Source organism: Luteibacter sp. TLI7-4A, from assembly GCF_056754745.1.
Genome location: NZ_JBPGWO010000001.1, coordinates 3,528,227 through 3,585,897, shown reverse-complemented (window position 1 = coordinate 3,585,897; position 57,671 = coordinate 3,528,227). Strand labels below are relative to the sequence as shown.

The window sequence follows — 57,671 nt, the reverse complement described above, 5'->3', positions numbered from 1 at the left end:
TGCCGTCGGATCGGTCATCGGCGATTCGTTCGCCCTGCCCGACAGCCGGGCGGGGCACGGACCTAATGTTGCGTAGGTCGACCGACGACGGATATAGGAGGATTCTTAAAATTAGTGCCTATTTGCCTCGGGAAGCCTCAGCGAACCCTTACGTTCAGGCTGGGATGCGGGTCTCGCGCCGCTGTTCATGGCGCGGACGCTCCGGGCGAACGGGGCTCGGGGGCGCTTTCGGAGCCGGTTGCGGCACGCTCACGCCGCGGCTGGCGAGACTCCGCAAGGCAGCGCAGTCGGAGGATCCGTAGTCGCGTTTTCCTGGCTCTCGATGCATGGCCGTCTCCTGCTTTTCTTTCCGCCCGGACCGACAGGTTGAGCGGAAAAGAGGAAATTTCTGGTGGCACGGCCGTGAATGTTTCGTGACACGCCTTCACGCGATCGGGGCCCGAATTTTCGTTAAGGCTGCGTCGAAGCCTCCGGACGATGTCCGGGCATGCGCTGGATCAGTTCGGTGGCGAGCTTTTCGTAGTCTTCGTCGAAATGGTGCGAGCCCGGCTTCTTGTACACGGTGACGAAGGCCGGCAGCCGGCGATCGGTGCAGCCGCTGTCGTCGGCATCCTCGGCACCGTAGTAGCAGGCCATGGGTGGACGCCCGCCGAGGGCGGCGATGGGTGGAATGGCGTCGGTGTGCACCACCGGATTCAGCCATTGCAGGAAGTTGTGCGTGTGCGTGGTCCACCAGCCCTGCTGCATGTAACCCTCGAGCTCGATCTCGAAGTTCACGTCGCGGCTGGCCGAGAGCAGGACGAGCTGACTGAGCTTGTCACGATTGTCCGGGCGCAGCTTGCCGACGATCGTCGGCAGCACGTCGGCGCCGAACGAGTAGCCGACCAGCAGCACGCGATGCTTGTTCCATTGGCGGGTGTAGCGATCGAGCAGGCCATCCAGGTCGTGCGCCGATTCGTCCGGTGAGCGGTAACGCCAGAAATACTTGAACGTGCTCACCCCCGCGACAGGAATGCCGCGCTGCGTGAACACGGCGCCGAGGCGCTGGTCGAGATCCCACCAGCCGCCGTCACCGGAATAGATCACCACCAGGAGGTCTTCCTCGCCGGCCGGCGCCGCCTTCAGCGCGGGAAGCTCCACGGTGGACTTCTCCATCGAGGCGCGCGTCCACGGATGCCAGGCGAGCAAGGCCAGCACGAGCAAGGCGGCGATGCCGATCAGGACGTAACGGATCGTCTTCTTCAGGGAACGCTTCACCGGCGCACGACTCCGCCGATGCCGCCCGAAATCAGGCTGGCGACGTTGGCGAGTGCCAGCGGCAGGGCGATGCCGCCGGGAACGGCGATGTAGCGCGGCTCCCACTCGGGATCGAACTTGTCCTTGTAGCGGTGCAGCCCGCGGAAGTTGTAGAAGCGCTCGCCACGACCGAACACCATGGCGCCGAAGCGGCTCCACAACGGTGCCGTGCGGCGGTTTTGCAGGCCCGACAAGGGAGCCATGCCGAGGTTGAACCAGCGATAGCCTTCGGCTTTCGCCCAGACCATCAGTTCGATGAACAGGAAATCCATGATGCCGGAGGGGCCTTCGGGCAGGTGGCGCATGAGGTCGACGGAGGCTTCTTCCTTCGTCGCGGTAACGAAAATGTTGGCGAAGGCCATGAGCTCGTCGCCCTGCCAGACCACCGCCATGGGCGTGCGCGCGAGGTAGCGCTCGTCGAACAGGCCCAGCGAGAAGCGCTTCTCGCGAACCTTCTTGTCGCGCATCCATGCATCGGAAACGGATTTCAGTTTCGGCATCAGGGCCGGCACGGCCTCGGCGGGGACGACCTCCATGCGCAGGCCATCGCGCGACAGCTTGTTCACCGTTCCGCGCAGGGTCTTCTTCGACTTGCCGTCGAGATTGAAGCTTTCCAGCCGGACCCGCGCCTCTTCGCCGATCTTGAGCAGGTTCATGCCCACGTCGAGGTAGAGGTCGAGGTCGGCCGGACGCACCTGGTAGAAGATCGGCCAGCCACCGGCACGCTCGCAGTTCTCCCGGAACGACCAGACCAGTTCCCGGCGGGCCGCCTCGTCGGTGCCGACGGGGTCGCCCATGGCCACCCAGCTGCGCCCTTCGATGTCATACATGATGAAGGCCTGGTCACCCGGGGCGAACATCAGCATCTTGTCGCCGACCAGGGCGAGATGCGCCTGCGCGGAATCGAAATTCTTCAACAGCGGCTCCGCCCGGGCCAGGTCCGCCTCGCCCGGATAGGCGCGCCGCGGACGTGCCGGCCGGATCAGGTTGGCGAGGGCGACCAGCATCACCACCGCCGTCGCACCCACCAGCGCGCGCAGGGCTCGCGGCGCGCCACCGTGGTGGAAGCTGAATTCCCACCACAGGTTGTTGCTGTATTCGACGTGCTTGAAGCTGAAGAACACCAGCCACGTGGAACAGGCCAGCACGGCGCCGATCGCCAGCACCCAGCCGGGAGAGAAGCTGGCGCGGAACAACGAAGCGCGCCGGTAGAAGTGCCGGTGCGCGGGCGCCAGGGCGAGGGCGAGCAGGGAAAGCAGGGTCGCTTCCTCGTAGTCGATGCCCTTGAGCAGCGACAGGATGGCGCCGAGGATCAGCAGCACCAGCGTCAGCACGTAGGCGGCATCCAGCCGCCTTTGCAGGCCGCGGGCCAGGATCAGCAGCAGCATGCCCACCACGCTGGAGAGGAAGTGCGATACCTCCACCAGCGGCAAGGGCACGAAACCACGCAGGATCTCCATGCGCCCCGGAATCGCCAGGGTGGCGCCGGAGAACAGCAGCACGGCGCCGCAGACCAGGGTCAACCCGGCGAAGAACGGCGGCAGCAGGCTGCTGAACCACGGCGTGACCATGGCGGCATGGCGCAGCGCGCGGATCTCCCGCCAGATGACCATCACCGTCGCCACGCACAGCGGCAACAGGTAGTACACGAGGCGGAAGGCGGCGAGCGAGCCAAGGATGGGTGCCTCCAGGCCGTGGTCGCCGGTGGCGCCGAAGCCGGCCAGCATCACCGCCTCGAACACGCCCAGGCCGCCCGGCACGTGGCTGATCAGCCCCGCCATCTGCGCCACCACGAAGATCGCCAGGAAGTGGCCGAAGCCACCCGAAATGGCCTGGGGCATCAGCACGTAGAGCACGCCGGCGGCGAGCCCCCAATCGAGCGCGCCGGTCAGGATCTGCCGCGCGGCCACGGCGGGAGTCGGCGTGTTGACCGCCCAGCGCCACACGCGCACCGGCCGGCGCACCGCCACCGCGACGCCGAGCCAGGCCAGCGGCACCAGCACCAGCACGATCGCCAGCGGGATACGCAGGCCGGAAAGCGGTATGTCGGGCGGAATCGGCACCAGCAGCAAGGTGACGCCGGTGAGCGCGGCGAGGCCGAGCCAGAAGCTCAGGGTCGTGTACAGCACCACCCGCGCCACGTCGCCGGTACTGAGCCCTGCCTGGACGTAGAACCGGTAACGGATGGAACCGGATACCAGCAGGGACATACCCAGCGCGTTCGAGAACGCATAGCTGATGAAGGAAATCAGGCCCACCCTCCGGGCCGGCAACCGCCGGCCGATGCTGGCCAGGCCAAACCAGTCGTAGAGGGTCATGACGACATAGCCGGCCGCGGTCAGCAGCATCGCCAGCGCGATATCGCTGTTGGGCAACGCGTGCACGTAACCGGCGATCTGCCGGTAGGTGACCTCGCTGGCCATGGCGTGGAGGGCCCACAGCGCCAGGCAAAGCAGGACCACGGACAGCACGGGGCCGCCCGCGCGACGCAGCAGGGTCACATAGAGTGCGCGCTTGGCCAAAGGCTGATCTGTCGTCGGGAGCTCCGCCCTCGTTTCGTGCTCCACTTGCGCGCTGACTCCAATGGTCGTTCGGTGGTCGTAAGGTCGTGTAGGTTGCCACAGAGCGCGCGGGGACGGCAGGGCGTGCTGCTCGCGTGAACGGCCGGCCAACGGTTCCGGCGGTGAAAGGTTCCGCTAAGGTTGGGGAAAGCTCGACGTAAGCGCGGATTCTTACCCTGCGAGACATGCCGCGCCCGTCCCCGGAGCCGGATCTGTTTCGTGAGGCTCCATGCGTCCTGATTCCCCGGCCCCCGGCGCCCTGCGCCAGCGTTTCCGGCCGCTCCTGTGGTTCGGCGTCCTCTTTGTCGGCGTGGCCTTCCTGGTCCGCCTGATCCTGCTGGTGAAAACCCGCCACGAGGTTCCGCCGGACCTGGGCCAGTGGCTGTACCTGTTCCTGGTCGGCCTGGGTTACGACCTGGTCACCTACATCTATTTCGCCTGGCCCCTGCTGCTGGCGCTATGGCTGCTGCCGCGACGGGCCTACCTGTCACGCTGGGGACACCGCATCTTCCTCGGCCTGTGCTTCGTGCTGGCGTTCGCCGTGCTCTACCTCGGGGCGGCGGAGCTGGTGTTCTGGGGCGAGTTCAGCGCACGCTTCAACTTCATCGCCGTGGACTACCTGGTCTATACCCACGAGGTGGTCGGCAACATCCGCGAGTCGTACCCGATCGGTACCTGGTCGGCCCTGCTCATCCTGGGCACCGTGCTGGTGATCTTCTTCAGCCGTCGCGTCCTGGCAGCGCGTGACGACGGTTCGCGATTCCTCGGCCGCAGCGCCGTGGTGGGCGTGTGGTTGCTGCTCACCGTCGCGGTGAGCTTCGCCGTCGACGGCTCCATGAAGGACCGTTCGAGCAACAACTACGTAAACGAACTGGCCGGCAATGGCATCTATCAGTTCTTCGCCGCGTTCCGCGACAACGAGCTGGACTATGCGAAGTACTATCCGACGCTTCCCAAGGACGAGGCCTTCGCCAACCTGCGCACGTTGTTGAAGACGCCCGAAGCGACCTTCACCAGCGACGACCCGATGGATATCACGCGCACCATCGCGGCGAGCGGACCGGAGAAGAAGCTCAACATCGTCCTCATCAGCGTCGAAAGCCTGTCCGGCGATTACGTCGAAGGACTCGACGTAAGCAAGCACAAGCACCTGATGCCGAACCTCGACGCGCTGGCGTCGAAGAGCCTGTTCTTCACCCAGCTCTATGCGAACGGCACGCGTACCGTGCGCGGCCTGGAGGCGTTGTCGCTTTCGGTACCGCCGACGCCGGGCGAATCCATCGTGAAGCGTCCGAACAACGAGGGCCTCTGGTCACTGGCCGATGTGTTCAACGCGAAGGGCTACGAGTCCGAGTTCCTGTATGGCGGCTACGGCTACTTCGACAACATGGACCACTTCTTCGCGAGCAACGGTTATACCGCCGTGGACCGCGGCGCCATCGACGACAAGGACATTCACGCGGAGAACGTCTGGGGCGTGGCCGACGAGGATCTCTACACCCTCGTGATGAAGCGCATGGACGATGCGTACGCGAAGGGCAAGCCGTTCTTCGGCCACGTGATGACGACTTCGAACCACCGTCCGTTCACCTTCCCCGAAGGCCGGGTGAAGCTGCCGCAGGGTTCACGCCGCGCCGCCGTGCAATACACCGACTGGGCGATCGCCGATTTCCTCAAGCGTGCCTCGACCAAGCCCTGGTTCGACGACACGATCTTCGTGATCACGGCGGACCATTGCGCGACCAGCGCCGGCAAGACGAGCCTGCCCGTCGACCGCTACCACATCCCGCTGTTCATCTACTCGCCCAAGCACGTGGCGCCAGGCCGGGTGGATCGACTGATGAGCCAGATCGACATCCCGCCGACGATCCTGGGCATGCTCAATTTCAGCTATACCTCGCGCTTCTACGGCTACGACATCTTCAAGATCGAACCCGGCCGCGAGCGCGCCTTCCTGAGTACCTACCAGGAACTGGGCTACCTGCATGGCGACCGCCTGACGTCCCTGATCCCGCGCCAGCCGGTGAAGGAAATGATCCCGCAGAAGACCACGGGCGACGCGACGCCGGTCGAGCGGATGGACCCGGTGGATGCGAAGGACGCGGTGACGTACTACCAGACCGCCGCGTACCTTTTCACGAACGGGCTGATGAAGCGGAAGACACCTCCGGCGAACTAGCGGCCGAAGAACATCGAGATCCCCACGCCCGCGACCACGGAGGGTCCGTGGCGACCGATACGGTGAAGCGCGTAGGCGTCGAGTTGCACGCGGTCGCCCACGTCGTAGGCGACGCCGCCGCCGGCCTGCAGTTCGTTGCCGTCCTCCGCGTCGTGGATGGCGTCCGTTTCGACATAGGCGACGAGGTTCTCGCCGAACTTGCGGCCGAACGTCGGTGCCAGGGTCCACGTGTCATGGCCTTTCAGCCGGTCGAGATTCGCGTACAAGGTGTTCTGATGCGTGTCGTCCGGCTTCCACTGCATCGTCGTGCCGAGGCTGACCTGCCGCGCGCCGTTGCCGAAATCCTCGTCGCCATTCGCGAACGTCACCTCGCCCAGCGCGGCCCAACTGAAGGCACCCGCATCGCCCGAGCCGGCGGGAGCCCATTTCAAGGCGACACTGCTATCGCCGTGGCCGACCGCATGGCGGCGCGAACCTTGCCCGCGCTCCTCCAACCGGTTCCAGGCCGAGCCGCCCAGCTGGAATTCGACGGGACCGCCAAGGCCGATGCGGATGAGGCTGTCCGCGGTGTAGGTGCGATCCAGGAAACCGTCCTGGCGCTGGCGCTCGTAGGTCGGCAGGCCTTGTTCCAGCGCCAGCGTGCCCGCCGGAAGCACCGTGGTGGCGAAGCCGGCGCCCGGCCGGTCGAAGTCGGGTGGATCGGCGAAGGCCGGTGCGCCGAGCAAGGCCGAAGCGAGGAAGGCGAGGGCAGGGCGTAGGTTCATGCACCCATTGTGACCGCTGCCGGCGTGGTGGCGTCGTGCACGAGGCAGACGCCACGACGCCGGCCCGTCGTCAGGGCGCTTTCACCACTGGAAAGCTCTCCGCGACCTCGACGGCTGCTTCGCCCGCGATGTCGCTGGCCGAGCGGCCGAGCTTCACCGTGTAACGGCCCGGTGCCACGCGCCAGCGCTTGCCGACGTCGTCGTAGCGGGCGAGCGCCAGGGGTTCGAGCGGGATATCGACGCGACGGCTGTCGCCAGGCGACAGCTTCACCTTGCTCCAACCGGCGAGCCGGCGCGTCGCCGCGCCGGGCGCCGTCACGTAGATCTGCGGCACATCCGCACCGGCCACCTTGCCCGTGTTCTTCACGGTCACGTGCGCCACGGGATGGCCCGCCGCATCCTTGTCGACCGCGAAATCGCTGTACGCGAAGCGGGTGTAGGTCAGGCCATGGCCGAACGCGAACAGCGGTTCGCGATGCGTCTTCTCGAACCAGCGATAGCCGACGTCGGCGCCTTCGATGTTGTAGTCGACGTTGTCCGCCGGCTTCGCCTTGGAATAGAGCCCGGCCGCTTCGATCGTCGTCCGCGGCAGTTGCGATTCGTCCTTCGGCCAACTCACCGGCAGGCGTCCGGAGGGCGCCGTCACGCCGTAAAGCAGGCGCGCGATGGCTTCGCCGCCACCCGAGCCGGGATACCAGGCTTCCATCACGGCACCGACCTGGCCCAGCCAGGGCGTGTTCACCGGGCCATTGGTTTCCAGCACCACGATCGTCTTCGGGTTGGCCTTGGCCACGGCGGCGACCAACGCGTCCTGGTTGTCCGGGAGCGAGAGGTCGGTCCAGTCGAACGATTCAGCCGCCCATTTGGTGACGAAGACGACGGCGACGTCCGCGCTGGCAGCGGCCTTGGCGGCGACCGTGGGATCGGTACCCGGATCGAAGCTCACCTTGCCACCGGCCAGCTTCTGGATGAAGGCGAGCGGCGCCGACGCGTGGTACTTCATCGGACCCGGCCAGGCCTTCGGCTCCAGGCCGGGCACGGGATCGCCCGCCACGTCGGAGACCAGGGACGACCCACCTCCGGCGAGCACGCCCTTGTCGGCGTGGCCGCCGATCACGGCGATCGACTGACCCTTCCGTGCCAGCGGCAGCAAGCCCGCCTCGTTACGCAGCAGCACCGCGCCCGCTTCCAGGGTGTCGCGCGCCACGACGCGGTCGGCTTCGTACGGCACCTTGGTCTTCTTCACCGGCTCGTCGATGACGCCGTGGGCGAAGAGGCTTCGCATCACGCGTTTCACCATGTCGTCCAGCCGCGCCTTCGGGAACTGGCCGGATGCATACGCCTCGCGTAACGGCTTGTCGAAGAACACCTCCTTGTCGAACACCTCGCCCGCCGATTCCTGGTCGAGCCCGGCCATGGCGGCCTTGGCCGCGCTGTGCACGCCGCCCCAATCGGACATGACCCAGCCCTTGAAGCCCCATTCCTGCTTGAGCACCTGGTTGAGCAGCCAGTCGTGTTCACCGGCATAGGTGCCGTTGACACGGTTGTACGAGGACATCACCGAACCGGGGTCGCCCTTGGCGATGGCGAGCTGGAAAGCCAGCAGATCGGATTCGCGCAAGGCGACCGGGTCGATGTCGGCACTCAGCGTATTCCGGCCGGACTCGAGGTCGTTGATGGCGAAATGCTTCACCGTCGCGACCACCTTGCGCTCCTGGATGCCCTTCACCGCGGCACCGACCATCGTGCCGGCCAGCACCGGGTCTTCGCCCGCATATTCGAAGTTACGTCCGTTGCGCGGATCGCGCACCAGGTTCACGCCACCGGAGAGAAGCACGCCATAACCCTTGCCGCGCGCCTCGCCGCCGATCATGCGCCCGCCGGCATGGGCCACGGAAGGATCGAAGCTGGCGGCCGTGGCGAGCCCGGCGGGCAACGAGATCGCGCCCAACTGGTCGTTACCGGGCCGGGCCACGCCAAGACCGGCGTCGGTCTCGTTCAGTACGGGCAAGCCCAGGCGCGGAATGGCGGGAACGTATCCGGCGCCATCGAGGGAATCCGCCGGGTGGGGCAGCTTGTCGTTCTTCTGGCCGAAATCCGAGCGGATCAGCCGGAATTTCTCATCGTCGGTCATCGCCGCCACGATCAGCTCGGCGCGGCGGTCCGGCGACAGCGAGCGATCCATCCACGGCCGCTCGGCCGGAGGGGCGGCCTGCGCGGCGCCGGCGAGGCCGGCGGAGAGGGCAAGGGCGAGGGTGGTGCGGCGCGCGATATCGGGCATGGTCGCGATTCGATCCGGGGAAACACCAACCATCGCCAAGTAACGCTTTCATCGCAACCCATGCGACCGTCCCGGGTTACCCTCCGGCTTGCCAACCGGGCCTTTCGGCCCCACTTAAGTGATTCAATGAATTCACAAAAGTCGACGCCACTCACCGCTTTCCACCCCGCCGTCGCCGATTGGTTCGCGAGCACCTTCGCCGAGCCCACGGCGGCGCAGGCGGCGGCGTGGCCGGCGATCCGCTCCGGCCGGCATACCCTCGTCGCGGCGCCGACGGGCTCGGGCAAGACCCTCACCGCCTTCCTTTCCGCCATCGACATGCTGGTGCGCGAAGGCGTGGAAGAGGGTGGCTTGCGCGACCGGACGACGATCCTCTACGTCTCGCCGCTGAAAGCGTTGTCGAACGACATCCGGATCAACCTCGAAGCGCCGCTGGCGGGCATCCGCGACGAACTGCGCAAGCAAGGGCTGCCCGATCTCGAAATCCGCAGCGCCGTGCGCACCGGCGATACACCCTCGTCCGACCGTGAGCGGATGAAGCGCCGGCCGCCGCACATCCTCGTGACCACGCCGGAATCGCTCTACGTGCTGCTCGGTTCGGAATCGGGCCGGGCGATGCTGCGCGACATCCGCGAGGTGATCGTCGACGAGATCCACGCCGTGGCGGCCAGCAAGCGTGGCAGCCACCTCGCCATTTCATTGGAGCGGCTGGAATCCCTCGCCCAGCGGCGGATCACCCGCATCGGCCTTTCCGCCACGCAGAAGCCGATCGAGAAGGTCGCCGCCTTCCTCACCGGAAGCGAGCGCGAAGACTGCGCCATCGTCGACATCGGTCACTCGCGCCATCGCGACCTCGCGCTCGAGGTGCCGCCGGTGCCGCTCGAGGCGGTGATGTCGAACGACATGTGGGAACTGGTCTACAACCGGCTCGGCAACCTGATCGAGCAGCACCGCACCACGCTCGTCTTCGTGAACACGCGGCGCATGGCGGAACGCGTCTCGCGGCATCTCTCCGAACGGCTCGGCAAGGAGGCGGTCACCGCGCACCACGGCAGCCTTTCACGCGAGCAGCGCCTCGACGCCGAGCAAAGGCTGAAGCGCGGCGAGTTGCGCGCGCTCGTCGCCACGGCCTCGCTCGAACTGGGCATCGACATCGGCGACGTCGACCTGGTCTGCCAGATCGCGTCGCCACGCTCCATCGCCGCCTTCCTGCAACGCGCGGGGCGTGCCGGCCACGCCGTGGGCGGCACGCCCAAGGCCCGCCTGTTCCCCACGTCACGCGACGATCTCATCGAGTGCGCGGCGCTGCTCGATTGCGTGCGCCGTGGCGAACTGGACGCGCTGGTCCTCCCACGCGAACCCCTCGACGTGCTCGCCCAACAGATCGTGGCCGAGGTCGCCTGCCAGGAATGGGACGAGGACGCGTTGTTCGACCTCGTCCGTCGCGCATACCCGTTCAAGGACTTGAAGCGCGAGACCTTCGACGAGACCGTGCGCATGCTGGCCGAGGGATTCACCACGCGCGTCGGCCCGCGCGGTTCGTACATCCACCGCGACGCCGTGAACAAGCGCCTGCGCGAGCGCCGCGGCGCGCGGCTGACCGCCGTGACCTCCGGTGGCACGATTCCCGACACCGGCGATTACAACGTGCTGCTCGAACCGCAGGCGATCATCGTCGGCACGGTGAACGAAGACTTCGCGGTGGAAAGCCTCGCCGGTGACGTCTTCCAGTTGGGCAACCGCTCGTATCGCATCCTGCGCGTGGAGATGGGCCGCCTGCGCGTCGAGGATGCACAGGGCGCGCCGCCGAACATTCCTTTCTGGCTGGGCGAGGCGCCGGGCCGCACCGACGAACTGTCCTCCGGCGTGTCGCGCCTGCGCGCCGACATCTCGGCAGCCTTCGACGAGGGCGGACGCGAAGCCGCGCTCGCGTACCTCGTGGAAACCCTGTCGCTTTCGAAGCCCGCGGCCGAGCAGATCGTCGACTACCTGTTCCGCGCGCGCGCCGCGCTGGGTGCCCTGCCGACGCACGACACCCTGGTGATGGAGCGTTTCTTCGACGAGTCCGGCGGTACACAACTCATCATCCATACGCCCTTCGGCAGCCGCATCAACCGCGCCTGGGGCCTGGCCTTGCGCAAGCGTTTCTGCCGCAAGTTCAATTTCGAGCTGCAGGCGGCCGCCACCGAAGATGCGATCGTGCTGTCGTTGTCCACCAGCCACAGCTTCCCGTTGGACGAAGTGGCGCGCTACCTGCATTCGAACTCGGCCGAGCACGTGCTGGTCCAGGCCCTGCTCGACGCGCCCCTGTTCGGCGTGCGCTGGCGCTGGAACGCCACCACGGCGCTCGCCCTGCCGCGCTTCAGTGGCGGCAAGAAGGTCCCGCCGCAATTGCAGCGCATGAAGAGCGAAGACCTGCTCGCCACGGTCTTCCCCGACCAGGTCGCCTGCGCGGAGAATCTCGTCGGTGAACGGGAGGTACCCGACCACCCGCTGGTGAAGCAGACGCTCGAGGATTGCCTGCACGAAGCGATGGACAGCGAAGGCCTGCTCGGCGTGCTGCGCGGGCTCGAGTCCGGCGCGATCACCATGGTCGCGCGCGACCTCGCCACACCTTCCCCACTGGCGGCCGAGGTGCTCAGCGCGGCGCCGTATGCCTTCCTCGACGATGCGCCGCTTGAGGAACGCCGCACGCAGGCCGTGCAGTCGCGCCGCTGGAACGAGGCGGAGAGTGCCGACGACCTCGGCCGGCTCGATCCCGAGGCGATCGCTTCGGTACGGGAAGAGGCCTGGCCCGAGGCTCGCAGCGCGGACGAGATGCACGAGGCCCTGGTCCAGCTCGGTGCGGTCACGCTCGACGAGGTACGCGACAACCCCGGCTGGGCGAAATGGTTGTCGATGCTTTCGGCCGATGCGCGCGCGGCGCGGCTCTCCCATGATAGCGTGTCGTTGTGGGTCGCCGCGGAACGCTTGCCCGCGTGGCGAGCCATCCGCCCAGGCGTCGGCATGACGCCCGCGATCGCGGCACCCGCCGAGTTCGAGGCGCAGGCATGGACGCCTGAATCGGCGCTCGTCGATATCGTCCGCGGACGCCTCGGCGGACTCGGACCGGTGCCCGCCATCGTCCTCGCCACTTCCCTTGGGATCGCGGTGGCCGACGTCGAACTGGCCCTGGCTTCGCTGGAGAGCGAAGGCTACGTGATGCGCGGCCCTTTCTCCCCCGGTACGTCCGAGGTGGAATGGTGCGAGCGCCATCTCCTCGCGCGCATCCATCGCTACACCATCGGACGCCTGCGCCGGGAAATCGAACCGGTCGCACCGCGCGACTTCCTCCGCTTCCTGCTCGACTGGCAACACGTGACACGCGCGACGCAGGTGGCGGGGCCGGATGCACTCGCCGGCGTCATCGGCCAGCTCGAAGGCTTCGAAGCCGCGGCGGGCGCGTGGGAATCGGAACTGCTCCCCGCACGCGTCAGCGACTACGGCATCGGCTGGCTCGACGACCTCTGCCGCGCCGGACGCGTGGTCTGGAGCCGGCTGCGTCTCGGTACCGGCAACGGTGGCCCGGTAAGGGCGACGCCGATCGTGTTGCTGCCACGTCGTCAGTTGGCCGTCTGGTCAGCGGCGGCACCCGCCACGAACGACGAGCAGCCACTGTCGTCGCGTGCGCAGGCCGTTGCCGATGCCTTGCGCGACGAAGGGGCCCTGTTCTTCGACGAACTCGCGTCGACGACACGCCTGTTGCGCACCGAGCTCGAAGATGCGCTCGGCGAGCTGGTCGCCGCGGGCCGCGCCACGGCCGACAGCTTCGCCGGATTGCGCGCGCTCCTGCTTCCCGCCGCCAAGCGAAACGGCAATCGCCACCGGCGCACGCGGCGGCACATGCTCAGTGGCATCGAGGACGCCGGACGCTGGGCACTGGCGCGGCGGCCGAGCGAAAAACGCAACGATGCGGATGGCCTCGAGCACATCGCGCGCACCTTGTTGCGCCGCTACGGTGTGGTCAGCTGGCGCATCCTGGAACGCGAGGCGGCATGGCTGCCCGCGTGGCGCGAGCTACGGCGCGTGTATCACCGGCTGGAGGCGCGCGGTGAGATCCGTGGCGGCCGTTTCGTCGATGGCCTCGTCGGCGAACAATTCGCCTTGCCCGAGGCACTGGCGGCGCTGCGTCAGATCCGCCATCGCGCGCACGATGGCGAAATCGTATGCATCGCCGGTACCGATCCGCTGAACCTGGTCGGCGGCATCGTCGCTGGGAGCAAGGTGCCGTCGACGATCGGCAACCGCATCGCCATCCGCGACGGCATTCCGCTGGCCGCGATGATCGCCGGCAAGTTCGTCACGCTCACGCCATTGGAAGGCGACGACGAGCGCGAAGCCCGCTCGGCCTTGCAACGCAAGGCCGACATGCGCTCCATGCCGGCCTGAAGCCCCTTTTCGGAACCCGCTCTGGTGGGAACCTGTTCTTGTGGAAGCTGCTCTTGTGGAGGCCTGCTCTTGTGGGAGCCGACCTTGTCGGCGATTGGGTGCTTGCCTCAAGCTGGCCCGCTGCCGCGGGATCGCCGACAAAGTCGGCTCCCACAGGATCTCCCAAAGGATCCCCCACAAGGGCTTCCACAAGGGCCCCTACCAGGGGCCCGGCCAAGGCTTGGGCAAGCACCCATCGCCGACAAGGTCGGCTCCCACCGAGCCCCCTGGCCCGCAGAGCGCCGGCGCAGCGGGGCCTGATTCATCGGCCATCAGCGCAGTTGCACGTCTCCCAGCACCCATAGTTTCGGGCCGGGCTTGCCGGTGACGACGAAGCACAGGTCGTGCGTGCCTTCGCGCTTGGGCAGGACGCCATCGAGTGTGGCGCGGCCATCCTTCGCCTTCGCCAGCGGAATGCTGGTGAGCCTGGGCCCGTCGCAGGTGTCCTGGTGCACTTCCAGTTCGCCGGCGCCCGAACGCGCCTTGCGCGCGACGATGCCCTTGGCGTCTTTCCACAGCGCGTAGTTGTAGGGCAGGCGGTCCACCGTCACCGCGATGCCATAACGACCGTCGAGCTTCACGCCCTTCCACACCCAGCAGGTGTCCATGATGTCCACCTTGTACACGGGACGCTGGCCATTCACCGCATTGGGCGATTCCAGGCGCAGCACGAGCTTGTCGCTGCACGTGTCCAGTTCGTCGCTGGTCCGGCGCAAGAGCGACTTGGCGTCGATCTCGCGATCACGCGGGCCCGCCAGGCCGAATCCACCGGCGAACGCGTTCGCGCGAACCGTGGTCGGCAGCGAGACATCGAACGGACCGGCATAGGCGGTGGACTGCGCTGTCGGCGCGGAACCGTCGGTGGTATAGCGCAGCGTGCCGTAACCGCTCTGGTTGGAGAGCACGACCTTCGCCTTGTCCCCGCCGGCCGCCTCGGCCTGGATGGCGACCGCATATGCGCCATCGGAAGGAACGATGCCCGCCGCACGATAACGGGACATCTGCGCCGGAAGACGCGCGATGAAGCCGCTCCAATCCGCCTTGGGCGACCACGTGCGCTCGGCCAGCGCGGCCATGCGCGGGAAGATGGCGTGCTGCGTGCGGTACCAGTTCGGCAGGTACTCGCTGAATACCGTGACCTGCGCGCCGAGCACGTGGCTGGCCTTGTCCGGCGCGATCTCCGTCGACACCGGCTCGAAGTCGTAGAGCGTCTTCAACGTCTGCCCGGAAGGGCGGCCCGGTTGCTCGTCGGGAAGGCTGGATTGCAGCTGGTCGAGGTAGAGCGTCGGCGACGGCGCGAGCACGACGTCATGACCGGCGTTGGCCGCCTTGATCGCACCCTTGGTGCCTCGCCACGACATCACCGTGGCACTGGCGGGCACCTTTCCATCGAGGATCTCGTCCCAGCCGATCAGTCGGCGGCCATGTTTCTCCAGGTAGTCGCCGATGCGCGCGATGAACCAGCCCTGCATCTGTTCCTCGTCGGCGATGCCGAGCGATTTCATCTTCGCCTGCACCGTCTTCGAACGTTCCCATTCGTCCTTCGCCGCCTCGTCGCCACCGACGTGGATATACGTGGACGGGAAGACCGCCATCACCTCGTCGAGCACGTCCTGCAGGAAGACGAAGGTGCCGTCATCGACGTTGTACAGCGCGGTGTTGACGCCCCAATCGGACGATACGGAAAGCTTCTTGCCACCGGCGCCGAACTTCGGATACGCGGCGACCGCGGCCTGCGCGTGTCCCGGCATCTCGATCTCGGGCACCACGGTGATATGACGCTCCGCCGCGTAGGCCACGATCTGCTTCGCCTCCTCCTGCGTATAGAAACCGCAGTACGGATGATCGGCGTCGCCGGTCAGCGCGACATCGGGGCCGACGGGCTGGCGGCATGCGCCGATTTCCGTGAGTCGGGGATACTTCTCGATCTGCAGGCGCCAGCCCTGGTCGTCGGTCAGGTGCCAGTGGAAGGTATTGAGCTTGTGCATCGCCATCTGGTCGAGCAAGTGCTCGATCTCGTTCACCGACTGGAAGTGCCGGCTGGAGTCGAGCATCAGGCCACGCCATTCGAAGCGCGGCGCGTCGACGATATGCACGCCGGGGACGCCGTTCTGCGCCGCGGGGTCGGTGAGCAACTGCCAGTAGGTCACGGCACCGTAGAACAGGCCGGTTTCATCGTTCGCCGCGATACGCACGCCGCCGCCATCGACGTCGAGCGTATAGGCCTCGCGTCCCTTGATGCTGGATACGGTGGCGAGGGTGATGCCGCCGCTCCTGGGCTTGCCCTCGACGATGGCCGGGGTGAAACCCTTGGCCTGGCGGACCCAGCCCTGCAGTTGGACCGCGACGCGCCTGGCCTGCGTATCGCCCGGCGCCACGTTGATCGGCGTGCCCGCATCGAGGCGAAAATGCCCTGGCGTGCGCTGCACCTGCGCGGGCATGGGAATGAGGGATAGCGGAGTGTCGTCGACGGGACCGGCTTCATGCCTCGGCTGGTTGGCGCAGGCGGCAAGGCCTGCGGCCATGGCGAGGAGGAGGATTCGGCGCATCGAGGGCTCCTGTCTGATCGGTTGATGACTCGGTGGATCGGTGGATCGGTGGATCGGTGGATCGGTGGATCGGTGGATTGTGGCGGTAACCGGTGACGCTGCCTACCGTGGTGGGAGCCCGCTCTGGTGGGAGCCGACCTTGTCGGCGATCCCGCGGCAGCGGGCCAGCTTGAGGCAAGCACCCAATCGCCGACAAGGTCGGCTCCCACGAGGGCCCATCCAAAAAAAACGGGCCCGATGAAGATGCGTCGGGCCCGAGGGGAATGGAGCTTCGAGGGGTACGCGTGCGGCCGTCCGTGGCCGCACGTTCGGGACGCGCTATCAGAGGTCGAAGTGCACCGAGGCCATGTAGCGCCGGCCGGTGGTGTACTTGGCCACCGGCATCGCCGTGATGCCGAGGTACTGCTTGTACTTCTCGTTGGTGAGGTTCATGCCCGCGAGGGTGAACGACACCTGCTTGTTGAGCTTCCAGCCCAGGGTCGCGCCGAGGTCGCCGTAGTCGGCCGTGGTGGCCGGCGGCGCACCGGCGATGTAACCGCCGGCGAGGTACTTGCCACGCCAGTTGTAGGTGAGGCGGGCGCTGAACGGGCCCATTTCGTAGTACGGGCTGACCGAGTACGAGTTCTTCGAGTTGTACGGCAGCGAACCACCCGAATCCAGCGTGCCCTTGGCATACGTGTAGTTGGCGGTCACGCCGAAACCCGTATCCCAGAACGCCTGCTGGTAGCTCAGGCTGCCGCCGCGCACCTTGCCCGAACCGGTGTCGCGCGGGCGGCTGATGCTATAGGTGCAGAAGCCGTCCGGCGTGCAGAGGCCCTGGGCGACCTGGCGCGCGAACGTCGTCTGGTCGTTGAAGATGCCCGAGTTGAACTGCTGTTCCGGCGCGGAGTCGACGAAGGTGTAGTTCTCGATCTTCTTGTAGAAGCCGGTCAGGGCCACGTACGACTGCGGCGCGAAGTACCACTCGGCGGAGAGCGAGAAGTTCTTCGACTTGTACGGCTTCAGGTCGGGGTTGCCGCCGGAACCGGTGAGCACGGAGTCGTTGAGGAACAGGTTGTTCACCTGCATGTTGTACGGCGGGCGGGCGATCACCTTCGCCGCCGCCAGGCGCAGCACCACGTCTTCGCTGACGTCGTAGGCCACGTTCAGGCTGGGCAGCCAGTTCTTCGTGGTCTTGGACGAGGTCTGCCAGGAACCGGCCGGGGCGGGCAATACCGGAGCGCCGCTGTAGACGAAGCCCGTACCGTCGGTCTTGGTATCGACATAGCGGAAGCCCACGTTGCCGTGGAAGTCGCCGCCGGCGAAGTTACCCTGCACATAGGCCGCGTTGGTCTTCTCGACCAGCTTGTAGGTGCCGTTGAGGTAGGTGCCCGGGTCCTCGTTGCCGCCGTTCGTGTTGCGCACCCAGGCGTACTGGGCGTCACGGTCCGGCATCACGTGGCTCGACGAACCATCCAGCGCGCCGTCGAACGCGTCCAGCGTGTCGGTGAAGCCACCGAAGCCGAGCGCGGCGAGGTTGGTCGGTGCGTTGCCGCCGTAGACATGCGCCTGCATGCCTTCCTCATGGCGGTTCCAGCGATAGCCGAAGGCCAGTTCGTTGAAGAACGAATCGAAGTACTTCGAGAAGTCCAGCTGCGCATAGGTGTCACGCGACTGCGCCGAGTAATCGCCGTAGTTGCCCGGCCAGCCGCCGAGGCCATCCACATCGCCCATGTGCCAGTTCGCCGGATCGCGCGCGGCGGCCGGGTTGTCGAAGGCGAATCCCTTGTTGATGTCCCAGGTGTAGCCGCCGGCATAGACCGGCTCCATCACCGCCTGCGAGATGTTGTCGTTGGTCGCCTTGCTGTAGCCGGCCGCGCCGCCCAGCTTCCAGCCGTCGCCGCGATAGGTCGACTTCAGGTCGAACGCCGACGTGCGCACCACGGACTTGCGGATGTTGCTGTCGAAGGTGCCCTGCGCGATCGCCGGGCAGCCCACCGTATCGTTGCCGCAGACATGTCCGCCGGTGACGACGCCGTTCGGACCCTGGTTGAAGCTGGTGACGTTGCCTGGCGTGGCGCCGGTGAACGGATACAGCGACTGGTTCCAGTTGTCGAAGTTCTCGCGCACGAACAGGTTGTTGATGTCGATGTCCCAGTTGTCCGTCGGACGGATCTGGAAACCGAGCGTGGCGGTATCGCGCTTGCGCTTCTGCTGGAACCACGCGGAGTTCACCTCGTCGGGCACCTTCGCGTTCGGATCGAGCGTGCCGTTGGCGATGCCGGCGGCCACGGCGGGGCTGGACGCCCATTTCGATACCGGGCTGTAGCTGAAGATCTCGAAGCCCTGGCGATCGATCTTCTCTTCGTAGTGCTGGATCGAACCGATCACGCCGAAGGTGTTGCTGGCGTTCTTCCAGCTATACAGCGCCGAGCCGTTCGGGCGGGTGCCCGGCGTGGCCTGGTCGTTGTAGTTCAGGCCGAACGAACCGCGGATGGTATTCGCCGGCAGGTCCAGCGGCTCCAGCGTATGCAGCAGGATGGTGCCGCCGAGGCTGCCTTCCGGCAGGCGCGCTTCCGGCGACTTGTAGACTTCCAGGCGGCCGACGATTTCCGGGGCGAGCATGGTGAAATCGAAGCCACGGTTCGGCTGCGCGCCGTACTGCCACGGCGTCTGCGAGATCGGCTGGCCGTTGAGGAAGGTGAGGTTGAGGCTGGGATCGGTACCGTCGATGGAGACACGGTCGCCCTGGCCGAACGCACGGTCGATCACGACGCCGGGAATCTGCGTCATCGCCTCGGCGACGTTGGTGTTCGGGAACTTGCCGATGTCCTCGGCGGTGACCGCTTCGACGACGGCGTCGGCGTTGCGCTTGGTGTCCAGCGACTTCTCCAGGCTGGCGCGGATGCCGGTGACGGTGATGCCTTCGAGCTGGGCGGCCTTCGCGGCGTCCGCCTTTTCCTGGGCGGTCTGGGGCTTCGCCGGAGGCGGCGCGGCGTCTTGCGCGGCGGCGATCCCGGTGAAACAACACAATCCGGCGACGATGCTCGCCGTAAGCAGGTTTCTACGATGCGACATGATGTCCTCCCCTCAGAGGATGTAGCGACGACGGGTTTCGCGGCCGCGCCGTGCTTCGTTGCTATCGAAGGGCCTTGCGGCCCGGTTTTTGAACTAAGCGAAGCGTTCCTTTCCCGCTCTTCAATGAGCGGTCGAACCGTGCAGGTAGAGACCGGCGGCACCGATCACACCCAACTGTCCGTGGTCCATCAGACGTACCGGCACTTGCTGGAGAAAGGCGCGCATAACGCCCTTGTTGAAGAACCTGGTGGAGAAGCTGCTGGCGAGCAGGCGGTCGCGTACCTGCGGCAGGATTCCGCCGGCGAGGTACACGCCACCACGGGCGCCGTAGAGCATGGCGAGATCGCCGACGAAGCTGCCGAGCAGGCCGCAGAAGACGTCCAGCGCTTCGGTCGCGGCGATGTCGCCGCCGTCGAGCGCGGCGCCGGTCACGGCCACGGGGTGGGGCAACGTCGCGGGCGTGCCGCGCAGCGTGGAAATGGCTCGATAGAGATTGAGGAGGCCCGGCCCGGAAAGCGCGGTCTCATAGGAAACGTAATCACGGCCGCGCGCCAGCTCGGCGAGGATGGCGACTTCACGCTCGTTGCCCGGGGCCAGGGATATCTGTCCGGCTTCGGTCGGCAGCACGGTCGCGTGCGGCTTGCCGGGCATGAGCACGGCCGAACCGAGGCCCGTGCCGGGACCCATCACGAGGATCGGCCCCTCGGCCGGTTCGGCGACGGTCTCGATGATCGGCGTGGTCTCGTGGCCCTGCAGGAACTGGCAGGCGTAGGCCACGGCTTCGAAGTCGTTGACGACGGCGAGCCCGGTCAACCCCAGCGTCTCGCGAATGTCGCCGATGGACACAGGCCAGGGGAGGTTCTCGTTGACGATGGCGTCGCCAAGCACATAGCCGGCACTCGCCACGGCGCAATGCTCGATGGCGTCCTGGCCTTCCAGACGGCCGACGAAATCCTGCAGGACGGCGGTCAGGCTGGGCCAGTCCGCGCAGGCATAGCGCTCGTAACGGAGGACTTCGATCGCGGAGGAACCGGCGGCACGGCGAACCAGGCCGATACGGGCATGCGTACCGCCCACGTCGGCGGCGATGAACGCCCCGGTCCGCGATGCACGCACGATTCCCCGTTGTTTGGCCGACTCGCCCATCCCGCGCCCCTTATGGCTCCCCTATCTGCGGCCGAGTCTGTAAGCCGGATGACAACGTTGTCAACAGGACAAATGGCTAGGACATGCGCGATTCCATAACGCGCTGCAACAGGAATCGTCATCCCGCCGCATCCGCTTCCCCGCCAACCGGGCGCCGTGTGGCCGCTGGCATGCGCGTCGCATGGCGGATCAGTGGCTTGACGCGCCGCGACATCGAAAGCGACGCCCCCTGCCATCGGTCACGGGGAATGCGTGCACGGCGATTGACAACGTTACGCACACGAGTCAATAAAGGGACAAATCGGGCGTGTCCGGCGGTGCCGCCGTTCCGGATACCGAACACCACACGAGGGGAGCCACCCATGTCGTCCACCGCGGTCGCCGTCGACGAGACGCGTCATTCCAGCCTGGTCCCGATGATCATCATCGGCGTCCTGTTCTTCATCTTCGGCTTCGTCACCTGGCTCAACGGGCCACTGATCACCTTCGTCAAGCTCGCCTTCAACCTCGACGACGTGAACGCGTTCCTGGTGCCGATGGCCTTCTACCTGTCGTATTTCTTCCTCGCCCTGCCCTCGTCCTTCATCCTGAAGAAGACGGGCATGAAGAAAGGCATGGGACTCGGCCTGTTCGTCATGGCGATCGGCGCGGTGATGTTCGGCCAGTTCGTCACGATGCGCGTCTACCCGGGAGCGCTCACGGGGCTGTTCGTGATCGGCGCCGGCCTCTCGCTGCTGCAGACCGCCTCCAACCCGTACATCTCCATCCTCGGCCCGATCGACAGCGGTGCGCAGCGCATCGCCTTCATGGGCATCTGCAACAAGCTCGCGGGCGCCGCGGCACCCTTCGTGTTCAGCGCCGTGGTGATGAGCAACATCGGCAGCTTCGACAAGCAGATCGCGGCGGCCGGATCTCCCGAGGCGAAGGATGCCCTGCTCGCGGCCTTCGCCGCGAAGGTGCACCTGCCGTACATGGTGATGGCCGGCCTGTTGGTGGTGCTGGCGGTATGGGTGGTCCGTTCCTCGCTGCCGGAGATCAAGCCGTCGAGCGACAATTCCGAGCGCGCCATCGGCCATGCCAAGGGGAGCCTCTTCAGCTTTCCACACCTGTGGCTGGGCGTGCTCTGCCTGTTCGTCTACGTGGGCGTGGAGGTGATGGCCGGCGACGCCATCGGCACGTATGGGCAGGGCTTCGGCATGACGCCCGCCGACACGCAGCACTTCACCTCGTACACGCTCATCGCGATGCTGGTGGGCTATATCGCCGGCCTGCTCCTGATTCCGAAGTTCGTCTCGCAGCAGCGCTACCTGGCCTTCTCCGCCGTCCTGGGCGTGGTCTTCTCGATCGGCACCTATGTCACCAGCGGCTACGTCTCGGTGGGCTTCGTCGCCGCGCTCGGCTTCGCCAACGCGATGATGTGGCCGGCGATCTTCCCGCTGGCGATCAAGGGCCTGGGCGCCCTCACCGAATTCGGCTCGGCCTTCCTCATCATGGGCATCGCCGGCGGCGCGATCATCCCGGTGATCTTCGCCCACCTGAAGCAGACCTACGATTTCCAGGCCGTGTTCCTGTGCCTCATGGTCCCCTGCTACCTGTACATCCTGTACTACGGCGCGGCGGGCCACCGGGTCGGCCAGCACGTCAAGGACTGACGTCCCGCCTTCGCTAAGTAACGGCCATCCGCTAGGATGGCCGTCTTGCTATTGAGGGGTCGTAGATTGCGTAGCCCTACCATTAAGGACGTCGCCGAGCGCGCGGGCGTATCGCTCAAGACCGTCTCCCGCGTGATCAACCATGAGCCATCGGTCCATGCGCGTACCCGTGAGAGGGTGCAGCGCGCGATCGAGGCGCTCGATTACCAGCCCGACCAGGCCGCGCGGAGCCTGCGCAGCTCGCGTACCTACGCACTGGGACTGGTCTACGACAACCCCAACGCGCACTATGTCATCGCCATGCAGAACGGCGTGCTTTCGGTATGCCGCGAGCGTGGTTTCGGCCTGCAGATCCATCCCTGCGACTCCTCCGCCCCCCGCCTGGCGGAACAGCTGGGCGACCTGGTACGGCGCAACCGGCTGGCCGGCCTCGTGCTCTGCCCCCCGATGTCGGAGCAGCCGGGCCTGCTGGCGACGCTGACGGAACAGAAAGTGCCTTTCGTGCGGATCATCTCGGCGCGACAGGACCCGAAGGACGGCTGGCCCTGCGTCTTCGTCGACGACCGCGACGCGGCCTACGCCATCACCGAACACCTCATCCAGCTCGGACACCACCGCATCGGTTTCCTCTGGGGCGGCAAGGAGCACCGCTCCAGCCCCGAGCGTTACCAGGGCTACGAGGATGCACTGCGCGAGTACGGCATCGCGGTGGACAAGAAGCTCGTGGTGGAGGGCGACTATTCGTTCGACGATGGCTTCCGCGGCGCGCGCAAGCTGCTCGCCTTGAAGGAGCCGCCCACGGCTATCTTCGGCTCGAACGACGAGATCGCGGCCGGCGTGCTCGCCGCCGCCCGTTCCGGTGGCGTGGACGTGCCCTGGGAATTGTCCATCGCCGGCTTCGAGGACAGCCCGTTCTCCAAGCAGTCGTGGCCCGCGCTGACCACCGCGCGCCAGAACACGGAAGAAATCGGCCGCCACGCGGCGCAACGCCTCATCGCGGAACTCGAACGCGAGGACAACGACCCGATGATCGAGAACGAGGGCTTCAGCCCGGATCTCGTCGTGCGCGGGTCGACGGCACCGCGGCGGTTATGACCGTTCGCCGCGATCAGGCGATGGTCATCACGCCGATCGCGCCGATCGCCAGGACCACGCCGAACCAGTTGACCGCCGCCAGGCGCTCCTTGAAGCCGAAGGCGCCCACGAGGGCGCCGAGCACCACGACACCCACGTTCATCGACGCGAACACGAGCGACGGGTCCTTCGGCAACGCCTGGTGGCCACGCACGTAGAACAGGATGTTCGCGAAATTGGCGGCGCCCAGCAGGACGCCGAAACCCAGGCTGCGCGCCGTGACCGGCGCCTGCCGCGTGGCGGCACGCACCAGCACCGCGACCCAGCACAGCACCATGGCGATGAGGAACGACGCGAGCAAGGCGCTCGCGAATGGAGCGCCCGCCTGCGCGACCAGCTTGAAGCAGATGTCGATCGCGCCGAACCCCGCGAACACGGACAGCGGTGCCAGCCAGCTACCGCGCTCCGTGCCGCCGCGCTCTTTTCGCCAGAGCACGCAGAACACCGCGGCGAGCGCGAGGACGATGCCCAGCGACTTGATCCCGGTGAGTGTATCGCCGAGGAAGACGAAGGCGGCGATGAGCGAAAGAAATAACGAAAGGCGCTGCGCCACGTCGGTGCGAACGATGCCGGCGCTGCGGACCGATCGCGCCAACATCAGGAAGATCGTGGGCAATAGCACGCCAAGCACCACCAGCGGCACATAGGTGGCTTTCGCATCGATGGCGGCCTGCGGCGTCGCGTGGAGCAGCCATACGCAGAGCGACGCGGCCACGACGTAGTTCGTGGCCACCGCCTGCACGATGTCGATGTTCGCGCGGCGCGCGAGCTTGAGCAGGGCCGAGACGGCGACGCTGAAAACGACGGCAAGCAGAATGTAGGTCATGGGCACGGCGTGCGGCACGGCAGGGCTGCGAAGGATCGCACATGGGCACGACAGCCGGTGGCTACCTTCGCGCTACCCGGGCAGTGACGGCTCTCAGGCCTTGCGGGTCAGCGTCGCCGCCTCGCGTGCGAGGGCTTCGATGCCGGCCCAGTCCGAAGCGGCCAACTTGTCGGCGGGAGTGAGCCAGGACCCTCCGACGCAGACGACGTTGGGCAGGGACAGGAACTCCGCGGCGTTGGCGAGGCCGATGCCGCCCGTCGGGCAAAACCGGATCTGCGGCAGCGGACTGGCCCAGGCGCCGATCAGTTTCGCACCGCCGGCCGGTACCGCCGGGAAGAACTTCTGGAAGCGGTAGCCTCGCTCGAGCAGTTCCATCGCCTCGCTGGAGGTCGCGGCGCCCGGAAGCAGCGGCAATTCCGAGTCGTCCGCCGCATCGAGCAGGCGCGGCGCGCTGCCAGGCGACACCGCGAATTTCGCGCCCGCCTTGTATGCGTTCTCGAGGTCGCGCGCGGTGAGCACCGTGCCGACGCCGACGAAGGCGCCTTCCACTTCGGCCGCGATCGCGCGCACCGCGTCCAGGGCGGCGGGCGTGCGCAGTGTCACCTCGATCGCGGGAACGCCGCCCGCGACCAGGGCGCGCGCCATGCCCACGGCCTTCGAGGCGTCGTCGATGATCACCACGGGAACCACCGGCGCGAGGCGCAACGTGGCTTCGACGAGTTTCTGCTTCGCTTCGTTGCTCATCAGGTACTGCTCCGGTAAATCAAAAGACGCCCGCGCCCAGGTCGGCCGTGACGGCCGACTGGCGGAACATGGCGAAGAGTTCGCGACCCATGCCCGTGTGATGCATGGCAAGGTCGACGTGGTCGGGGACGCGGCTGTTCCACTCGTCGGCATCGACCAGCACCTGGAGCGTGCCGTTGACGGCGTCGACGCGCACGGGATCGCCCGTGCGGATGCGTGCGATGGGCCCGCCCGCCTCGGCTTCCGGCGTGACGTGGATCGCCGCCGGCACGCGCCCGGATGCACCGGACATGCGGCCATCGGTGACCAGGGCCACGCGGTACCCGCGGTCCTGCAACAGGCTCAGCGTCGGCGTGAGCTTGTGCAGCTCGGGCATGCCACGCGCGCGTGGGCCCTGGAAGCGGACCACCGCGACGAAATCGCGATCGAGCTCGCCACGGTCGAAGGCCGCCTTCACGTCGTCCTGTTCGTCGAACACGATGGCCGGCGCCTCGACGACCATGCGGTCGTCCGGTACCGAGGACACCTTGATCACGCCACGGCCGATGTTGCCGTTCAACATGCGCAAGCCGCCATCGTGGCGGAACGGTTCGGTGATGGAGCGGAGCACGCCACGGTTGCCACTCTCCTTCGACACCGGCTTCCACACGAGCGCGCCGTCCTCGAGGGCGGGCGCGGTGCGGTAACGATGCAGGCCGTGGCCCATGATCGTGTTCACGTCGTCGTGCAGCAGGCCGGCATCGAGCAACTGGTCGATCAGGAAGCCCATGCCACCGGCTTCGTGGAAGTGGTTCACGTCCGCGTAGCCGTTGGGATAGACACGCGCCAGCAACGGCACCACGGCCGAGAGCGCGTCGAAATCGTCCCAGCGTAGTTCCACGCCGGCCGCCCGCGCGATGGCGACGAGATGCAGCAGGTGGTTGGTGGAACCGCCCGTGGCGTGCAGGCCCACCACGCCATTCACGATGGCGCGCTCGTCGACGATGCGGCCCAGCGGCAGGTAATGATCGCCCAGGGTGTCGATGGCCAGCACGCGTTCCACGGTGGCCCGGGTGAGCGCGTCGCGCAACGGCGTGTCCGGCGCCTCGAAGCTCGCGCCGGGCAGGTGCAGGCCCATGATCTCCATCAACATCTGGTTGGAGTTGGCGGTCCCGTAGAAAGTGCACGTGCCCGAACCATGGTACGAGCGCGCTTCGGCCTCGAGCAGTTCGGCACGCGTGGCCTTGCCGGCGGCGAACGCCTGGCGCACCTTCGACTTCTCCTCGTTGGGGATACCCGAGGGCATCGGGCCCGAGGGCACGAAGGCACCGGCGAGGTGGCCGAAGCTCAGTGCGCCGATCAGCATGCCCGGCACGATCTTGTCGCAGATGCCCAGGTATAACGCCCCCTCGTACATGTCGTGCGAAAGCGAGACCGCCGTGGCCATGGCGATGAGGTCGCGCGAGAACAGCGACAGCTCCATGCCGGGACGGCCCTGGGTCACGCCGTCGCACATCGCCGGCACGCCACCCGCGACCTGGGCGGTGGCGCCGAGCGAACGGGCTGTCTGGCGGATGAGTTCCGGATAGCGCTCGTACGGCTGGTGCGCCGAGAGCATGTCGTTGTACGAGGTGACGATCGCGATATTTGCCGCATGACCGTTGCGCAGGGCGTCCTTGTCGGTCTCCGCGCAGGCGGCGAAGCCGTGCGCGAGGTTGCCGCACGACAGGTGGTGGCGCTTGGCGCCCTTGCCGCGCGCCGCGTCGATCTTGGCAAGGTAGGCGGCGCGCGAGGTGCGGCTACGCTCGACGATTCGCCGGGTCACCTCGGCGAGGGTGGGGTGAATGCTCATGGCGTTTCCTGAGGCTTGGTCCCGGAGCCGTGCGTATCTGGCGCGGCTTCAGGGCCTGGCGGGTTGCTTACGGTGCCCAGTAGACGTCGACCGGCACGCGATCCTGCTTCAGCACGGCGGCGATGGGGAAATCCGCGCCGGCCAGGGCCTTGCCCAGCAGGTCCTTCTTGTCGTCGCCTTCGATGTGCAGGTACAGCGCGCGGGTATCGAGTACACGCGGCAGGCTGAGCGTGATGCGCGGCTCGCCCGCTCCCTCGGCGCGCATCGACAGCACGGGCTGCGTGCCGTCGAGGTCGAGCGCCTCGGCGAGGTGATCGCCACCCGGGAAGAACGACGCGGTATGGCCGTCCGGCCCCATGCCGAGCAACACGACGTCGAACGGGGAGCCGAGCGCGTCGACGCGCTTGCCGACATCGGCGAGCGCGGCGTCCACGTCGTCCTTGTGTGCGCGGTCGAACAGCGGCAGGAAGGATGCGACATGCGCTTCGTGGGTGAGCAGCGTGCTGGAGACCAGGCGTGCATTCGAGCGGTCGCTGTCGGTGTCCACCCAGCGCTCGTCGACCAGCGTGACGGTGACCCTGGACCAGTCGATCTCCTGCTCGGCGAGCACGGCGAACATCACCTTCGGCGTGCCGCCACCCGAAACGGCGATCGTGGCCTTGCCGCGTGCCTCGATCGCGGCGTCGAGCTTCGAGGCGACCTCCCGGGCGAGCTTGTCGGCGAGGGTGAGACGGTCGGCGAATTCGTGTCGGTTCACTTTTGCGTTCATGCGGCGTCCTCGGCCCAGGTGCGGCCATCGCGTTCGATGAGCGCCACGGCGGCGCTCGGACCCCAGGTGCCCGCGGTATACGGCTTGGGCGTATCGCCGCCGGCCTCCCACGCGTCGAGGATGGGGCCGGCCCACTTCCATGCCGCCTCGACTTCGTCGCGGCGCATGAACAGGGTCGGATTGCCACGCACGACATCGAGGATCAGCCGTTCGTACGCGTCGGGCTGCTGCACGCCGAAGGCCGCCGCGAAACTCATGTCGAGCGGCACGTGGCGCAGGCGCAGGCCACCCGGGCCCGGGTGCTTGATGGTCAGCCACAGCTTCACGCCTTCGTCCGGCTGCAGGCGCAGCGTGAGGCGGTTGGGCAACAGCGGACCGCTGGTGGGATCGAAGATGGAATGCGGCAACGCGCGGAACGTCACCACGATCTCCGATACCCGGTTGGGAAGGCGCTTGCCGGTGCGCAGGTAGAACGGCACGCCGGCCCAGCGCCAGTTACCGATCTCCGCCTTGAGGGCGACGAAGGTTTCGGTCTTCGACTGGTCGCTGCCGAGCTCGTCGAGATAGCCCGGGACGCCTTGGCCTTCGGCCGCACCGGCGCGGTACTGGCCGCGCACGGTGAGCTGTGCCGCGTTGCGGGCGTCGATCGGACGCAGCGAACGCAGCACCTTCAGTTTCTCGTCGCGCACGGCGTCCGGCGCCAGCGACGACGGCGGCTCCATGGCGAGCATGCACAGGAGTTGCAGGATGTGGTTCTGGACCATGTCGCGCAATGCGCCGGCCCGGTCGTAGTAGCCGGCGCGATGGCCGACACCGACCGTCTCGGCCACGGTGATCTGCACGTGGTCGATGTGCTGGGCGTTCCACAGCGGCTCGAACAGGGCGTTGCCGAAGCGCAACGCCAACAGGTTCTGCACCGTTTCCTTACCGAGGTAATGGTCGATGCGATAGGTCTGCGACTCGCCGAAGACCCGCGCCACGGCGTCGTTGATCGCGTTGGCACTGTCGAGGTCGCGGCCGATCGGCTTTTCCAGCACCACGCGCGAGCGTTCGCCATTGAGCCCGAGCGAGCCCAGGCGCTGGCAGATGTCGGTGAAGATGTCCGGCGAGGTCGACAGGTAGAACACGCGGATATGGCTGGGCTCCGCCGCCATGAGGCTGGCGAAATCGTCCCAGCCATCGGCCTTGCGCGCGTCGAGCGAGCGGTAGCCGATCATCTGGATGAAGGCGTCGAGTTGGGCGGGCACGATATGCGACACGCTCTTCTCGACCGCGGCTCGCACCTGCTCGCGGTACGCGGCGTCGTCCAGGCCTTCGCGGGCCACGCCGATGATGCGGCTCTTCGCCTGGATCTGCCCGTCCGCGAAGCGGTGGTACATGGCGGGCAACAACTTGCGGACGGCGAGATCGCCGGTGCCGCCAAAAATGACCAGATCGAACGGTTCGATCGGCAGGAGGGGAGCGCTCACGACAGAGGCCTCTTGAAGGATCGTTGGAATGCCTCCGGATCGTACCAGTGACATACCAGGACGTACCAGCCCCGTACCACTCGCCGCGACGTTTCGTCGCCTTTCACGGCGGAATAACGGCCTGGAAACGTTTGGCGGGCCCATTTGGATCGTGCAAACGACTGTTTGAACGGCCGGCTGGTATTCCCCGGCTTGCACGGTCTTGCCGCAGTGGTCGTGGATTGGTATCTTCGCCGGATGGAAAGTGCCCTCGTCGCCGAATACCAGCGCCTGCAACACGACCCGGCTACCCGGCAGCCGCTGGCGTACATGCGCCTGCGCCGGGCCATCCGCAACGTGATCGAGAAAGGCGAGGTCCAGGTGGGCCACGCCCTGCCCAGCGAACGCGACCTCGCCAGGGCCCTCACCCTGTCGCGGGTCACCGTGCGCAAGGCGATCGGCGGCCTGGTCGAGGACGGCCTGCTCACCCAGCGCCATGGCGCGGGCACCTTCGTTTCCGAGCGCATCGTGAAGCCGCTGTCGCGGATGACCAGTTTCACGGAAGACCTGCGCGCCCGTGGCCTCAATCCCCGCTCCGAGTTTTTCGAGCGTGGCATCGGCGAAGTCACGCCGGAGGAAGCCATGGCCATGAACCTGTCGCCGGGCACGCTCGTGGTCCGCCTGCATCGATTGCGCTACGCGGGCGACGAACCGCTGGCGATCGAGCGGAGCGCGGTGCCGCTGGACCTCCTGCCCGACCCGAACCTCGTGGAGGACTCGCTCTACGAAGCGCTCGACAAGCTCGGCAACCGCCCGCTGCGCGCGCTGCAACGCCTGCGCGCCGTGGTACTCGGACCCGCGCAGACCCGCCTGCTCCGCCTCGGTGCCGGCAGTGCCGGCCTCAACATCGAACGGCGCAGCTTCCTCGAGGATGGCCGCATCGTCGAATTCACCTGTTCCTGGTACCGCGGCGATATCTACGATTTCGTCGCGGAACTGCAAAGCGACTGAAGAGCCCAACCACGCCATGACGATCCAGCCGCAAGACACCCTGATGTTCCGCGAAGCGCACGAGACCGCCGAGGTCGTCGAGCGGCAACTGGCCCACAACGAAGAAGTGATCGGCGCGCTCGCCGAACGCCTGCGCGCGAACCCGCCGCGCATGGTGATCACCTGCGCGCGCGGCAGCTCCGACCACGCGGCGATGTACGCCAAGTACGTGTTCGAGACCCAGCTCGGCGTCGTCACCGCATCGGCCTCGCCGTCGGTCACGTCCATCTATCACGCCACGCAGCACCTCGACGGCGCGCTCTATGTCGCCGTATCCCAATCGGGAAAGAGCCCGGACCTGGTCCGCAACGCCGAGGCGGCGAAGAAAGCCGGTGCCTATGTGGTGGCGCTGGTGAACGTGGTCGATTCACCGCTCGCCGCCGTCGCCGACGTGGTCGTGCCCCTGCATGCGGGGCCCGAGAAAAGCGTCGCCGCGACGAAGAGCTACCTCGGCGCCTTGTTCGCCATCCTTCACATCGCCGCGCGCTGGAGCGGCAACGCCGCCATCGGCGATGCGCTCACCGCGTTGCCCACGCAGCTGCGCGAGGGCTGGGACGCGGACTGGTCGGCGCTCACCGATGGCCTCGTCGACGCGCACAATCTTTTCGTGGTCGGTCGTGGCTTCGGCTTTGCCGGGGCCCTCGAAGCGGCGCTGAAGTTCAAGGAAACCTGTGGACTGCATGCCGAGGCGTTCAGTTCGGCCGAGGTCAAGCACGGGCCGATGGCGCTCGTGGGTCCGGACTTCCCGGTGCTGTTCTTCGCGCAGAACGACGACACGCTGCCTGGCGTGCTCGACGTCGCCGCTGAATTCCGCAAACGCGACGCCAAGGTCTGGATCGCCGCGCCCGGCGCGACGGGCGAGGGCGTGCTGCCACTGGTGGCGTCCGCGCCGATCAGCGCGCCGCTGCTTGCCGTGCAGAGCTTCTACCGCGCCACCGCGGCGCTTTCCCTGAAGCGCGGTTTCAATCCCGATGTCCCGCCGCACCTGAACAAGGTGACGGAGACGGTCTGACGTCGAAACCGGCCTTCGGGCCGGGCACCGCCTTCCATAAAAAGTTTCAGATAGAGGAACACCCGCATGACCATCGCCCTCGTCAACGGCCGCGTACTCACCGATAACGGATTCCAGGGCGGTTTCGCCGTGCTGGTCGACGGCGGCACCATCACGGGATTGGCGTTGCCATCGGACCCGCGCGTGCGCGCCGCGGAACGCCACGACCTCGGCGGCCGCACGCTGCTGCCCGGCTTCATCGATTGCCAGGTCAACGGCGGTGGCGGCGCGCTGTTCAACGACGCACCCACGGTGGAGACCATCCGCACGATCGGCGAAGCGCACGCGAAGTTCGGCACCACCGGTTTCCTGCCGACGCTCATCAGCGACGACGCCGAGGTGATGGCGAAGGCCATCGATGCCGTGAACGCGGCCGTGGAGCAGGGCGTGCCCGGCGTGCTCGGCATCCACCTCGAAGGCCCGTTCATCGCGCCCGAGCGCAAGGGCGTGCATGACGCCGCCAAGTTCCGCATCGCCGGTGCCGACGACATCGCGATGGTCGCGCGCCGCCATGGCGGCGTCACCTTGCTCACCCTCGCACCGGAACGCGCGTCGGACGAGGTGCTCGAACAACTCGTGTCCCACGGCGTGATCGTCGCCGCCGGCCACACCGCCGCCGACTACGAGACCACGCGCGGCGCCCTCGCAAAGGGCGTACGCGGCTTCACCCACCTGTTCAATGCGATGACGCCATTCACCAGCCGCGAGCCCGGCGTGGTCGGCGCCGCGCTGGAAGACCCGGCCAGCTGGTGCGGCCTGATCGTCGACGGCCATCACGTGCATCCGGCCTCGCTACGCGTAGCCATCGCCGCGAAGGCGCGCGAGAAGATGATGCTGGTGACCGATGCGATGCCGCCGGTCGGCTCCGACAATCCCAGCTTCGTGCTGAAGGGCGAAACCATCACCGTGCGCGACGGCGTCTGCCAGACGGCGGACGGCACGCTCGCCGGTTCCGCGCTGGACATGGCGACGGCGGTACGCAACACGGTCGGCATGGTCGGCGTCGCCTACGACGAGGCCGCGCGCATGGCCTCGACCTATCCCGCCGCCTTCCTCGGCCTCGGCGCCAGCCATGGCCACATCGCCGCCGGCTACCGAGCCGACTTCGTCGTGATGGACGAGAGCCACCACGTCGCGGAGACGTGGATCGGCGGCACGAAGGTCTTCGGCTGATACCTGTAACCGGGGCAAGCACCCATCGCCGCTGAAGCGGCTCCCACAAGGGCGAAGCTCGTCGCTATCAAGGATGAGGAGACCTGGTGGAAGGAGACCTGGTGGAAGGAGACCTAGTGGAAGGGGACCTGGTGGAAGGAGACCTGGTGGGAGCCGACTTGTCGGCGATCCCGCGGCAGCGGGCAAGCTAGCCACAAGCACCCTTCGCCGCTGAAGCGGCTCCCACAACAACAGTTCCTGCGACAAAAAAGGCCGGCGCTCCGCGCCGGCCAGTTCCAGGGAGATCTCGTCGCGCGCCCGGATACGTTGCCCGGGCGCGCTGCTGTTCCCGCTACTTAGAGCGAGAAGTCGTAACGCACACCGACGCGCACATAGCGCGGGTTCTGGAACGCGATCGGACGCTCGTAGTTGATGCTCTTCACCGGCATGCCGGTATCCTCGTTGATCGCACCCGTCTCGCCCACGTCCACCTGTGCGACCTTGCGCTGGCTGCCCATGACGTTGAACACCGTCGCGGTAAAGGCCAGGGGCTGCTTCTCGCCGGCCCACATCGGCCGGTACTCGGCATTCAGGTCGAGATTCCAGGTATACGGCAGGCGGCCCTTCGAACCGCGCGGTGACGGCTTGAGGTCGCACTCGAAGTACGACGCGCCGTAATCGATCGCGTCGACCGGATCGACACCGATGCAGTTCTTCGGACGACCCGTGGCGACCGCGAGATTGCCACCGAGCAGCCATTCCGGCGACATCTGCCAGTACCCATAAGCCTTCAGCTGGTGGGTACGGTCGTTAGGCAGCGGACCGTTCGTGTACTGCATGATTTCCGGCGCGTCCCAGTCCTGCGTCACCGACGGATCGAGCTGGCCGATATCCGACTTCAGCTGGCCTTCCGAATTGCCGTAGCTGCGCGAGAACGTGTAGTCGATACGCCCGTACCAGTCGTCGGCGAAGTGGTGCTCGAGGTACAGGTCCAAAGCGTAGTAACTGCGCTTGAGGTCCGGGAACTTGACTCCCGCAGGCGAAGTGAAGTCGTCCTTGGTGAGCTTGAACGGCACGTATTGACCGCCACCGACGTCCACGAGGAAGGTGTTCGACTTGCCCGGGTTGAACAGGTAGCAGCCCGGCAACGAGGCGTTGGAGATGTCGATGCCGTTGCGCTCCGCGTACGCTTCGAACGGCCGCGAATCGCAGAAGTCGTCGATCGAGCTCTTCAGCTTGCGGTACGTCGCCTTGGCGCCGAAGCTCCAGTTCTCGTTGATCGCCTTGTCGAAGCCGAGGATGTACTCGTCCTGGTAATAGGCATCGATACCCTGGGCCGCGACGGTCTTCGGATCGAGCGGCGTGCCATCCTCGCCGTTGAGGTAACGGCGGCTACCCAGCAGGGCGGTACCGGTCGGTTCGCCATTCGGGCCCACACCGCCGTACGAGTAATACTCGCTGTAATACGTGGAAGCGGAAGCGCCACGAATGGCGACGTTCGACGGGATGGCGAGATGGTAGCGACCGGCGTTCGCGTAGACCTTGAACGTGGAATCGCCGAACACGTCCCAGGTAGCACCGATGCGCGGCGCGAGCTGGTGGCGCTGCTTCACATACGTCGCGCCATCGCCGTTGATGTTCTTGAACTGCTCGTTACGCAGGCCGAGGTAGACCATCCAGCGATCGGTGACCTGCCAGTGGTCTTCGATGTACTGCGCTTCCTGCTCGGTCTTGACGCTCGCGCCGGTCTGGAACAAGCGCTTCTCGACGAAGTAATCCGCACCCGGCGGCGGAACGATGTCGGGACGGTTCGGTACGGTACCGGCGTCCTGGTAAACCCAGCGGTAGCCACCTTCGTAGACGTTACCCGAGTAGGACTCGAGCGTCTGGTTGTCCACGCCCACACGCAGGTCGTGATCGCCCGCGCGATATTCGATGTCCAGGCGATAGCCGTGCGTCTTGTCCTTCGCGCCTTCGCCGAGGACGGTACCGTTGACGAGGCCGCAACCGACGATCGGCGTGGAGACCGAGCGATTGTCGGTGATCCAGGGGCAATTCGGATTCGAGGAATACGACAGGTTGCGCTCGTGACGCGTCTGGGTATGTCCGTACAAGGCATTGACCGTCAGGTCATCGGTGATATAGCCCGTGTACTTGCCGATGTAGACGTCGCCACCCGGTGCCGAACCCGGACCGGCATCGAAGTTCTTGAGGTTGTCGGTGCCGATATAGGCGCCACGGCTGCGCGTCGCGTAGTTGTACTTGTAGACGCTACGCTCGGTGTTCGTCTTGTCACCGAGGCCAGTGACTTCGAGCAGATGGTTGTCGGTGATGTTCCAGTCGATTTTGGCCATCCACTTGGTGGCCTTCTGCTCCTGGTTCGTCCGCTGCGGCGCGGTGGCGACGCTCGTGATCTGGCTGTTGGAGCGAGTGAAGTCACCCGCCGCGAACAGGAACAGCTTGTCCTTGATCAGCGGGCCGCTGATGTAGCCGGTGTACTGCGTATCGGTGCTCTTGTTGCCCGAACGGTTCTGATAAAGCGTGCCGTTCTTGCGATAGATGTTGCGGGGGTTCTGGCGCAGTGCCGAAGGCTGGAAATACATGCCCACGCCACCCTTCCACTCGTTACCGCCACGCTTGGTCACGATGTTGATCACGCCGCCGGTCGAGCGGCCGTATTCCGCGCCGTAGCCACCGGTGAAGATCTGCTGCTGGTCGATCGCGTCATACGGGAGGCTGGTGAAGCCCAGGCCGGTGAGGGCGTTGGTCACCGCATAACCATTGATGTAGTACTGGTTCTCCGAAGCCGACGAACCACCGAACGAGGCCACGTTGCCATAGCGGCTGTCGCCGGAGATGACGCCCGGCGCGAGCAGCGCGGCGGCGGTGACGTCACGAGCGAGCGGCAGCTTCTGCAGCTGTTCCGAGGTGAGCACCGTGCGCGAGTCCACCTGCGACACGTCGATCGCGGGAAGCACGTTGCCGGTGACCTGCACGCCTTCGAGGTTCTGTGCCTCGGCGGTGGTGGTGGAGGCACCTGCGAAGGACACGTCGACGCCGCCGCCCAGGTTCACCTGGACATTGTCGCGGGTCTCGACGGTCTGGCCGCCGCGCTCCACGGTGACCTTGTAGCGGCCGACCGGCAGCGAGCTGGCGCGGTAGCGGCCATCGGCGTCGACGCCGACGTCACGGGTCAGGCCGGTATCCAGGTTCTGCAGGTGGATGACGGCGCCTTCCGGCTGCGCGACGCGGCCGAAGACGACACCGGAAGCATTGGACTGGGCGAGCACGGCGCCGCTGGCGAAGCAGAGGGCGAGCGCGGTGCAAAGGGTCGATCGGCGCAGCACGCCGGTACGCTTGGTGGAACGTTGCATGTCTTGTCTCCCCGATAAACAGCAAGTAAGCCGGCCACAAGAGGTGGCCGAACTCGTTTCGATGCCGTCTCATGGGCTTTGGTACCCATCCCCCCGGATGCGGCCCTGGCTGCCCATGCTCCCCGTGCGCAAGTTATTGCGCCCGACGGCTATCGGTTGCGGTTGTAATCGAATTATTTTGCGCCCGTCAAGTGCGCGTTAAGAATTCCGTTAAGTATCCGTGACAGCCGGGGGCCCGACGGGTACCATCGACCGGTTCGGGTGTCCCGACCGGCCAAGGCCGGGGAGGATGAAACGGGAAGCCGGTGCGCCACGTCGTGGCAAGGCCGGCACTGCCCCCGCAACGGTAAGCGTCCATCCGGGTAGGTCGTCAGACCTTTCTCATGGAACCGGCCTCACGCCACTGCGCAAGCGGGAAGGCACCGGTTCCGCCACCCTGCGGTGGCTGGCGCGAGTCCGGAGACCGGCCCGATGAGCGTCCCGCCCCATGTGGCGGGCGTCCCTGTTTCGGTCGATTCGCGGAGGGCGGATCCGGGCAGCCACCGGGTTTCCGCCCGTTCGCCGTTCGTCGCACGTCCTCCTCGAGCGTCCTTCGCACATTGCCGCCCGGCGGCTGAGGAAGACGGTTCCATGAAGAAGACCCTGCTCGCGGCGGCTCTGTTGTCGTCCATCGCCGCGGCCCACGCCGCCGACGAAGCCGCGCCCGACCGGCTCGATCCGGTCGTGGTGACCGCCAATCGCGCCGCCACGCCACTGGACGAGGTACTCGCGCCGGTCACCCTGATCACCCGCGAGGACATCGAGCGCCTGCAGCCGGTGAGCGTGCAGGACCTGCTCACCGGTTTGCCGGGCGTGACGATCGCCAATGCCGGCGGCATCGGCCAGCAGACGTCGTTGTTCATGCGCGGCACCAACTCGTCGCACACCCTGGTGCTGCTGGACGGCGTCCGCGTGGGCACCGTGGGCGCCGGCCTGCCCGCCTACGAGCAGCTTCCCGTGGAGCAGATCGATCACATCGAGATCGTCCGCGGCCCTCGCTCCGCCCTGTACGGGTCCGATGCCATCGGCGGCGTGATCCAGATCTTCACCCGCCACGGGCAAGCCGGCGAAGCGCCCACGCCGACGCTCTCGGTGACCGGTGGCAGCCATGGCTACTCGGCGGGCCAGGTGGGCGTGTCCGGCGGAAGCCAGCACGGCTGGTACAACGCCAGCCTGGGCGGGCAGTACACGGCCGGCATCAACGCCTGCCGCATCGGCGCCGCGGCCGCCTTCGCCGGCTGCTTCACCGACGAACCCGACCACGATGCCTCCCGCACGTACAACGGTGCGCTGTCCGGCGGCTATCGCTGGGACGACGGCACCGAGTTGACCGGCAGCTGGCTGCGCAGCAAGGGCGACATCGAGTACGACGGCGACTTCCAGAACCTGACCCGGCGCTCGCAGCAGGTGGCCGGCACGAAGCTGGCGTTCGACGTGCTGGCGAACTGGCGCATGTCGCTCAGTCTGGGCCAGAACCAGGACCGTGCCGACAATTACCTCAATGGAGCCGACAAGACCCTCGACTTCGTCCATTACGGCGTGGACAAGGCTCGCGTCGGTTACCTCTATTCGAAGCGCAACCAGGCGTCCTGGCAGAACGACTTCACCCTCGCGACGGGCCAGACGCTGAGTGCGGGCGTCGACTTCCAACAGGAAAAGCTGAAAAGCGATACGGACTACCTCAAGGACTCGCGGAACAACACCGGCGTGTTCGCGCTCTACCAGGGCCTGTTCGGTCCGCACGAGATCCAGTTGTCGGCGCGGCACGACCACAACACCCAGTTCGGCAACCACACGACCGGCTCGGCGGCCTACGGCTTCCGCTTCGACAACGGCATGAAGATCACCGCCTCGTACGGCACGGCCTTCCATGCGCCCACGTTCAACGACGAGTTCTACCCTTACGGCGCACCGGTGAACCTGAACCCGGAAACCTCGCGCACGGCCGAGATCGGCCTCTCGGCGCGGCCGGGCGTGTGGAACTGGGCGGTGAATGCCTACCAGACCACGGTCGACGACCTGATCGGCTTCGATGCGAACTTCCTGCCGGTGAACGTGAGCAAGGCGCGCATTCGCGGGTTGGAAGGACAGGTCGGCGCCGACGTCGACGGCTGGCACGTGCGGGCCTATGCCACCCTCCAGCAGCCGAAGAACCGCGATTCGGGCGTGCAAGACGGCAACTTGCTGGCGCGCCGTCCCGAGCGCACCGCGCGGGTCGACCTCGACAAGGACCTCGGCCGCTTCACCCTCGGCGGTTCGGTCTACGCGGCCGGCTACAGCTACGACGACGCGGCCAACACTCGCCGCCTCGGCGGCTACGCCACGGCCGACCTCCGCGCGACCTGGCACCTGGACACGGACTGGAGCGTGCAGGGCCGGGTCGCCAACGTCGCGGACAAGCGCTACGAGACGGCGGCGTTCTACAACCAGTTGGGACGTACGTATTACCTGACGTTCCGCTACGCGCCCGGGCGCTGACGCGCCGCCGTATGAACGGGGGACCCCTGCCTTCCGGCAGGGCCCCCACTAAAGGCACACGCGACGAAACAAGCGGAACGTCATAAAGTTCGCGGGCGCGGGGAGCCTTCCCGCGATCACAGGAAGTGTCGTGAACTTTTTTGCACCATTCATTCGCCGGCCGATCGGTACCTCGTTGCTCGCGGCGGGCCTGACCCTCGCCGGCGCGATCGCATACATGCTGCTGGGCGTCGCCGCGTTGCCTTCGATCGAGGTACCGGCGGTCTTTATCCAGGCGCAGATGCCCGGCGCCAACGCGCAGACCATGGCGTCGACGGTCATCGCGCCGCTGGAGCGCCACCTGGGCCAGATCCCGGGCGTCGACCAGATGTACTCCAACAGCACGGAGAACTCCGGCTTCGTCCGCGTCCGCTTCAACATGGATCGCTCGACCGACGCCGCCGCCCGCGACGTACAGGCCGCGATCAACGCGGCGGCCGCCGACCTTCCGGCCGGCATGCCCTCGCCACCGCAGTACTTCAAGTTCGACACCGGCCAGATCCCGGTGCTGCTGGTCGCGATGACATCGAAGACCATGCCCCCGGACAAGCTCTACGACGTGGTCGACACGCTGATCCGCCCGGCGGTGGCGCAGATCGACGGCGTTTCGCGTGTACAGGTGTTCGGCGGGACGCCCCATGCGGTGCGCATCGAACTGGACACGAACGCCCTGGCGGCGAAGCGGCTGACCGCGAACGACGTCTCGAACGCCTTGCAGGCCGCCAACGTGAACTCGCCGCAGGGCGTGCTCTCCGATGGCGAAACGCAGATGACGGTGATCGCGAACGACGGCCTGCGCGATCCGAAGGACTTCGCCAACATCCTGATCGCCATGCGCGACGGGGTGCCGGTACGGCTCTCGGACATCGCCAATGTCCACAGCGGTCAGCAAGACCAGTTCCAGGCCGCGTGGTTCCAGGGCGAGCGCTCGGTCACCATGCAGATCAGCAAGCGCCCGGAGGCGAACTCCATCGCCACCGCGGAAGCCATCCGTGCGGCGTTGCCACGGTTCCAGGCGCTGCTGCCTGCGGATGCGAAGGTCACCCCGATCTTCGACCTGACCCAGACCACGCAGTCGGCGCTGCACGAGGTCAAGGTCGCGCTGATGATCAGTATCGTCATGGTCATCCTGGTGATGCTGGTGTTCCTGCGCCGCCTGGGGCCGACGATGATCGCCACGCTCAGCGTGCCGCTGTCGCTGGCGGGTGCGTTCGTCGTGATGTGGACGTTGGGCTATACCCTGAACACGATGTCGCTGATGGCGCTGGTGCTGTGCATCGGCTTCGTCGTCGACGACGCCATCGTGGTCATCGAGAACATCGTCCGGCACATGGAGAACGGTGCGAAACCCATGGCCGCGGCGCTGGAAGGCGTGCGCGAGATCGGTTTCACGGTGATCTCCATCACGCTGTCGCTGGTGGCGGTGTTCGCGCCGTTGCTGTTCGGCAACAACATGATCACCAAGCTGCTTCGCGAGTTCTCGGTGACGCTCGCCGCGGCCGTGTTGATCTCGGCGGTGGTGTCGCTGACGCTCACCCCGGCCTTGTGCGCGCATTACCTCAAGCACGACGCGCCGGACCGCAAGCCGGGCCGCTGGGAACTGGCCCTGGAACGTTTCGACCGGGGCTTCCTTGGCGTCTACCAGCGCGCGCTCGACTGGGCGATGCGCCATCGCCGCCTGATGCGCTGGCAGCCCCTGATCCTGCTCGGCGCGACCGTCGTGCTCGCCATCGCCGTGGTGAAGACGGCCGGTGGCAATTTCATGCCCGACGAGGACACCGGCATGCTGCAGGCGCAGATCAGCGCCGACGCCAACATATCGCCCGATGAGATGACGCGCCGCCTGAAGCGCGTCAGCGAGTTGATGCAGAAAGACGACACGGTGGCGGATGTCACCACGATCCTCGGCGGCGACAACGGTGGCGCCGTGGGCAACCAGGGCCTGATGTTCGTCGACCTCAAGCCCAAGGGCAACGCCCCGGGCCAGCGCAAGGAATCGATCAAGGAGATCATGGACAGGCTGGGCAAGGAGTACGAGAAGTTCTCCGATGTCCAGGTCTTCATGAATCCGGTGCAGTTCCTCGGCGGTGGCGGTGGCAACAGCAACCGCGGCCAGTATTCGTTCCAGCTGATCAGCACCAGCGGTGAGGACCTGCAACCCTGGGCACTGAAGCTCGTGCGCCAGATGCGCGGCATGAAGGAGTTCCGCGACGTCGGCAGCGACTTCGACATCGTCGGCAAGCAGCAGATGGTGAAGGTCGACCGCGACGCGGCCTCGCGCCTCCAGGTGGGCATGGGCATGATCGACTCGGCGTTGTTCAACGCCTTCGGCCAGCGCCAGGTCTCGATCATCTATTCCGACATCAACCAATACTGGGTGGTGTTGACGGCCGCGGCCGCGCAGACACTGAGCCCCGACGCCTTGCTCAACACCTACGTGAAGAACAGCGTGGGCACGATGATCCCTCTCTCCGCCGTGGCCAAGATCGCGCCAGTCGCGGTGCCGAGCGCGGTGACCCACCAGAACCAGCTCGAATCGGCGGATATCACCTACAACCTCGCGCCGAAAATCACGGCGGACAAGGGCAACACCCTGGTCGAGCAGGCCGTGCATGCGATCAACCTGCCGGAAGGCGTGCGCATGGATTTCACCGGCGCGAACCAGCGCCTGCGTGACGCGCAGTCGAACGGCATGGTGCTGCTGATCGGCGCCATTCTCGCCGTCTACATCGTGCTCGGCATCCTGTACGAGAGCCTGGGCCATCCGTTGACCATCATCTCGACCTTGCCGGCCGCGGGCGCCGGCGCGTTCCTCGCCATGCTGGTCACCCAGACCCAGCTCACCCTGATGGCGATCATCTCGGTCTTGCTGCTGATCGGCATCGTGAAGAAGAACGCGATCCTCATGGTGGACTTCGCCCTGGTCGCGCAGCGCGAGCACGGCATGTCGCCGGTGGAAGCCATCCGCCAGGCGGCGCTCGTGCGCTTCCGCCCGATCACGATGACCACCCTGGTGGCGATGGGCGCGGCCCTGCCGCTGGCGATCGGCTTCGGCGTGGGTTCGGAAATGCGCCGGCCGCTGGGCATCGCCATCGTCGGCGGCCTGCTCGTCTCGCAGTTGCTCACCTTGCTCAGCACGCCCGCGATCTACCTGTGGAACCACGATCGCAAGGAGCGCAAGTACCGCCGCAAGCTGAAGCGCCGGTACAAGCGCTGGCTGAAGATCCGCAAGGCTAGAGGCTAGATGACTGGTGGAAGCCGCCCCTGTGGGAGCCGCCCCTGTGGGAGCCGACTTCGTCGGCGATCCCGCGGCAGCGGGCCAGATTGAGGCAAGCACCCATCGCCGCTGAAGCGGCTCCCACAACTGGGAAACTCGTCGCTATCGACGTCGAGTAGTCCGGGTGGACGCAGACCCTGTGGGAGCCGACCTTGTCGGCGATCCCGCGGCAGCGGGCCAGATTGAGGCAAGCACCCCATCGCCGACAGGGTCGGCTCCCGCCCTAGCCCTCGCCGATAGCGCGCGACGCCAGCATATGCACGTAGTCGCGCACGTCTCCCGGCCAGTCCTGGATAAGCGCCTGGAACCGCCCGGCCTCGTGACGATGAAAAGCCCGGGAGGCTTCTTCATATCCGGGCAGGTCGCCCGCGAGCGCCGACATCACCCTGTCCACCGCTTCGCGCGCCTGTCGTACGCGATCGGCCGGCGCACCGTCGCGGCTGGCCGCTTCGACGAGGCGGCGCAAGGCGACGGATGCCCCACCGGGTTGGCTGGCCAGCCATTCCCAATGCCGCGGAAGCAAGGTGACCTCGCGAGCCACGACGCCGAGCTTCGGCCGGCCCGGGCCACGCTTCGTCGCGAGGTCGGAGCCAGGCAAACGCGCGAGCACGTCGTGGACGGTGCCACGGTAGTCGATATCCACGGGCCGGCCGGTGCTGTCGTCGTAGATGATCGGCGTGGCGCCGGGATCGCTGTCGAGCAGCATCTTGCAGCGCTCGGCCACGACGGCGAGCGAGCCAGCCGCGAGATGGCGATGTTCGAGGAAAGCGGTGTAAGTGGACATGGCGCTGCCGTCGGTCTCAAGTTGCCCTGCATATTACCCGGGCTAAATATAAGGTCAATACCTCCGGGTAAAAACCTCTACAGCCCCCGCCGCCTGGGCCGGCAGTTCATCGGCGATCCAGTCCACGAAGGTCCGTAGCCGGGCGTTGTGCCTGCGCTCCGGCGGATAGACGAGATACACCGGCAAGGGAGCGGGCTGATATTCCGGTAGCAGGCTAACCAGGCGTCCGCGAGCGACGTGTTCGTTCGTCGTGAACGCCAGGGTCTGCGCCAGCCCCAGGCCGGCCATCACCGCCGCCGTGTGAGCGTTGCTCTCGTTGACCTCGACGGCCGCCTTCACCTCGATCAGGGTCTCGCGCGCGTCGTCGCGAAACCGCAGCGGCTGGGTGCGGCCGCTGCGCGCGGAGAAATAGCCGATCACGTCATGACCCTCACGCAGGATGTCCGCCGGAACGGCCGGCGTTCCACGGCGCGCGAGGTAACCGGGCGTGGCACACAACATCCAGGGCAATTCGGCGATTTGCCGGGTCACCAGGTTCGGATCGTCGGCGGTACTGCGAATGGCGCAATCGATGCCCTCGCCGATCAGGTCCACGGTCCGGTCGGTCACCCCCAGTTGCACGCGGATACCGGGATAGCGCGCGCGGAATTCCGGGAGCCTGGGCAGGATGAGTGCCGCCGCCACCGAACCGCCGGTATCCACCCGCAGGCTGCCCACGGGGTTGCCGCGGCCACCGGCGAGCGTGGTTTCGAAGTCGTCCAGTTCGGCGAGCCATTGGCGGGTGCGTTCGTAGTAGGCATCGCCTTCGGCGGTCACCGTCACCCGGCGCGTGGTGCGTTCAAGCAGACGGACGCCCAGCTCCGCCTCAAGCCCCTGGATCAACTTGGTCACCGTGGACTTGGGCATGCGCAATGCGTCGGCCGCGCGCCCAAAGCCCCCGGTCTCGACGAGGCGGCCGAACACCCGCATGGCGAGCAAACGGTCCATGGTTGTTTCCCTATATGAATAATGAAATCGTGATTCGATTATTTATCCATGCAGGACGAATAACTAGATTGGGTTCATCGGCCACGCGGTGGCCCCCCGGAGAACTCGCATGCATACCCTCGACACCAGCAACGTCCATACCTCGCGCCACGCCGGCAAGATCGTGCTCGTCACCGGCGGCAGTTCCGGCATCGGCCTGGCCACGGCGGAGCGTTTCGTACGCGAAGGCGCCACGGTCTACATCACCGGCCGCCGACAGGCCGAGCTAGACGCTGCCTCCGCGAAGCTCGGCGTCACCGCGATCCAGGGCGATATCGCCCGGGCCGCCGACCTCGACCGCATCTTCGACACCATCCGCCGTCAGAGCGGACGCCTGGACATCCTGTTTGCCAATGCCGGCGGTGGCGAGTTCGTGGCCCTCGGGCAAGTGACCGAAGCCCAGTTCGACAAATACTTCGGCATCAACGTGAAGGGCACGCTCTTCACCGTGCAGAAGGGGCTCGAACTGATGGGACCGGGATCGGCGATCGTCCTGAACGGGTCCATGGTGTCGATCAAGGGACCGGCGGCGTTCGGCGTCTATGCGGCCACGAAGGCCGCGCTGCGGTCGTTCGCACGGACCTGGGCCAGTGACCTCAAGGGCCGCGACATCCGCGTCAACGTGGTGGCCCCGGGCACCATCGTGACACCCGGGTACAAGACGGAACTGGGCATGAGCGACGAGCAGATCGCCGAATACACGGCCTACGTGGAAGGCATCACGCCGCTGGGCCGGACCGGAACCCCCGACGAGGTGGCGAAGGCGGTGTCCTTCCTCGCTTCCGACGAGGCGAGCTACATCACCGGCGTGGAACTGTTCGTCGACGGTGGGCAGGCGCAGGTCTGAGGAACGTTCCTACGCGACACCCCACGCGTAGGAATCCATCGAGAGCACGCCGTAGGTGATGCCGCCATCGATCGCCATCGGCGTGTCGCCCCGCGCGGCACCCACCGCCACCAGCAAGGGCAGGTAATGCTCTTCGGTCGGATGGGCACGGATGGCGCTCGGGGCAAGGCGGCGATAGTCGACCAGGGCATCGACGTGGCCCGACAGCACGGCCTCGCGGCTCCACGCCGCGAACTCCTTTGCATAGGCCGCCGATTCGCCCGCACGGCGGACCTCGTGCAGGTTATGGGTGAGACTGCCCGAGCCCACCACCGCGACGCCACGATCCCGCAACGGTGCCAGCGCCTTGCCGAGTCGAAGGGCGCCGGCGGCATCGAGGTTGTGTGGCATCGAGACCTGGATCACCGGCGTGTCGGCATCGGGTCGCAAGTAGCGCAAGGGCACCCACGTCCCATGATCGTAGCCGCGCTCCGCATCCACCATCGCCGCGAAACCGCCGTCGATAAGCATCGAAACCACCTCGGCGGCGAGAGCGGGCAAGCCCGGCGACGGATACGTGAGGCTGTAGAGCGGTGGAGGAAAGCCGCCGAAGTCGTGGATCGTTTCCGGCCATGGCGCCCCGGTGACGCGGATGCCGCAGGTTTGCCAATGCGGCGAAACCACGACGATGGCCGTGGCGCTCGCCAACCGTCGACCGAGCTCGGTCAGTCGCGAACCCAGCAGGCCGGGTTCGAGGGCGAAGGTGGGAGCACCATGGGAAACGAAGATCGCGGGGGCGCGGAACATGGAGAGGTCACCGGGGACGTGGCGCGATGCCACCTCGCCTCAATGTAGGCACTCCGAGCCACCGGATAAATCGCCCTACGGCGAACACATTGGCGCCTGGAACGAACGACACCCACCCATGGACACCGGATGGATGGTTTGCAGGATCGACGGTGATTCCAACCAAGCCCCCTTGAGCCTCCGAATCAAATAATTGCACCTACCCCCTTTATTCACGCTCACTGGACACTATTTACCGAACGATCCGGTTCATTAACGTCCCACCACAAGGACCTGTTCCCCCATGCGCTCGTCCCGCCTCGCACTCGGCGCCCTCGCCGCCCTATCCCTCGCCGCCGTGACCGTACCCGCCGCCGCACAGACCCACCTGGAAGTCCAGGGTGGTCGCAGCTACATGGACAGCCACGGCACCGATGCCTTCTTCATCGAAGCCGTGTTCGATCCCCGCGCGATGGGGCAGAGCCGCTTCACCTGGTCGCCGGATGTATCGCTCGGCTATATCGGCGGCCGTCATGTCGGCGAGTACCGCGGCGCACACCCGGGCGTGACGAACAACGTCTGGGTCGGCGCCGCCGGTGCGCGCTTCCACTACGGCAGCGCCGGCGACTGGTACCAGCCGTTTTTCTTCAGCTTCCAGCTGGCAGGCACGGCCGGTGGCCGCACCCAGGCACTCTCCAGCGCTTACCAGTTCGTCAGCACGCTGGGCTGGCAGTACAAGAACGTGAGCTTCCAGATCCGCCACATCTCCAACGGCAGCTTCAAGGAGCCTAACCGTGGCGAGACGATGGCCCTGGTGGGCGTCGGCTTCGATATCTGACCGCGTTTCTCACCAACAAGAAAAGCCGGCGTTTCGCAACGCCGGCTTTTTTTGTACTTCGGTAACGGCCTCAGTGACCCGAGGCCGCCGGTCCCGCCTTCGCCGCGAAGGGCGGCTTGGCCAGCCAGACCACGAAGATCAAGGCCACGAAGACATACCCGAGCAGGTGGAACACCTCGTTGAACGAAATCTGGTAACCCTGCTGGGTGATCATCTGGTTCATCGCCGCCGCCGCGTACTGCGGGTCCCCGTGACCGATCTGGGTAAGCGCCTGCTGCGCCGTGGGGTCGAACGGCGTGATGTGCTCGGCCAACCTTTCGTGATGGACGATCGCGCGGTGATCCCACAGGAAGGTGGTGAGCGATGCCGCGAAGCTGCCACCCAGCGTACGCAGGAAGGTGGCGAGGCCGGAGCCTGCCGCGATCTCGCGCGGTTGCAGGTCGGACAGCAGGATGCTGAGCACCGGCATGAAGAACAAGGCCACGCCGAGTCCCTGGATCAGCTGCACCATCGCGACGCTGTAGAAGTCGATGTCCAGGAAGAAGTCGGCGCGCATGAAGCACGTCGCCCCCATCACGATGAACGCACCCGAGGCCAGGACGCGCAGGTCGAACTTGTGCGCATAGCGGCCCACGAAGGGCGTGAGTATCACCGGCAGGATGCCTAGCGGCGCGGCGGCGAAACCCGCCCAGGTGGACGTATAGCCGACGTTGCGCTGCAACCATTGCGGCACGAGCAGGCCGATGGCGAAGAACGCCGCGTAGGCCAGCACGAGGCACAAGGTACCCATCGCGAAGTTACGGTGCCGGAACAGCTTCAGGTTGACGATCGGGTCCTTGTCGGTGAGTTCCCAGATGAGGAACACGATCAGGCCGATGGCCGCGACGATCGACGTGACCACGATGAAGGTGGAGGAGAACCAGTCTTCGTCGTTGCCCTTGTCGAGCACCACCTGCAACGCGCCCACGCCGATGATCAGCGTGATGAGGCCCACGTAGTCGACCTTGGGCTTCTCGGTGACTTCCGGACGCCCCTTCATCTGGTTGGCCACCACGAAGCTGGCGAAGATGCCGATCGGCACGTTGATGAAGAAGATCCACGGCCAGGTGTAGTTGTCGGTGATCCAGCCGCCGAGGATCGGACCGGCGATGGGCGCGACGACGGTCACCATCGCCAGCAGCGCCAGCGCCATGCCTCGTTTGGCCGGTGGATAGATCGAGATCAGCAGGCTCTGCGTGATCGGATACATCGGTCCGGCCACCGCGCCCTGGATGGCGCGGAACAGGATGAGCATGCTCATGCTCTGCGCGATGCCGCACAGGAACGAGGCGAGCGAGAACAACAGCGTCGCCCAGACGAACAGCTTCGTTTCACCGAAGCGCCGGGTGAGGAAGCCGGTCAACGGCAGGGCGATCGCGTTGCTCACCGCGAACGAGGTGATCACCCAGGTGCTCTGGTTGGAGCTGACGCCCAGGTTGCCGGCGATGGTCGGCAGCGAGACGTTCGCGATCGTGGTGTCGAGCACCTGCATGAAGGTCGCGAGCGATAGCCCGACCGTGGACAGCGCCAGGTTTGGCGGTCGAAATTCGGTGCTCATGGCCGTTCCCTTACTTCGGGGCCTGCTGTTGCTCGCCTTCGCCCGCGGAGGCGTTCTCGTGGATCACGCGAGCGATGTCCTTGTCGGCATCGGCGAGCTGCTTGTCGTAGATCGGCGTGGAGAACTCCGGCGCGGTGGGCGCCTGCTTCGCCAGCAACGGGCCGCTCTGGTCGTGCAGCGACACCGTCACCTTGGTCGACAGGCCGAGGCGCAGCGGCTTTTCTTCCAGCTGCTTGGGATCGGTGAACACGACGCGGACCGGCACGCGCTGCACGATCTTGATCCAGTTGCCCGTGGCGTTCTGCGCCGGCAGGATCGAGAAGGCGCTGCCACTGCCGACGCCGAGGCTGCGAACCTTCGCCTTGTAGACGATGTCGCTGCCGTAGACGTCGGCGGTCACGTCGACCGGCTGGCCGATGCGCATGTGGGTCAGCTGGGTTTCCTTGAAGTTCGCGTCGATCCAGACCTGGTGCAGCGGCACCACGGCCATCAGGGCGGCGCCCGGCTGCACGCGCTGGCCCACCTGCACGGTGCGCTTGGCGACGTAACCGTCGACGGGAGCGATCAGGGTGGCACGCACGGCGTCGAGGTACGCCGAGCGCAGCTGGGCGGCGGCGGCGCGCACGTCAGGATGCGAGGCGACGACGGTGTCGTCGACCAGGACCTTGCTGCTGCTGTACGCCTGCTTCGCGGAAGACAGGCTGTCCTCGGCGGAGGTCAGCGTATCGAGGGCATGCGACAGTTCCTCGGCCGAGATCGCGCCGGACCTGGCGAGGTCGCGGCGGCGCTCGTAGTCGGCACGGGCACGCGCCACGGCGGTCTGGCGCACCGCCACATCGGCCTGCGCCGAGGCCACGTTGTTGTACAGCCCGCGCACGCGGCGCACGGTGTTGGCGAGGTTGGCGCGCGCGCTTTCCAGGGCCACTTCGGCGTCGCTCGGATCGAGCTTCACCAGCACATCGCCCTGGTGGACCAGGTCGCCGTCATCGGCACCGATCGAGGTGACCGTGCCGGCGACCTGCGGCGTGATCTGCACGACGTTGCCGTTGACGTAGGCGTCGTCGGTGTCCTCGTACCAGCGGCCGTCCACGAAGTACCAGACGGTCCAGCCAATGGCGGCCAGGACGAGCACCAGGACAAGGAGCTTGAGGAAGAAGCCGCGACGGCTCTTCGGTGGCGGCGCCACGACGGCGCCAGCGGGGGCGGTGGTTTCTTGTGACATCGTTGGGTGCCTCGGGACGTGTTCTTAGTTGTGGGCCGGCGTGGCGGCGGCGACGGGCTGGTCGTCCGCCTCGGGGCGGAAACCGCCACCGAGCGCCTGGATCAGTTGGACGGAGATATCGACCTGCTGGGCGCGGAGCGCGGCCATGCGCTGCTGGGCCTGGAGCAACTGCTGGCGCACGATGAGTGATTCCAGGTAGCTGCCGACACCGGCCTTGTAACGCTGTTGCGAGAGGTCGTAGGCCTGCTGCGCCGCGTCTTCCGCACGCTGCTGCGCGGCGATCTGCGTGCCGAACGAATCCAGCGCGGAGAGATCGTCGGCGACTTCGTTCAACGCGCCCACCAGCGTCTTGTTGTACTGGGCCACGGCGAGGTCGTATTCCGCATCCTTCCCTGCGAGGTTCGCGCGGAGACGGCCCCCATCGAAGATCGGCAGGCTGAAAGCCGGCAACACCTGCCAGAAGCGTGCGCGCGAGGCGAACAGGTTTTCCGAACCGCCCGCCACCTGCGCAGCGAGGATGCCGAGGCTGACGTTGGGCAGGAATTCCGTCTTCGCCGCGGCGATGTCCTTCGAGGCCGCTTCCACGCGCCAGCGGGCGGCGACGAGGTCGGCGCGATGGCCGAGCAGGTCCGCCGGCAGGTTGGCGGGCACCGCGACGGCCGACGGCGTCAGCATGGCCGGGCGACCGATGTCGAGTCCACGGTCCGGTCCCTTGCCGAGCAACACGCTCAGCGTGCTCCGGGCCGAATCGATGGCACGTTGGGCCACCGCCATTTCGCGCTCGGCCGTGGCGACCTCGGTGTCGGACTGCTTGATCTGGATCTGGTTGTCGACGCCGGCGGCGACGCGCTGGCGGGTGAGGTCGCGCGACGCGTGGCTGCGGTCGAGCTCGGCCTTCGCCACGTCCATCTGGGTGAAGGCGTAACCGAGCTGCACGTAGGCACGCGCGACATTGGTCGAGATCTCGATGCGCGCGGCGCGGGCATCGATCTCCGCGGCACGCTGCGAGCCGAGCGCGGCTTCCCACGCGGCGCGCTTGCCGCCCCACAGGTCGAGGTCCCAGTTGAAGTTGCCGTAGCCGTACTTCGTCCAACTGAAATGGTTGCCCAGCGGCGCGGGGAACAACGTGCCGGGAAGGTGCGCGCCGGCGACACCGCCGCCGACGTTGAAGGTGGGATCGCGCGAGGCATCGGCCGCGCCGCTCTGCGCCTGGGCCTGGCGCACGCGCGCATCGGCCGAGGCGAGGTCGGGATTGTCCTTCAGGGCTTCCTCGATCAACGCACCGAGCTGGCTGTCGCCCAGCCCGGTCCACCAGTCCGCCGCCGGCCAGTTCGCCGGAGAAACCTGTGCCTTCGCCAGGCTGCGATCAGCGTGGAGAGTGGCCGGGTCGGTCAGCTGGCCCTGCGGATCCAGGCCACGGCTGGTCACGCAGCCGGAAAGGATCAACGCGGCCCCGACGGCCGCCACGAGAGTGTGCAGACGCATGAGTTTTGCCTCGACAGTGAATCAGTCTTTTTCGCGGAGCGCGTTGAGCACGCGTCCCAGGTAATCGTGCAGCCGCTCGCGCTCTTCCGCGGAAAGGTCGCGCTGGGCGCGTTCGAGCGTCGCCACGTTGCTTTCGTACAAGTGCCGCCAGAGCGCCTCGCCCGCCTCGGTCAGCTCGATCCTCAACGCGCGCCGGTCTTGCTGGTGCGGTTGGCGGCGCAGGTAGCCCTTGGCTTCGAGCTGGTCGAGCTGGCGTGTCATCGCGCCACCGTCCACGTCCACCGCGCGGGCGAGTTCGGTCGCGGACATCGGCCCGAACACCGCCAGGCGCTTGAGCACGTGGAACTGGGTGAACTTCAGGTCCGCCCCCTGCGCGGCGAGGTCGGACTCGATCGCTCGCACGATCTCGCTCCGGACCATGCCGATCAGGGAGCCGAGGCTATCCCTGCCGTCGGGTGTGGGGCAGACGCTGTTGTTCATAGCCGCACATTCTATTGCCCACAATATAGTTGTCAAGGCAAATATGCGTGCGGCAGATATTCCCGTTCACAAACGCTAGCCCTCATCCGCCAGCAAGGCCGCCAGCGCGGGATCGCGGACGTCGAACAGATCGAATATGCCGAGGGCTTTCAGGGTGGGGAGCTGGGCCAGCAGACGCGGTTCCAGCCGCCTCACCTGGTCTTCGGGGGTGCTCGGATCGAGCATGGCGTGGGCACAGGCCACGAAGGTCACCAGGGCTTCGCCTGCTTCCTGGCCTTCGCCCAGTTCACTGTAGTCGCGGGTGACGAGACGGATCATGGGGACGATCTCCGGCGTCGATGGTCCCTGAGCGTGGCGAGAAGCCGCCACGCCGGAACACTTAGTTGGGAGTGCAAATGTTAGCCATGGAAGCTATCGGCCTGATATCGTTATCTGGCCAAGTTATGTCGAGAAATGGCCAAATGCTGGATGAGAACCTGCACGCCCTGCTGGAAAGCGCCGATGGCCCGCCGCTCATCGCCTACGAGGCGCGCGGCGAAATCCCGCTTGAAGAAACCGACTGGCATAGCCACGTGCGAGGCCAGTTTTTCTATGTGGAACAGGGCTTTGTCATCACTCGGACCGAGCATGGCTCATGGCTGCTGCCACCGCACCGCGCTGGCTGGATGCCGCCGGGGGAGATGCATACGGTCAGCATCGCCGGTCCGAGCCACGCCTGGGGCGTGTTCATCGCGCCGTGCGCCACGGTGGGGCTTCCGGACCGCCCCTGCGTGGTGGGGGTGAACGACCTGTTCCGCGCGATCATCAAGCGTGCCGCCAGTTGGCCCAGGAATGCGGAAAGCGAGCCGGAGAGAGATCGGCTCTTCGCCGTCATGCTCGACGAGATGCGCCGCGCGCCGGTCGAGCAACTGCACCTGCCCATGCCGGTCGACCGGCGCCTGCGGCGCATCGCGATGGCGATGTTCGAACGCCCGGACGACACGCGCGGCATCGAGGACTGGGCCAGCTGGGCAGGGATGTCGGTGCGCACGCTCACACGCCTGTTCCGCCAGGAAACCCAGTGCAGCGTGGCGCAGTGGCGGCAGCAGGCACGTCTCACCCGTGCCCTCGAACGCCTGGCCCACGGCGAACCGGTATCGATCGTGGCTGACGCGCTCGGCTACGCCACGCCGAGCGCCTTCGTGGCGATGTTTCGCAAGGCCTTCGGCGATTCGCCCGGACGCTACCTGGCGCGTCAGGCCATGAGTGCCTGATGGTCGCTGGTCCTTTTCTGGTTTTTGGCGCGCGTTTGGGGGCCTGGCTCGGCTTCGCCATCGCGTTCGTTGTGTGCGTGGCGGGGGAGCTGCCGGGCGCCACCCTCGGCGCGACGGTAGTCGCCGTCCCTTGGGCAAGGATGCCGCTGCGCGGCCGTGTTTGATGGCTGCGCCCCGGCGGGCTCGGACGGTCGGGCGGGGGTTTCCGATTCGCCCTCCTGGCTCAGCGGAAACGGCCGGCCATCCCTGGCCGGCCCCCTGACGGGCCTTCTCCGCCCGCCCGTCCTCGGCTCCTAATGTCGCGCCGAGGGTGACGCCCGGCAGCTCTCTCGACCCTGGGGTGGGTTGGTGGGAAGAGCACCGCTCGCCGTGCCGCGTGCCACTTGCCGCACCGGGGTGGGAAGCGGGCTGGCCCGCGATTCACCACCCTGTTTCGAGCGAATGAAGCCGTGCATCGCAACCGAGCGAGCGGTGACAAGCCTCGCCCGATCAGTGCAAGGGCCTCCTTCGCCACCGGAGGGATTGAGGACTCGCGGGCCAGCCCGCTTCCCACCCGGGTGAGGGTGTTTCACACGGAAATGGCATCCACCCGGGGAGGCATCCCCGGTCGCGGGCGTTGCTTGTGCCACACAACATCTCAGTGCTCGGTAGAGCCGTCGGCCGCCACCCTCGTCGCGACGTGTGGAACCGAGGAGCGACGGGCGAGAAGGCCCGTCAGGGGGCCGGCCTGGACGGCCGGCCGTTTCCGCCGAGCCATGGAAGGCGAGTCGGAAACCCCGCCCGGCGCGACGGGCGCGACGGGGCGCCAGCCATAGAACATGGCCGCGCAGCGGCTTCCTTTCCCGAGCGACGGTGCAACCGGAGCGACGAGGGTGGCGGCCGACGGCTCTGCCCCGCCACCCCCAAACGCGAGGGCGAAGCCGAGCCGTGCGCGCAACCCGCGGGATCGCCGACAAGGTCGGCTCCCACCAGAGCCATCCTCATTCGGTCGATGGTTTGCACATCCACAATGCCTCGAAGGTATAAGCGTCGCCGCTTTGCCGCTCGATCACGTCCACGGCGATACGTCCGTGTCGCCACGGACCGTGCGTGCCCGGCGGCGTCACGTCGTAGCAGGAGCGCTCTTTCTCGTAGTGGCCTTTCTTGTCATCGGTCATCGCCCGTTCTTCCTCGCGGCACTGTGCCAGTGCTTCGTCGTGCGTCGGCAGCGACCGCTCTCCGGCGACGTAGTGCTCGTCGGTGCAATCCACGTCGGTGGCGCGGGATGTGTAGATGATGCCGATGGCGACGGCGGTGGCGACGATCGATACGGCGATAGGTGGCAGACGGTGCACGCGATGCTCCATGCGGGAGTGAACGCGTGAGGCTGCACGCGCTCGCCGGGGAAGAACATCGGACTAGTCTGAGAAATGGACCGGAAGGCCCGGGCTGTGATGGGGATCACGCGCCTGGCGAAGGATATGAAGCCGGCGTGAGGACGAACGGTCAGCTGGCGGGAAAGCGATAGCCGACGCCCGCCTCCGTTTTCAGCCAGCGCGGCGCGGATGGATCGTCGCCCAGCTTCTGCCTCAGCTTGCCCATCACGATGCGCAGGTAGTGGGTGTCGTGCGTATGCGTGGGACCCCACACCTCGCGCAGGATCTGTTGCTGGCTGACCACGCGGCCGGGATGGCGGACGAGCAAGGACAGCACCGCGAACTCCTTGCGCGTGAGGGCGACCGCCTGCCCCTCGAGGATCGCTTCCCGGCGCGCGAGGTCGATCGACAACGTGCCGTCGTCGTAACGCACCGGCGCCTCCGCCTGTCCCGCCTTCGCGCCTTGCCGAAGGAGCACCCGCAGGCGCGCCATCAATTCCTGGATGCCGAACGGCTTGGTCACGTAGTCGTTCGCGCCATTGTCCAGCGCCTTCACTTTTTCCGCCTCCGCATCGCGCACCGAGAGCATCAACACGGGCACCTGGCTCCACTGGCGCAACTCGCGCAACACATCGTGGCCCTCGCGGTCGGGCAGGCCGATGTCGAGGATGACCAGGTCGGGCGATTGCGTGGCGGCCAGGCCCAGGCCTTCCTCGCCGGTGGCGGCCAGGAACACCTGGTAGCCCTCGGCGCGAAGGCCGATGTCGAGGAAACGGCGGATCTGCGCCTCGTCGTCGATCACCAGCACGCGGGGAGCGGTCGGATTCATGGGCGGTCGTCCGGCGGGGGTGGCAAGGGCAGCGAGATGCGAATGGTCGTGCCACCGCCCGGACTGGGCAAGGCCTCGACACCGCCACCATGCGCGCCGATCATGCCGCGGCAGATCGCGAGGCCCAATCCCGTGCCCTGTCCGCCGCGATCGCCACGCGACACCGAATAGAACATGTCGAAGATCCGCGCCCGCTCGTCCTCGGGAATGCCCGGGCCACGGTCGATCACGTCGACCAGGAGACGCCCGGCCTCGGCCCGGACGATCACGCGCACCGGCTCGTCCGCCGGTGAAAAACGCGCCGCGTTCTCGAGGATGTTGAACAGGGCCTGCTCGATAAGGGCAGGGTGCACGTGCAGCAGGACCGTATCCTTCGGCAGGTGCACGTCCACGCGGACATCCGGGAACAGCTTGCGCATGCGTCCCACGGCGGCGACCACGATCTCCCCGGCATCCACCCAATCGCGATTGAGCTTCAGCGTGCCGTGGCCGAGGCGCGTCATGTCGAGCAGGTTCTGGATGTAGCGATCGAGGCGCTGGCCTTCACCCAGGATGGCCTGCAGCAATTCGAGGCGTTCGTTGTCCGGCAACTGCGTGTCGTAGCTCAGCAGCGTGCCGGCGGCACCGATCATCGAGGCGAGTGGCGAGCGCAGGTCGTGCGAGACCGACGAAAGCAGCGCGTTGCGCAGACGCTCGGTCTCTCCCTGCACGCGTGCGCTCTCCAGTTCCGTGGCGAGCCGCGCACGATCCAGTGCCTGCCCGACGTCCTGGACCATGGCCAGGGCCAGGCCGCGCCGGTCGGCGTCCGGTTCGCGCTGTCCGGAGGGGTAGCGTAGCGCGACGACTCCTGCACGGCGTCCGTCGGTACCCAGCGGCAGTACCCAGCATGCGGCACCGTTGAGCGTATCGGTGAAGTGTCCGGCCGGCTCGGCGTGGGTTTCGCTCCAATCGGCGGCGGCGAGATCCTGTGTCGAAAGCGCGAAGGTATCGGGTACCGACGCGGCGATCGCGAGGTCTCCCGACGCGTCCCGCGCCAGCACCGCCACGTCGATATCGAGCGTGCGCGCGAGGGCGCGGGCGGCGACCGCACGCACGCCGTCGGCATCGGCCGAGGTAGCCAGTTGTTGACCCAGGGCGACCAGCGCCCGGGCACGCACCTGTGCTGCGCGCAGGGAAGTGACTTGCCCTGCCAGCCGCGTCGCGAGCCGGCTGCAGACCAGCGCGGCGACCAGGAACAACACCACGGCGAGCACGTCGTCCGCGTTGGCGATCACCAGCGTGTAGCGGGGCGGGGCGAAGAAGAAGTTATAGCCAAGGAAACAGAGCAGGGCCGTGAAAACCGCCACCGCCATGCGCGTGCGCACCGCGACGAACAGCACGGCGGTAAGGAAGATCAGCGACAGATTGGCGACCGACAGGAAGCGGTCCGCCACGAACGACAGCGCCATCGCCACCGCGGTGGCCGCCGTGGCGAAGAGGTACTCGCGGCGCGAACCGTTGCCATCGGCGAAACGCAGGCGGCGGCGTGCCTTGGCGCGTTCCACCGGCGTGGCGACGATCGTGAGCTCCAGGTGCGCGCCCCGGCGGAGCAGCTGCTGGGTCAGCGAATAACCAAGCCGCCGGGCGATCGGCCGTTCGCGCGTGCGGCCCACGATGATCTGGCCCACGCCCTCCCGGTCGGCCCACGCCAGCAGTTCGTCGGCGACGGCGTGACCGCGCAGGATCACCGCTTCTCCGCCCAGGCGGCGGGCTACCCGCATCGCCGCATCCACGCGCTCGCGGCGTTCGCCGTCCACGCCACCGCGATCGACGAAGAGCACGCTCCAGGGCGCGCCCCGCCTTTCGGCGATGCGGCGCGTGATGCGCACCAGGTATTCGCTCTGCGCCGCACCGTCGATCGCCACCATCACGCGGCGTCGCACCGGCATGGCGCCGCCGCGGGCGAGCATGTGCCCGCGCAGGTCGCTTTCCACATGGGCGGCCACGGTCTCCACCGCCAACTCGCGCAAGGCGGCGAGGTTGGTCGGCGAGAAGAAGGCATCGAGCGCCACGGCCGCGGTCTCCGGCACGTAGACCTTGCCCTGTTGCAGGCGGCCGATGAGTTCGCGTGGCGGCAGGTCGACCAGCACGATGTCGCGCGCGCGATCGAGGAACGCATCGGGCACCGTCTCGCGCACGGCCACGCCGGTGATCCGGCGAACCTGGTCGTTGAGGCTTTCCAGGTGCTGCACGTTGAGCGCCGTGTAGACCTCGATGCCGGCATCGAGCAACTCGGCGATGTCCTGCCAGCGCCGCTCGTGGCGTCCTCCCGGCAGGTTGGTATGGGCCAGTTCGTCGACCAGGAGCACCGCCGGCTTGCGTGCGAGCGCCGCCTCCAGGTCGAACTCGTTGAACTCGCGCCCGGCGTAACGCACGGTCCGCGGGGGCAACACCTCGATGCCTTCGAGAAGGGCCGCCGTGTCGGCGCGGCCGTGTGTCTCCACCAGCCCGGCCACCACGTCGATCCCTTGCCGGCGCAGGTCGCGCGCCGCGGACAGCATCGCGAACGTCTTGCCGACGCCCGGCGCGGCGCCCAGGAAAACCTTCAGGCGCTGCCCGTCGCCGTCCTTCATCTCGTTGAGGAGCGCATCGGCGCGGATATCTCGGGCGTCGGCCATGGGTGCGTGCCGTCTGGAAAGGAATACGTTAGCGCGTGTCGAGGTTCAGCGCGACTGGTTTTCCAATGAACCACGGAACAGCTCGTCGATGCGGCGGTACTCGTCGTACCACGAATCGGCATGCACGAAGCCATGCCGCTCCATGGGATAGAGCGACATCCAGAAGTTCTTCTTGTGCAGTTCGATGAAGCGCTGGTACAGGCGGATGGAATCGCTGGCCAGCACGTTGTCGTCGATCATGCCGTGCTCGATCAACAACGGATCGGCCAGGGCTTCGGCATAGCGGATGGGCGAGCTGGTGGTGTAAGCCTCGGGGTCCAGTTGCGGGTCGTTGAGGATGTTCGAGGTGTACTCGTGGTTATAACTGGTCCAGTCGGTCACCGGCCGGAGCGCGGCGCCCGCGGCGAATTCTCCCGGCGCTCGCAACAGGGCCATGAGCGTCATGAAGCCGCCATAGCTGCCACCGTAGATGCCGATCCGCTTCGGGTCCACGCCTTGCCGTTCCACCAGCCAGGCCTTGCCGTCGAGCAGGTCGTCCAGTTCGGGATGGCCCATCCGCCGGTAGATGGCGGTGCGCCAGTCGCGGCCGTAGCCCTTGGAGGCGCGATAGTCCATGTCGAGCACCACGTAACCGCGCTGCACCAGCAGGTTGTGGAACATCTGCTCGCGGAAATAGGCGGGATAGGACAGATGTACGTTTTGCAGGTAACCCGCGCCGTGGACGAAGATCACCGCCGGGCGGGATGCCGCCGCGGCCGCGTCGGCGGGGCCATAGAACTTCGCCCATATCGTCCCCGCACCGTGCCGCGAAGGTACCTCGACGATCTTCGGCGCGATCCAGTCACGCGCCGCGTACGCCGGCTTGCGCGTATCGGTGAGCTCGTGTGTCGCCGTGCCGTCCACGCCGACCACGGCCAGCTGGGATGGCACGTATGGCGCCGAGTGCAGCACCGCGAGACGGTTGCCGTCCGGCGACAGGCTGAAATCGTCCAGGCCCTGGAACCGGGTGATCCGGACGAGATCGCCACCCGTGGCCGGCATGCCGTAGATGTCGTAGCTATACGGCGCCACCTTGTTCGCGCGCACGTAGAAGCGCGTGCCGTCGGGGCTGAGCACGGGGTGGTCCACTTCGAAGCGGCCCGACGTCAACGCCTTGGCCTTTCCGCCGAGTGGCCTCGTGTAGAGCTGCGTGTAGCCCGACTCCTCACTCAGGTACCAGAGGGTGCGCCCATCGCGCATCCAGCCGAAATCGTTGCCGTCCCAATTGATCCAGGCCTTGTCCGTCAGACGATGTTGGGCGACCAGCGCATGGCGATCGAAATCCACCGTCGCTATCCAGCGGTCCTTGTTGTCGATGGCGCGCAATTGC

The 57,671-nt window shown here is 66.8% G+C and carries 37 protein-coding genes and 1 riboswitch (1 of these 38 cut by a window edge); of the genes, 12 read left to right on the top strand and 25 right to left on the bottom strand.

The genetic code is table 11. The features are described 5' to 3' along the window. Positions 1-450: 450 nt before the first annotated feature. Positions 451-1,257: an AcvB/VirJ family lysyl-phosphatidylglycerol hydrolase gene (locus ACR9Y6_RS15710; protein WP_481282129.1), complete on the bottom strand. Its 807-nt coding sequence runs from the start codon at positions 1,255-1,257 to the stop codon at positions 451-453. Further along, the gene (gene mprF / locus ACR9Y6_RS15705; protein WP_481282128.1) at positions 1,254-3,818 is read right to left on the bottom strand and encodes a bifunctional lysylphosphatidylglycerol flippase/synthetase MprF; all 2,565 of its coding nucleotides are present in this window, start codon (positions 3,816-3,818) and stop codon (positions 1,254-1,256) included. The genes ACR9Y6_RS15710 and mprF overlap by 4 nt, the downstream gene beginning before the upstream one ends. 268 nt (positions 3,819-4,086) lie before the next feature. Between mprF and ACR9Y6_RS15700 the strand changes: the two genes are divergently transcribed. After that, positions 4,087-6,036: an LTA synthase family protein gene (locus ACR9Y6_RS15700; RefSeq protein WP_481282127.1), complete on the top strand. Its 1,950-nt coding sequence runs from the start codon at positions 4,087-4,089 to the stop codon at positions 6,034-6,036. Here ACR9Y6_RS15700 and ACR9Y6_RS15695 read toward each other — a convergent pair. Together ACR9Y6_RS15695 and ACR9Y6_RS15690 are read right to left on the bottom strand one after the other, a co-directional pair. Continuing rightward, complete coding sequence (locus tag ACR9Y6_RS15695) at positions 6,033-6,800, bottom strand: transporter (protein ID WP_481282126.1); 768 nt, start codon at positions 6,798-6,800, stop codon at positions 6,033-6,035. The genes ACR9Y6_RS15700 and ACR9Y6_RS15695 overlap by 4 nt on opposite strands. A 70-nt stretch (positions 6,801-6,870) precedes the next feature. Then, on the bottom strand, positions 6,871-9,081 hold the full coding sequence (locus tag ACR9Y6_RS15690) for a glycoside hydrolase family 3 C-terminal domain-containing protein (RefSeq protein ID WP_481282125.1): 2,211 nt from the start codon (positions 9,079-9,081) through the stop codon (positions 6,871-6,873). Positions 9,082-9,207: 126 nt separating this feature from the next. Here ACR9Y6_RS15690 and ACR9Y6_RS15685 point away from each other — a divergent pair, with 126 nt between their 5' ends. Continuing rightward, complete coding sequence (locus ACR9Y6_RS15685; RefSeq protein ID WP_481282124.1) at positions 9,208-13,509, top strand: DEAD/DEAH box helicase; 4,302 nt, start codon at positions 9,208-9,210, stop codon at positions 13,507-13,509. Between the two features lie 311 nt (positions 13,510-13,820). Here the strand turns inward: ACR9Y6_RS15685 and ACR9Y6_RS15680 are convergent, their stop codons facing one another. The 3 genes from ACR9Y6_RS15680 to ACR9Y6_RS15670 all read right to left on the bottom strand — a co-directional run bounded on the left by ACR9Y6_RS15680 (position 13,821) and on the right by ACR9Y6_RS15670 (position 20,300). After that, a complete protein-coding gene (locus ACR9Y6_RS15680) occupies positions 13,821-16,097 on the bottom strand; it encodes a family 20 glycosylhydrolase (RefSeq protein WP_481282123.1) in 2,277 nt (758 codons plus the stop codon). A 321-nt stretch (positions 16,098-16,418) separates the two neighbouring features. Then, entirely contained in the window at positions 16,419-19,154 is a 2,736-nt protein-coding gene (locus ACR9Y6_RS15675) for a TonB-dependent receptor (protein WP_481282122.1), read from the bottom strand. 120 nt (positions 19,155-19,274) lie between these two features. Continuing rightward, positions 19,275-20,300 carry a glucokinase gene (locus tag ACR9Y6_RS15670; RefSeq protein WP_481282121.1) on the bottom strand — a complete coding sequence of 342 codons (1,026 nt, stop codon included), beginning with the start codon at positions 20,298-20,300 and terminating at the stop codon, positions 19,275-19,277. Positions 20,301-20,662: 362 nt separating this feature from the next. On the opposite strand from ACR9Y6_RS15670, the gene ACR9Y6_RS15665 reads away from it, so the two are divergent. Together ACR9Y6_RS15665 and ACR9Y6_RS15660 are read left to right on the top strand one after the other, a co-directional pair. Then, complete coding sequence (locus tag ACR9Y6_RS15665; RefSeq protein ID WP_371024279.1) at positions 20,663-21,952, top strand: sugar MFS transporter; 1,290 nt, start codon at positions 20,663-20,665, stop codon at positions 21,950-21,952. 66 nt (positions 21,953-22,018) lie between these two features. Next, positions 22,019-23,047 (top strand): LacI family DNA-binding transcriptional regulator, encoded by a 1,029-nt coding sequence (locus ACR9Y6_RS15660; protein WP_371024280.1) that lies wholly within the window; start codon positions 22,019-22,021, stop codon positions 23,045-23,047. Between the two features lie 13 nt (positions 23,048-23,060). Here ACR9Y6_RS15660 and ACR9Y6_RS15655 read toward each other — a convergent pair whose 3' ends face one another. The 5 genes from ACR9Y6_RS15655 to zwf form a co-directional block, all read right to left on the bottom strand. Continuing rightward, complete coding sequence (locus ACR9Y6_RS15655) at positions 23,061-23,912, bottom strand: EamA family transporter (RefSeq protein WP_481282120.1); 852 nt, start codon at positions 23,910-23,912, stop codon at positions 23,061-23,063. A 93-nt stretch (positions 23,913-24,005) separates the two neighbouring features. Further along, the gene (gene eda / locus ACR9Y6_RS15650) at positions 24,006-24,656 is read right to left on the bottom strand and encodes a bifunctional 4-hydroxy-2-oxoglutarate aldolase/2-dehydro-3-deoxy-phosphogluconate aldolase (RefSeq protein WP_448099294.1); all 651 of its coding nucleotides are present in this window, start codon (positions 24,654-24,656) and stop codon (positions 24,006-24,008) included. Between the two features lie 19 nt (positions 24,657-24,675). Continuing rightward, on the bottom strand, positions 24,676-26,487 hold the full coding sequence (edd, locus tag ACR9Y6_RS15645; RefSeq protein ID WP_481282119.1) for a phosphogluconate dehydratase: 1,812 nt from the start codon (positions 26,485-26,487) through the stop codon (positions 24,676-24,678). Between the two features lie 67 nt (positions 26,488-26,554). Then, on the bottom strand, positions 26,555-27,256 hold the full coding sequence (pgl, locus tag ACR9Y6_RS15640) for a 6-phosphogluconolactonase (protein ID WP_481282118.1): 702 nt from the start codon (positions 27,254-27,256) through the stop codon (positions 26,555-26,557). Then, positions 27,253-28,725 carry a glucose-6-phosphate dehydrogenase gene (gene zwf, locus ACR9Y6_RS15635; protein ID WP_481282117.1) on the bottom strand — a complete coding sequence of 491 codons (1,473 nt, stop codon included), beginning with the start codon at positions 28,723-28,725 and terminating at the stop codon, positions 27,253-27,255. The genes pgl and zwf overlap by 4 nt, the downstream gene beginning before the upstream one ends. Positions 28,726-28,962: 237 nt before the next feature. On the opposite strand from zwf, the gene ACR9Y6_RS15630 reads away from it, so the two are divergent. From ACR9Y6_RS15630 to nagA, 3 genes are all read left to right on the top strand, one after another. Continuing rightward, positions 28,963-29,715: a GntR family transcriptional regulator gene (locus ACR9Y6_RS15630; RefSeq protein ID WP_426286075.1), complete on the top strand. Its 753-nt coding sequence runs from the start codon at positions 28,963-28,965 to the stop codon at positions 29,713-29,715. 16 nt (positions 29,716-29,731) lie between these two features. Continuing rightward, a complete protein-coding gene (locus tag ACR9Y6_RS15625) occupies positions 29,732-30,766 on the top strand; it encodes an SIS domain-containing protein (protein WP_481282116.1) in 1,035 nt (344 codons plus the stop codon). A 66-nt stretch (positions 30,767-30,832) separates the two neighbouring features. Then, positions 30,833-31,978, top strand: a complete 1,146-nt coding sequence (nagA, locus tag ACR9Y6_RS15620; RefSeq protein WP_481282115.1) for an N-acetylglucosamine-6-phosphate deacetylase — start codon at positions 30,833-30,835, stop codon at positions 31,976-31,978. Between the two features lie 335 nt (positions 31,979-32,313). Here the strand turns inward: nagA and ACR9Y6_RS15615 are convergent, their stop codons facing one another. Further along, complete coding sequence (locus tag ACR9Y6_RS15615; RefSeq protein WP_481282114.1) at positions 32,314-35,331, bottom strand: TonB-dependent receptor; 3,018 nt, start codon at positions 35,329-35,331, stop codon at positions 32,314-32,316. A gap of 242 nt (positions 35,332-35,573) precedes the next feature. After that, positions 35,574-35,817, top strand: a riboswitch (cobalamin riboswitch). A 144-nt stretch (positions 35,818-35,961) separates the two neighbouring features. Between ACR9Y6_RS15615 and ACR9Y6_RS15610 the strand changes: the two genes are divergently transcribed. Together ACR9Y6_RS15610 and ACR9Y6_RS15605 are read left to right on the top strand one after the other, a co-directional pair. Next, positions 35,962-37,848 carry a TonB-dependent receptor domain-containing protein gene (locus tag ACR9Y6_RS15610; protein WP_481282113.1) on the top strand — a complete coding sequence of 629 codons (1,887 nt, stop codon included), beginning with the start codon at positions 35,962-35,964 and terminating at the stop codon, positions 37,846-37,848. A 130-nt stretch (positions 37,849-37,978) separates the two neighbouring features. Beyond that, positions 37,979-41,131: an efflux RND transporter permease subunit gene (locus ACR9Y6_RS15605; protein WP_481282112.1), complete on the top strand. Its 3,153-nt coding sequence runs from the start codon at positions 37,979-37,981 to the stop codon at positions 41,129-41,131. A gap of 256 nt (positions 41,132-41,387) precedes the next feature. On the opposite strand, the gene ACR9Y6_RS15600 is transcribed toward ACR9Y6_RS15605, so the two are convergent. Further along, positions 41,388-41,948: a DUF2239 family protein gene (locus ACR9Y6_RS15600; protein WP_481282111.1), complete on the bottom strand. Its 561-nt coding sequence runs from the start codon at positions 41,946-41,948 to the stop codon at positions 41,388-41,390. Between the two features lie 54 nt (positions 41,949-42,002). Continuing rightward, positions 42,003-42,935, bottom strand: a complete 933-nt coding sequence (locus ACR9Y6_RS15595) for a LysR family transcriptional regulator (RefSeq protein ID WP_481282110.1) — start codon at positions 42,933-42,935, stop codon at positions 42,003-42,005. 109 nt (positions 42,936-43,044) lie between these two features. Between ACR9Y6_RS15595 and ACR9Y6_RS15590 the strand changes: the two genes are divergently transcribed. After that, positions 43,045-43,821 carry an SDR family oxidoreductase gene (locus ACR9Y6_RS15590; protein ID WP_481282109.1) on the top strand — a complete coding sequence of 259 codons (777 nt, stop codon included), beginning with the start codon at positions 43,045-43,047 and terminating at the stop codon, positions 43,819-43,821. Between the two features lie 9 nt (positions 43,822-43,830). On the opposite strand, the gene ACR9Y6_RS15585 is transcribed toward ACR9Y6_RS15590, so the two are convergent. Further along, positions 43,831-44,607, bottom strand: a complete 777-nt coding sequence (locus tag ACR9Y6_RS15585) for a DODA-type extradiol aromatic ring-opening family dioxygenase (RefSeq protein ID WP_481282108.1) — start codon at positions 44,605-44,607, stop codon at positions 43,831-43,833. Between the two features lie 283 nt (positions 44,608-44,890). Here ACR9Y6_RS15585 and ACR9Y6_RS15580 point away from each other — a divergent pair, with 283 nt between their 5' ends. After that, positions 44,891-45,424 (top strand): acyloxyacyl hydrolase, encoded by a 534-nt coding sequence (locus ACR9Y6_RS15580; RefSeq protein ID WP_481282107.1) that lies wholly within the window; start codon positions 44,891-44,893, stop codon positions 45,422-45,424. Positions 45,425-45,494: 70 nt separating this feature from the next. Here the strand turns inward: ACR9Y6_RS15580 and ACR9Y6_RS15575 are convergent, their stop codons facing one another. From ACR9Y6_RS15575 to ACR9Y6_RS15555, 5 genes are all read right to left on the bottom strand, one after another. Beyond that, a complete protein-coding gene (locus ACR9Y6_RS15575) occupies positions 45,495-47,021 on the bottom strand; it encodes a DHA2 family efflux MFS transporter permease subunit (protein WP_481282106.1) in 1,527 nt (508 codons plus the stop codon). A 10-nt stretch (positions 47,022-47,031) separates the two neighbouring features. After that, positions 47,032-48,243, bottom strand: coding sequence for an EmrA/EmrK family multidrug efflux transporter periplasmic adaptor subunit (locus ACR9Y6_RS15570; RefSeq protein WP_481282105.1), 1,212 nt, complete (start codon positions 48,241-48,243; stop codon positions 47,032-47,034). 24 nt (positions 48,244-48,267) lie between these two features. Further along, the gene (locus tag ACR9Y6_RS15565) at positions 48,268-49,728 is read right to left on the bottom strand and encodes an efflux transporter outer membrane subunit (protein WP_481282104.1); all 1,461 of its coding nucleotides are present in this window, start codon (positions 49,726-49,728) and stop codon (positions 48,268-48,270) included. A 21-nt stretch (positions 49,729-49,749) separates the two neighbouring features. Further along, entirely contained in the window at positions 49,750-50,208 is a 459-nt protein-coding gene (locus tag ACR9Y6_RS15560) for a MarR family winged helix-turn-helix transcriptional regulator (RefSeq protein ID WP_426286089.1), read from the bottom strand. A 75-nt stretch (positions 50,209-50,283) separates the two neighbouring features. Then, positions 50,284-50,526: a hypothetical protein gene (locus ACR9Y6_RS15555; protein ID WP_481282103.1), complete on the bottom strand. Its 243-nt coding sequence runs from the start codon at positions 50,524-50,526 to the stop codon at positions 50,284-50,286. Between the two features lie 143 nt (positions 50,527-50,669). On the opposite strand from ACR9Y6_RS15555, the gene ACR9Y6_RS15550 reads away from it, so the two are divergent. Beyond that, positions 50,670-51,461 carry an AraC family transcriptional regulator gene (locus ACR9Y6_RS15550; protein WP_481282102.1) on the top strand — a complete coding sequence of 264 codons (792 nt, stop codon included), beginning with the start codon at positions 50,670-50,672 and terminating at the stop codon, positions 51,459-51,461. Positions 51,462-52,441: 980 nt separating this feature from the next. On the opposite strand, the gene ACR9Y6_RS15545 is transcribed toward ACR9Y6_RS15550, so the two are convergent. From ACR9Y6_RS15545 to ACR9Y6_RS15530, 4 genes are all read right to left on the bottom strand, one after another. Then, on the bottom strand, positions 52,442-52,795 hold the full coding sequence (locus ACR9Y6_RS15545) for a hypothetical protein (protein WP_481282101.1): 354 nt from the start codon (positions 52,793-52,795) through the stop codon (positions 52,442-52,444). 151 nt (positions 52,796-52,946) lie between these two features. After that, on the bottom strand, positions 52,947-53,645 hold the full coding sequence (locus ACR9Y6_RS15540) for a response regulator (protein WP_481282100.1): 699 nt from the start codon (positions 53,643-53,645) through the stop codon (positions 52,947-52,949). Continuing rightward, on the bottom strand, positions 53,642-56,302 hold the full coding sequence (locus tag ACR9Y6_RS15535) for an ATP-binding protein (RefSeq protein ID WP_481282099.1): 2,661 nt from the start codon (positions 56,300-56,302) through the stop codon (positions 53,642-53,644). Before ACR9Y6_RS15535 ends, ACR9Y6_RS15540 begins: the two co-directional genes overlap by 4 nt. A 45-nt stretch (positions 56,303-56,347) precedes the next feature. Further along, positions 56,348-57,671 carry the 3' portion of a S9 family peptidase gene (locus tag ACR9Y6_RS15530; RefSeq protein WP_481282098.1) on the bottom strand. The gene runs 1,118 nt beyond the window's last position, so 1,324 of the gene's 2,442 nt are visible here — the last part of the coding sequence; its start codon lies beyond the right edge, outside the window; the stop codon is at positions 56,348-56,350.

Bases quoted from the DNA above. Each gene is read 5' to 3' on its own strand.
- edd (WP_481282119.1), bottom strand. From the start codon at position 26,487: ATGAGCATTCACCCCACCCTCGCCGAGGTGACCCGGCGAATCGTCGAG.
- nagA (WP_481282115.1), top strand. From the start codon at position 30,833: ATGACCATCGCCCTCGTCAACGGCCGCGTACTCACCGATAACGGATTC.
- ACR9Y6_RS15655 (WP_481282120.1), bottom strand. From the start codon at position 23,912: ATGACCTACATTCTGCTTGCCGTCGTTTTCAGCGTCGCCGTCTCGGCC.
- ACR9Y6_RS15610 (WP_481282113.1), top strand. From the start codon at position 35,962: ATGAAGAAGACCCTGCTCGCGGCGGCTCTGTTGTCGTCCATCGCCGCG.
- ACR9Y6_RS15570 (WP_481282105.1), bottom strand. From the start codon at position 48,243: ATGTCACAAGAAACCACCGCCCCCGCTGGCGCCGTCGTGGCGCCGCCA.
- pgl (WP_481282118.1), bottom strand. From the start codon at position 27,256: ATGAACGCAAAAGTGAACCGACACGAATTCGCCGACCGTCTCACCCTC.
- ACR9Y6_RS15600 (WP_481282111.1), bottom strand. From the start codon at position 41,948: ATGTCCACTTACACCGCTTTCCTCGAACATCGCCATCTCGCGGCTGGC.
- ACR9Y6_RS15615 (WP_481282114.1), bottom strand. From the start codon at position 35,331: ATGCAACGTTCCACCAAGCGTACCGGCGTGCTGCGCCGATCGACCCTT.
- ACR9Y6_RS15555 (WP_481282103.1), bottom strand. From the start codon at position 50,526: ATGATCCGTCTCGTCACCCGCGACTACAGTGAACTGGGCGAAGGCCAG.
- ACR9Y6_RS15580 (WP_481282107.1), top strand. From the start codon at position 44,891: ATGCGCTCGTCCCGCCTCGCACTCGGCGCCCTCGCCGCCCTATCCCTC.
- ACR9Y6_RS15625 (WP_481282116.1), top strand. From the start codon at position 29,732: ATGACGATCCAGCCGCAAGACACCCTGATGTTCCGCGAAGCGCACGAG.
- ACR9Y6_RS15535 (WP_481282099.1), bottom strand. From the start codon at position 56,302: ATGGCCGACGCCCGAGATATCCGCGCCGATGCGCTCCTCAACGAGATG.
- ACR9Y6_RS15565 (WP_481282104.1), bottom strand. From the start codon at position 49,728: ATGCGTCTGCACACTCTCGTGGCGGCCGTCGGGGCCGCGTTGATCCTT.
- ACR9Y6_RS15560 (WP_426286089.1), bottom strand. From the start codon at position 50,208: ATGAACAACAGCGTCTGCCCCACACCCGACGGCAGGGATAGCCTCGGC.
- ACR9Y6_RS15585 (WP_481282108.1), bottom strand. From the start codon at position 44,607: ATGTTCCGCGCCCCCGCGATCTTCGTTTCCCATGGTGCTCCCACCTTC.
- ACR9Y6_RS15670 (WP_481282121.1), bottom strand. From the start codon at position 20,300: ATGGGCGAGTCGGCCAAACAACGGGGAATCGTGCGTGCATCGCGGACC.
- ACR9Y6_RS15690 (WP_481282125.1), bottom strand. From the start codon at position 9,081: ATGCCCGATATCGCGCGCCGCACCACCCTCGCCCTTGCCCTCTCCGCC.
- ACR9Y6_RS15550 (WP_481282102.1), top strand. From the start codon at position 50,670: ATGCTGGATGAGAACCTGCACGCCCTGCTGGAAAGCGCCGATGGCCCG.
- eda (WP_448099294.1), bottom strand. From the start codon at position 24,656: ATGAGCAACGAAGCGAAGCAGAAACTCGTCGAAGCCACGTTGCGCCTC.
- ACR9Y6_RS15595 (WP_481282110.1), bottom strand. From the start codon at position 42,935: ATGGACCGTTTGCTCGCCATGCGGGTGTTCGGCCGCCTCGTCGAGACC.
- ACR9Y6_RS15540 (WP_481282100.1), bottom strand. From the start codon at position 53,645: ATGAATCCGACCGCTCCCCGCGTGCTGGTGATCGACGACGAGGCGCAG.
- ACR9Y6_RS15590 (WP_481282109.1), top strand. From the start codon at position 43,045: ATGCATACCCTCGACACCAGCAACGTCCATACCTCGCGCCACGCCGGC.
- ACR9Y6_RS15695 (WP_481282126.1), bottom strand. From the start codon at position 6,800: ATGAACCTACGCCCTGCCCTCGCCTTCCTCGCTTCGGCCTTGCTCGGC.
- ACR9Y6_RS15675 (WP_481282122.1), bottom strand. From the start codon at position 19,154: ATGTCGCATCGTAGAAACCTGCTTACGGCGAGCATCGTCGCCGGATTG.
- ACR9Y6_RS15630 (WP_426286075.1), top strand. From the start codon at position 28,963: ATGGAAAGTGCCCTCGTCGCCGAATACCAGCGCCTGCAACACGACCCG.
- ACR9Y6_RS15685 (WP_481282124.1), top strand. From the start codon at position 9,208: ATGAATTCACAAAAGTCGACGCCACTCACCGCTTTCCACCCCGCCGTC.
- ACR9Y6_RS15665 (WP_371024279.1), top strand. From the start codon at position 20,663: ATGTCGTCCACCGCGGTCGCCGTCGACGAGACGCGTCATTCCAGCCTG.
- ACR9Y6_RS15680 (WP_481282123.1), bottom strand. From the start codon at position 16,097: ATGCGCCGAATCCTCCTCCTCGCCATGGCCGCAGGCCTTGCCGCCTGC.
- ACR9Y6_RS15575 (WP_481282106.1), bottom strand. From the start codon at position 47,021: ATGAGCACCGAATTTCGACCGCCAAACCTGGCGCTGTCCACGGTCGGG.
- ACR9Y6_RS15700 (WP_481282127.1), top strand. From the start codon at position 4,087: ATGCGTCCTGATTCCCCGGCCCCCGGCGCCCTGCGCCAGCGTTTCCGG.